The sequence below is a fragment of the Litorisediminivivens sp. KMU-197 genome, from assembly GCF_056858395.1.
On the sequence record NZ_JBXEQG010000002.1, the window covers coordinates 501,863 to 558,348 of the forward strand.

The 56,486-nt window shown below is 64.2% G+C and carries 52 protein-coding genes (2 of these 52 running past the window's edge); 25 read left to right on the plus strand and 27 right to left on the minus strand.

Going from position 1 to position 56,486, the window contains the following annotated elements; translation table 11 throughout:
* Together iolE and iolB are read left to right on the plus strand one after the other, a co-directional pair.
* Positions 1–840 carry the 3' portion of a myo-inosose-2 dehydratase gene (gene iolE / locus AC04PT_RS07390; RefSeq protein ID WP_482872983.1) on the plus strand. The gene continues 66 nt to the left of window position 1, outside the view, so only the last 840 of its 906 coding nucleotides appear in the window; its start codon lies beyond the left edge, outside the window; the stop codon is at positions 838–840.
* Positions 841–849: 9 nt separating this feature from the next.
* Entirely contained in the window at positions 850–1,656 is an 807-nt protein-coding gene (iolB, locus tag AC04PT_RS07395; protein ID WP_482872985.1) for a 5-deoxy-glucuronate isomerase, read from the plus strand.
* 76 nt (positions 1,657–1,732) lie between these two features.
* On the opposite strand, the gene AC04PT_RS07400 is transcribed toward iolB, so the two are convergent.
* Positions 1,733–2,761, minus strand: coding sequence for a LacI family DNA-binding transcriptional regulator (locus tag AC04PT_RS07400; RefSeq protein WP_482872986.1), 1,029 nt, complete (start codon positions 2,759–2,761; stop codon positions 1,733–1,735).
* A gap of 137 nt (positions 2,762–2,898) precedes the next feature.
* On the opposite strand from AC04PT_RS07400, the gene AC04PT_RS07405 reads away from it, so the two are divergent.
* The gene (locus AC04PT_RS07405) at positions 2,899–3,978 is read left to right on the plus strand and encodes a fatty acid desaturase family protein (RefSeq protein WP_482872987.1); all 1,080 of its coding nucleotides are present in this window, start codon (positions 2,899–2,901) and stop codon (positions 3,976–3,978) included.
* A 24-nt stretch (positions 3,979–4,002) separates the two neighbouring features.
* Positions 4,003–4,314, plus strand: coding sequence for a MocE family 2Fe-2S type ferredoxin (locus tag AC04PT_RS07410; RefSeq protein WP_482872988.1), 312 nt, complete (start codon positions 4,003–4,005; stop codon positions 4,312–4,314).
* A gap of 37 nt (positions 4,315–4,351) precedes the next feature.
* On the opposite strand, the gene AC04PT_RS07415 is transcribed toward AC04PT_RS07410, so the two are convergent.
* The 5 genes from AC04PT_RS07415 to AC04PT_RS07435 all read right to left on the minus strand — a co-directional run bounded on the left by AC04PT_RS07415 (position 4,352) and on the right by AC04PT_RS07435 (position 9,991).
* Complete coding sequence (locus tag AC04PT_RS07415; RefSeq protein WP_482872990.1) at positions 4,352–5,389, minus strand: gamma carbonic anhydrase family protein; 1,038 nt, start codon at positions 5,387–5,389, stop codon at positions 4,352–4,354.
* Positions 5,390–5,483: 94 nt separating this feature from the next.
* The gene (locus tag AC04PT_RS07420) at positions 5,484–7,175 is read right to left on the minus strand and encodes a methylmalonyl-CoA mutase family protein (protein WP_482872991.1); all 1,692 of its coding nucleotides are present in this window, start codon (positions 7,173–7,175) and stop codon (positions 5,484–5,486) included.
* Positions 7,168–8,139, minus strand: a complete 972-nt coding sequence (meaB, locus tag AC04PT_RS07425; protein ID WP_482872992.1) for a methylmalonyl Co-A mutase-associated GTPase MeaB — start codon at positions 8,137–8,139, stop codon at positions 7,168–7,170. The genes AC04PT_RS07420 and meaB overlap by 8 nt, the downstream gene beginning before the upstream one ends.
* Entirely contained in the window at positions 8,139–9,584 is a 1,446-nt protein-coding gene (locus AC04PT_RS07430; RefSeq protein WP_482872993.1) for a phenylacetate--CoA ligase family protein, read from the minus strand. The genes meaB and AC04PT_RS07430 overlap by 1 nt, the downstream gene beginning before the upstream one ends.
* Positions 9,584–9,991: a cobalamin B12-binding domain-containing protein gene (locus tag AC04PT_RS07435; protein ID WP_482872994.1), complete on the minus strand. Its 408-nt coding sequence runs from the start codon at positions 9,989–9,991 to the stop codon at positions 9,584–9,586. Before AC04PT_RS07435 ends, AC04PT_RS07430 begins: the two co-directional genes overlap by 1 nt.
* A 126-nt stretch (positions 9,992–10,117) precedes the next feature.
* Between AC04PT_RS07435 and AC04PT_RS07440 the strand changes: the two genes are divergently transcribed.
* Positions 10,118–10,780 carry a GntR family transcriptional regulator gene (locus tag AC04PT_RS07440; RefSeq protein WP_482872995.1) on the plus strand — a complete coding sequence of 221 codons (663 nt, stop codon included), beginning with the start codon at positions 10,118–10,120 and terminating at the stop codon, positions 10,778–10,780.
* 147 nt (positions 10,781–10,927) lie between these two features.
* On the opposite strand, the gene AC04PT_RS07445 is transcribed toward AC04PT_RS07440, so the two are convergent.
* Genes AC04PT_RS07445 through hutI form a run of 7 tightly spaced genes read right to left on the minus strand, consistent with a single transcriptional unit; the run spans position 10,928 to position 19,293 of the window.
* Positions 10,928–12,478, minus strand: a complete 1,551-nt coding sequence (locus AC04PT_RS07445) for a TRAP transporter large permease (RefSeq protein WP_482872996.1) — start codon at positions 12,476–12,478, stop codon at positions 10,928–10,930.
* Positions 12,475–12,972, minus strand: a complete 498-nt coding sequence (locus AC04PT_RS07450) for a TRAP transporter small permease subunit (protein ID WP_482872997.1) — start codon at positions 12,970–12,972, stop codon at positions 12,475–12,477. Before AC04PT_RS07450 ends, AC04PT_RS07445 begins: the two co-directional genes overlap by 4 nt.
* A gap of 52 nt (positions 12,973–13,024) precedes the next feature.
* A complete protein-coding gene (locus AC04PT_RS07455; protein WP_482872998.1) occupies positions 13,025–14,110 on the minus strand; it encodes a TRAP transporter substrate-binding protein in 1,086 nt (361 codons plus the stop codon).
* A 47-nt stretch (positions 14,111–14,157) separates the two neighbouring features.
* On the minus strand, positions 14,158–15,831 hold the full coding sequence (hutU, locus tag AC04PT_RS07460; RefSeq protein WP_482872999.1) for a urocanate hydratase: 1,674 nt from the start codon (positions 15,829–15,831) through the stop codon (positions 14,158–14,160).
* Positions 15,828–16,619, minus strand: a complete 792-nt coding sequence (hutG, locus tag AC04PT_RS07465; protein WP_482873000.1) for an N-formylglutamate deformylase — start codon at positions 16,617–16,619, stop codon at positions 15,828–15,830. The genes hutU and hutG overlap by 4 nt, the downstream gene beginning before the upstream one ends.
* On the minus strand, positions 16,616–18,139 hold the full coding sequence (gene hutH, locus AC04PT_RS07470; protein ID WP_482873001.1) for a histidine ammonia-lyase: 1,524 nt from the start codon (positions 18,137–18,139) through the stop codon (positions 16,616–16,618). Before hutH ends, hutG begins: the two co-directional genes overlap by 4 nt.
* The gene (hutI, locus tag AC04PT_RS07475; RefSeq protein WP_482873089.1) at positions 18,139–19,293 is read right to left on the minus strand and encodes an imidazolonepropionase; all 1,155 of its coding nucleotides are present in this window, start codon (positions 19,291–19,293) and stop codon (positions 18,139–18,141) included. Before hutI ends, hutH begins: the two co-directional genes overlap by 1 nt.
* A 112-nt stretch (positions 19,294–19,405) precedes the next feature.
* On the opposite strand from hutI, the gene AC04PT_RS07480 reads away from it, so the two are divergent.
* Positions 19,406–20,773, plus strand: coding sequence for a formimidoylglutamate deiminase (locus AC04PT_RS07480; RefSeq protein WP_482873002.1), 1,368 nt, complete (start codon positions 19,406–19,408; stop codon positions 20,771–20,773).
* Between the two features lie 29 nt (positions 20,774–20,802).
* A complete protein-coding gene (locus AC04PT_RS07485) occupies positions 20,803–21,468 on the plus strand; it encodes a GntR family transcriptional regulator (protein ID WP_482873003.1) in 666 nt (221 codons plus the stop codon).
* 70 nt (positions 21,469–21,538) lie between these two features.
* Here the strand turns inward: AC04PT_RS07485 and AC04PT_RS07490 are convergent, their stop codons facing one another.
* Both AC04PT_RS07490 and AC04PT_RS07495 read right to left on the minus strand, forming a co-directional pair.
* Positions 21,539–22,216, minus strand: coding sequence for a type 1 glutamine amidotransferase domain-containing protein (locus AC04PT_RS07490; RefSeq protein WP_482873004.1), 678 nt, complete (start codon positions 22,214–22,216; stop codon positions 21,539–21,541).
* A gap of 11 nt (positions 22,217–22,227) precedes the next feature.
* Positions 22,228–23,262, minus strand: coding sequence for an NADP-dependent oxidoreductase (locus AC04PT_RS07495; protein ID WP_482873005.1), 1,035 nt, complete (start codon positions 23,260–23,262; stop codon positions 22,228–22,230).
* A 248-nt stretch (positions 23,263–23,510) separates the two neighbouring features.
* On the opposite strand from AC04PT_RS07495, the gene AC04PT_RS07500 reads away from it, so the two are divergent.
* The 6 genes from AC04PT_RS07500 to AC04PT_RS07525 are packed head-to-tail and all read left to right on the plus strand — an operon-like array spanning position 23,511 to position 29,954.
* The gene (locus AC04PT_RS07500; RefSeq protein ID WP_482873006.1) at positions 23,511–24,560 is read left to right on the plus strand and encodes a LacI family DNA-binding transcriptional regulator; all 1,050 of its coding nucleotides are present in this window, start codon (positions 23,511–23,513) and stop codon (positions 24,558–24,560) included.
* Positions 24,561–24,586: 26 nt separating this feature from the next.
* Positions 24,587–25,852 (plus strand): extracellular solute-binding protein, encoded by a 1,266-nt coding sequence (locus AC04PT_RS07505; protein ID WP_482873007.1) that lies wholly within the window; start codon positions 24,587–24,589, stop codon positions 25,850–25,852.
* Positions 25,853–25,905: 53 nt separating this feature from the next.
* A complete protein-coding gene (locus tag AC04PT_RS07510) occupies positions 25,906–26,976 on the plus strand; it encodes a carbohydrate ABC transporter permease (RefSeq protein ID WP_482873008.1) in 1,071 nt (356 codons plus the stop codon).
* Positions 26,976–27,857: a carbohydrate ABC transporter permease gene (locus AC04PT_RS07515; protein WP_482873009.1), complete on the plus strand. Its 882-nt coding sequence runs from the start codon at positions 26,976–26,978 to the stop codon at positions 27,855–27,857. The genes AC04PT_RS07510 and AC04PT_RS07515 overlap by 1 nt, the downstream gene beginning before the upstream one ends.
* 10 nt (positions 27,858–27,867) lie before the next feature.
* Positions 27,868–28,863, plus strand: coding sequence for a levansucrase (locus AC04PT_RS07520; protein ID WP_482873010.1), 996 nt, complete (start codon positions 27,868–27,870; stop codon positions 28,861–28,863).
* A gap of 5 nt (positions 28,864–28,868) precedes the next feature.
* The gene (locus AC04PT_RS07525; RefSeq protein ID WP_482873011.1) at positions 28,869–29,954 is read left to right on the plus strand and encodes an ABC transporter ATP-binding protein; all 1,086 of its coding nucleotides are present in this window, start codon (positions 28,869–28,871) and stop codon (positions 29,952–29,954) included.
* 159 nt (positions 29,955–30,113) lie between these two features.
* Here AC04PT_RS07525 and AC04PT_RS07530 read toward each other — a convergent pair whose 3' ends face one another.
* Complete coding sequence (locus tag AC04PT_RS07530) at positions 30,114–31,019, minus strand: LysR family transcriptional regulator (protein ID WP_482873012.1); 906 nt, start codon at positions 31,017–31,019, stop codon at positions 30,114–30,116.
* A 172-nt stretch (positions 31,020–31,191) separates the two neighbouring features.
* Between AC04PT_RS07530 and AC04PT_RS07535 the strand changes: the two genes are divergently transcribed.
* Entirely contained in the window at positions 31,192–32,004 is an 813-nt protein-coding gene (locus AC04PT_RS07535) for a class II aldolase/adducin family protein (protein WP_482873013.1), read from the plus strand.
* Here the strand turns inward: AC04PT_RS07535 and AC04PT_RS07540 are convergent.
* On the minus strand, positions 31,983–33,374 hold the full coding sequence (locus tag AC04PT_RS07540; RefSeq protein ID WP_482873014.1) for a YihY family inner membrane protein: 1,392 nt from the start codon (positions 33,372–33,374) through the stop codon (positions 31,983–31,985). The two genes, AC04PT_RS07535 and AC04PT_RS07540, sit on opposite strands and share 22 nt — an antisense overlap.
* Positions 33,375–33,629: 255 nt before the next feature.
* Here AC04PT_RS07540 and AC04PT_RS07545 point away from each other — a divergent pair, with 255 nt between their 5' ends.
* Positions 33,630–34,382 carry an SDR family NAD(P)-dependent oxidoreductase gene (locus AC04PT_RS07545; protein WP_482873015.1) on the plus strand — a complete coding sequence of 251 codons (753 nt, stop codon included), beginning with the start codon at positions 33,630–33,632 and terminating at the stop codon, positions 34,380–34,382.
* A gap of 84 nt (positions 34,383–34,466) precedes the next feature.
* A complete protein-coding gene (locus tag AC04PT_RS07550) occupies positions 34,467–35,216 on the plus strand; it encodes an SDR family NAD(P)-dependent oxidoreductase (RefSeq protein ID WP_482873016.1) in 750 nt (249 codons plus the stop codon).
* A 2-nt stretch (positions 35,217–35,218) separates the two neighbouring features.
* On the opposite strand, the gene AC04PT_RS07555 is transcribed toward AC04PT_RS07550, so the two are convergent.
* From AC04PT_RS07555 to AC04PT_RS07575, 5 genes are read right to left on the minus strand one after another with little or no spacing between them, the layout of a single operon-like run.
* Entirely contained in the window at positions 35,219–36,151 is a 933-nt protein-coding gene (locus AC04PT_RS07555) for a glucokinase (RefSeq protein WP_482873017.1), read from the minus strand.
* 4 nt (positions 36,152–36,155) lie between these two features.
* Positions 36,156–37,253 (minus strand): ABC transporter ATP-binding protein, encoded by a 1,098-nt coding sequence (locus AC04PT_RS07560; protein WP_482873018.1) that lies wholly within the window; start codon positions 37,251–37,253, stop codon positions 36,156–36,158.
* A 5-nt stretch (positions 37,254–37,258) separates the two neighbouring features.
* A complete protein-coding gene (locus AC04PT_RS07565; RefSeq protein ID WP_482873019.1) occupies positions 37,259–38,152 on the minus strand; it encodes a carbohydrate ABC transporter permease in 894 nt (297 codons plus the stop codon).
* A complete protein-coding gene (locus AC04PT_RS07570) occupies positions 38,145–39,017 on the minus strand; it encodes a carbohydrate ABC transporter permease (RefSeq protein ID WP_482873020.1) in 873 nt (290 codons plus the stop codon). The genes AC04PT_RS07565 and AC04PT_RS07570 overlap by 8 nt, the downstream gene beginning before the upstream one ends.
* Before the next feature lie 56 nt (positions 39,018–39,073).
* On the minus strand, positions 39,074–40,318 hold the full coding sequence (locus AC04PT_RS07575) for an ABC transporter substrate-binding protein (protein WP_482873021.1): 1,245 nt from the start codon (positions 40,316–40,318) through the stop codon (positions 39,074–39,076).
* Between the two features lie 241 nt (positions 40,319–40,559).
* Here AC04PT_RS07575 and AC04PT_RS07580 point away from each other — a divergent pair, with 241 nt between their 5' ends.
* Both AC04PT_RS07580 and AC04PT_RS07585 read left to right on the plus strand, forming a co-directional pair.
* The gene (locus AC04PT_RS07580; protein ID WP_482873022.1) at positions 40,560–41,297 is read left to right on the plus strand and encodes a response regulator; all 738 of its coding nucleotides are present in this window, start codon (positions 40,560–40,562) and stop codon (positions 41,295–41,297) included.
* Positions 41,294–42,745: a sensor histidine kinase gene (locus tag AC04PT_RS07585; protein WP_482873023.1), complete on the plus strand. Its 1,452-nt coding sequence runs from the start codon at positions 41,294–41,296 to the stop codon at positions 42,743–42,745. The genes AC04PT_RS07580 and AC04PT_RS07585 overlap by 4 nt, the downstream gene beginning before the upstream one ends.
* Before the next feature lie 14 nt (positions 42,746–42,759).
* Here the strand turns inward: AC04PT_RS07585 and AC04PT_RS07590 are convergent, their stop codons facing one another.
* The 3 genes from AC04PT_RS07590 to AC04PT_RS07600 all read right to left on the minus strand — a co-directional run bounded on the left by AC04PT_RS07590 (position 42,760) and on the right by AC04PT_RS07600 (position 45,343).
* Positions 42,760–43,599, minus strand: a complete 840-nt coding sequence (locus tag AC04PT_RS07590; RefSeq protein WP_482873024.1) for an EamA family transporter — start codon at positions 43,597–43,599, stop codon at positions 42,760–42,762.
* Between the two features lie 27 nt (positions 43,600–43,626).
* Positions 43,627–44,604, minus strand: a complete 978-nt coding sequence (locus AC04PT_RS07595) for an HpcH/HpaI aldolase/citrate lyase family protein (RefSeq protein WP_482873025.1) — start codon at positions 44,602–44,604, stop codon at positions 43,627–43,629.
* 85 nt (positions 44,605–44,689) lie between these two features.
* The gene (locus AC04PT_RS07600; RefSeq protein ID WP_482873026.1) at positions 44,690–45,343 is read right to left on the minus strand and encodes a LuxR C-terminal-related transcriptional regulator; all 654 of its coding nucleotides are present in this window, start codon (positions 45,341–45,343) and stop codon (positions 44,690–44,692) included.
* Between the two features lie 204 nt (positions 45,344–45,547).
* Here AC04PT_RS07600 and AC04PT_RS07605 point away from each other — a divergent pair, with 204 nt between their 5' ends.
* Genes AC04PT_RS07605 through AC04PT_RS07635 form a run of 7 tightly spaced genes read left to right on the plus strand, consistent with a single transcriptional unit; the run spans position 45,548 to position 54,386 of the window.
* Entirely contained in the window at positions 45,548–46,792 is a 1,245-nt protein-coding gene (locus AC04PT_RS07605) for a pyridoxal-phosphate-dependent aminotransferase family protein (RefSeq protein WP_482873027.1), read from the plus strand.
* 24 nt (positions 46,793–46,816) lie between these two features.
* Positions 46,817–48,010 carry a malate--CoA ligase subunit beta gene (locus AC04PT_RS07610; RefSeq protein ID WP_482873028.1) on the plus strand — a complete coding sequence of 398 codons (1,194 nt, stop codon included), beginning with the start codon at positions 46,817–46,819 and terminating at the stop codon, positions 48,008–48,010.
* Positions 48,010–48,891: a succinate--CoA ligase subunit alpha gene (gene sucD / locus AC04PT_RS07615; RefSeq protein WP_482873029.1), complete on the plus strand. Its 882-nt coding sequence runs from the start codon at positions 48,010–48,012 to the stop codon at positions 48,889–48,891. Before AC04PT_RS07610 ends, sucD begins: the two co-directional genes overlap by 1 nt.
* A gap of 15 nt (positions 48,892–48,906) precedes the next feature.
* Positions 48,907–49,878 carry a 2-hydroxyacid dehydrogenase gene (locus AC04PT_RS07620; protein WP_482873030.1) on the plus strand — a complete coding sequence of 324 codons (972 nt, stop codon included), beginning with the start codon at positions 48,907–48,909 and terminating at the stop codon, positions 49,876–49,878.
* The gene (locus tag AC04PT_RS07625; protein ID WP_482873031.1) at positions 49,878–52,529 is read left to right on the plus strand and encodes a phosphoenolpyruvate carboxylase; all 2,652 of its coding nucleotides are present in this window, start codon (positions 49,878–49,880) and stop codon (positions 52,527–52,529) included. Before AC04PT_RS07620 ends, AC04PT_RS07625 begins: the two co-directional genes overlap by 1 nt.
* A gap of 18 nt (positions 52,530–52,547) precedes the next feature.
* Positions 52,548–53,843: a serine hydroxymethyltransferase gene (gene glyA / locus AC04PT_RS07630; protein WP_482873032.1), complete on the plus strand. Its 1,296-nt coding sequence runs from the start codon at positions 52,548–52,550 to the stop codon at positions 53,841–53,843.
* A gap of 18 nt (positions 53,844–53,861) precedes the next feature.
* Positions 53,862–54,386, plus strand: a complete 525-nt coding sequence (locus AC04PT_RS07635; protein WP_482873033.1) for a group II truncated hemoglobin — start codon at positions 53,862–53,864, stop codon at positions 54,384–54,386.
* A gap of 142 nt (positions 54,387–54,528) precedes the next feature.
* Here AC04PT_RS07635 and glnT read toward each other — a convergent pair whose 3' ends face one another.
* Both glnT and AC04PT_RS07645 read right to left on the minus strand, forming a co-directional pair.
* The gene (gene glnT / locus AC04PT_RS07640; RefSeq protein WP_482873034.1) at positions 54,529–55,887 is read right to left on the minus strand and encodes a type III glutamate--ammonia ligase; all 1,359 of its coding nucleotides are present in this window, start codon (positions 55,885–55,887) and stop codon (positions 54,529–54,531) included.
* Between the two features lie 106 nt (positions 55,888–55,993).
* On the minus strand, positions 55,994–56,486 hold the end of the coding sequence (locus AC04PT_RS07645) for an FMN-binding glutamate synthase family protein (RefSeq protein ID WP_482873035.1). Its footprint extends 848 nt past the window's final position; 493 of the gene's 1,341 nt are visible here — the last part of the coding sequence; its start codon lies beyond the right edge, outside the window — the gene reads right to left on this strand; the stop codon is at positions 55,994–55,996.

The following is a 56,486-nucleotide window of genomic DNA, read 5'->3' on the forward strand; positions in this document are numbered from 1 at the left end:
GATTACACCACCGAGGGCGCCATGCAGGACGCCGCGACGATTGGCTATACTGGCGTCGAACGCGGCCGCCGGATGCCGGCGGACACGGAGGGTTTGCGCACCTACCTCGACCGCTATGGCGTGGCGCTCTGCGGTGGCTGGTGTTCGGGCAACCTGATGAACGACGACGTGGCGACCGAGGCTGAGGCGATCCGCGCGCAGGTGGAGCAGTTTGCTGCCCTGAACGCGCCCTGCATCGTCTACGCCGAGTGCTCCAACACGATACAGGGCGCGCAGGACACGCCTGTGTCGCGCCGCCCAAAGCTGCCGCGCGACGCGGTGACGGACTATGCCCGGAAGCTTTCGGAACTGGCGAAGTGGTCGCGCGATCAGGGGGTTGTGCTGAGCTATCACCACCACATGGGCGCCATGGTGCAGGACGCCGAGGACATCGACTGGCTGATGGAGGCATCGGACCCGGCGCTGACCCTGCTTTACGACACCGGGCATCTGCACTTTGCCGGGGCGGACCCCTTGGCGGTGCTCGACAAGTGGGGGGATCGGGTCCACCACGTGCACTTCAAGGATGTGCGTCAGCCGGTGCTCGACTGGGTGGAGGCGGAGGACCGCAGCTTCCTCGACGGCGTGGCGGCGGGCGTCTATTCGGTGCCGGGCGATCCGGAGGGCTGCATCGATTTCCAAGCGGTGACCGACAGGCTGAAGGCGATGGATTACGCAGGCTGGATCGTCGTCGAGGCCGAGCAGGACCCGGCGAAGGCGCCGCCCTTCGAATACTCGAAGCTGGGCTATGACCATATCGTCGAGATCTGCGCCCGCTCCGGCCTGACCATCGAAAGCTGAGGACACCCCATGCCAGACCTGCTTTGCAAACCCTTCGGCACACGCGGCAAAGTGCACCAGATCACACCCGAGAGCGCCGGCTGGCGGTATGTCGGCTTTTCGCTGTACCACCTGAAACCCGGCGACACCGCTACCGAGGCGACGGGCGACCGCGAGGTCATCCTCGTCATGGTCGAGGGCAAGGCGCGGATCACCGGCGCCGGACAGGATTGGGGTGTGCTGGGCGAGCGCATGAACGTCTTCGAGAAGTCGCCGCCGCATTGCCTGTACCTTCCGAACGGCACGGAATGGGAGGCTGTCGCCGAGACCGATTGTGTGCTGGCCGTCTGTTCGGCGCCGGGTAAGGGCGGCCACGCCGCGCGGCGCATCGGGCCGGATGGCATCAGCCTGACCGAGCGCGGCAAGGGCACCAATACCCGCCACATCAATAACATCGCTATGGAGGCCGAGGACTACTGCGACAGCCTGCTGGTGACCGAGGTCTTCACCCCAGCGGGCCATTGGTCGTCCTATCCCAGTCACCGACACGACGAAGACGACTTTCCGCGCATCACCTACCTTGAGGAAACCTATTATCACCGGCTCAACCCGGCCTCGGGCTTCGGTGTGCAACGGGTCTATACCGACGACGGTGGGTTGGACGAGACCATGGCGGTCAAGGACGGCGACGTGGTGCTGGTGCCGCGCGGCCACCACCCCTGCGGCGCGCCCTATGGCTTTGAGATGTATTATCTGAACGTCATGGCCGGCCCCCGCCGCAACTGGCGCTTCGTCGCCGCGCCCGAGGTGGCATGGATCATGGAACGGGACGGGTAGCGGCCGGCCCGCTTCGGATGTAATGCGGGGTCTCGTTTACGAGGCGGAGGTCGCGGAGAGCCGGGACGCGGAAGCGTTACAGCGACTCCGGTGAGTACAGGCGCGGTGTCAGGAAATGCTGACCTGACCCTGCCGGACCGCCGCGCACCGCCTCGGCCATCAGCCCGACCAGATCGTAACAGAGTTCGCGCAGCGGCGTCGCGATGACAAGGCTGACGTAGCGCTGGGCCAGCGCGGCACGGCTTTCCGCTGTCAGTTCGTTGACCACCAGCACCACCTTTCCGGCCGGCCGGATTTCCCGCAACGCCGCGATCGCGCCCTCCATGCCGCCGCCGGCCACGTAGATGCCGCGCAGGTCAGGGTGACGGTCAAGCAGGTCCAGCGTCGCCTCGTAGGTCACTTGCCGTGTTTCGAGGTTCACCATGGCGTCCAGAAGATGCAGATCGGGGGCATTGTCCCTGAGGTAGCTGCGCAACCCGGTTTCACGCAGGATGTGGCCATGCCAGCGGTTGCCGCCGATGAAGACCGCGACCTTGCCGGGGCCGCGCACCTGCGTGGCGATCATCCAGCCAGCGATGCGACCGACGCGGACATTGTCGAGCCCGACGTAACTTTGCTGCACACCCGAGGCGGCATCGTTGAGCACCGAGAACACCGGTTTGCCGGCAGACTGCACGTCACGGATGGTGTCGGACAGAGCCGGGTGATTGATGGCAGAGGTCGCCAGAACGTCGGCGCTGTCCGCGACATCGCGAAGTTCGGCGGCGAAGTCGGTCGGGGATTGCGACGAGGAGAAGCGGATCACGCATTGGCCCCGAATATCGGTACGGCTGCCTACGGCCGCTTTGAGGGTGCTGGCGAAGTTTCGGTAGAACTCCTGCGAGGGCTTATGAAGGACGAAGCCGAAACGCACGGTCGGCCGGCGGGCTTCTTGCCGGCGGGTTTCGAGCTTGGCGGTGGGGTAGCCGATACGTTCGGCCGCCTCCAGAACCTGCGTCACTGTCGATTGGCGCACCCCCGGCCGGTCGTTGAGAACACGGTCCACGGTTGCGAGGCCCACATCGGCGGCGCGTGCCAAGTCCTTCAGGGTCGGGCGACGGGGCATGTTGCGCCTTTTGAGGTGATTACATCATTCATAGTGGCAGGATGATGTGAATTGATGTGAAATTCAACGTAACATGCAGCGGATTCCCATAGTCCGTTGTATCACTCGGAAAATCGCTTCCGTCGGAGGACATCTTGATGACCAAACGCGACTATTCCCTCTTGGGTCCGGACGCCGAGCGTGCCGTCGAGACCGGGCTGGCCACCGCCGCGTGGTATCACTCCGACATCTCCCGGAAGGAGATGAAGGCCTTGATGAAGCGCACCGATCAGCCGGCGATCCGGGACACCATCATCCTGTTCGGAGCCATGATCCTGCTGGCCGGGATCGGCATCACGCTTTGGCCGTCATGGTGGTCGGCGCCATTCTGGCTGGCCTATGGGGTTCTTTACGGTTCGGCCATGGATGCGCGCTGGCACGAATGCGGACACGGCACGGCCTTCAAGACCCCATGGATGAACAACGCGGTCTACCAGATCGCCTCATTCTTCATGGTGCGAAATCCGGTGACATGGCGCTGGAGCCATGCGCGGCATCACACCGACACCATCATCGTCGGGCGTGACCCGGAAATCGTGGCGATGCGGCCGCCGGCGTTGTTTCGGATAGTGCTGAACGTCTTTGGCATCGTCGATGCGTGGACCGGCTGGAAGAAGATGCTGGAAAACGCCGCCGGACACATCGATCCCGAGGAGGCAAGCTTTATCCCTGAGCAGGAACGGCCCAAGGTGATCCGCGTGGCGCGGATCTGGGTGGTGATCTACCTCGCGACGATTGGTCTTGCTGTCTGGATGCAATCCATACTGCCGCTGATGGTGATCGGTTTGCCGCGGCTCTATGGCGCCTGGCACCACGTGATGACCGGGGTCATGCAGCACGCGGGACTGGCCGAGAACGTGCTCGACCACCGGCTGAACAGCCGCACGGTCTATATCAACCCGGTCAGCCGGTTCGTCTATTGGAACATGAACTACCACGTCGAGCATCACATGTTTCCGATGGTGCCGTATCACCGGCTGCCCGAGTTGCACGAGCGGATCAAGCACGACCTGCCGGCGCCCAATACCTCGATCCTCGCGGCGTATCGCGAGATCCTGCCGGTTCTGAAACGCCAGCTGCGCCACGAGGATTTCTTCCTGAGGCGCGACCTGCCGGACACCGCACGGCCCTACCGTGAGGACCTGCACGCCGGGGCGCTTGGCCTCCCGGCCCAATAACCCCCCGATCTGAGAGGACTACCCATGGCACAATGGATTGACGCCTGCGCGACCGATGACATCGACGAGGAAGACCTGATCCGCTTCGACCATGACGGCCGCACCTTCGCGATTTATCGTAGCCCGGACGACGAATTCTTTTGCACTGACGGGCTGTGCACCCACGAGCAGGTGCATCTCGAGGACGGGCTGGTGATGGATTACGTGATCGAATGCCCCAAGCACAACGGCCAGTTCGATTACCGCACCGGAGAGGCCAAGCGCGCGCCGGTTTGCGTCAACCTGAACACCTATCCGGCCAAGGTCGAAGGTGGCCGCGTGTTCATCGAAGTCTGACAGGCCGGGGCCAGATCGCAGGACCCGCGCTGACCGGTCAGTCGCCGCCCGCGTCAAGCAGCGGGCGGTGAGGCGTCGCCCGGAAATGCGCGGCGTAGGATATGTAGTGCGGCAAAGTGGTGCTCATGATCGTGCGCTTGCGCGCGTCCATTTCGCCGATCGGTCGCGCGGGGCGTCCCGCCCAGACGTGACCACTGGTCAGGCGCTGGCCCGGCTCGGTCTGGGCTCCGGCGGCGACAAGCACGTCGGTCTCGACCACGGTTCCGGGCGCGATCAGCGCGCCGATCCCGACGAGGCTGCCGGGGTCGATGCAGCAGTCTGTCAGTGTGACGTTGTGGCCGATTGTGACGTCCGCACCGATGACGACATCGGAGGTGTCGCAGGTGATGGTGCTGTTGTCCTGAACGTTGGAGCCGTCGCCGATGGTGATCCGGTGAGCGCCCGCGTCCAGCCGGCAGCCGTACCAGATGCCCACGCCTTCGCCCACGGTGACCGTACCGGTGACCCGGGCAGAGGGGGCCACGAAGCAATCCGGCTCGGACTGCGCGGCGGAAGTGACGGGCGTCGAGGATGCTTCGGCATTGCGGACCTTCTGGTGATGGCCATCCAGTTCGGTGTCCGAGATGCGCGCTACGGGTTTCGCGGGGCTGCCGGAGTAGAGCCAGCCGCCTTCGAGTTCGCTGCGGGGAAACACCACCGAACCGGCGGTGATCACCGCGCCGTCACCGATCCGCGAGCCGTCGAGGATGATGGCTTCGCGTTCGACGACGCAGCCGTCACCGACGGTGCAGGCGTGGATCACCGCGCCCGCGCCGGCCGAGACCCGGTCGCCGATATGCGTGGGATAGATGTCATGGGCGATGTGGACGGTGGCGTGTTCGCCCAGGTGAAAGTCATCGCCGATCCGGACGTAATGGCCGTCCGCCCGGATCACCGACCACGCGCCCAGCCATGCGCCGCTGCCCAACGTGGCGCGGCCGAGGACGACGGCGCCCGGGCCGGCGAAGACCGGATCGCCTTTGAGGTCGGGCGATGTGCCGTTGTACTCTGCGCGCAGGGGAGGGAATTCAGCCATCCTGTTTCTTTCTCTTGATGTGCGACCGGGCGTATCGCCACATATGCCACCCTGCGCGGGATATCGCCAGCCTCCTTGCCGGCGGCAGCGTCGGTCAGAACACCGGGGTTTCCCGGTAGACGCCCCATATGGCCTTCAGCTTCTCGACGATGTCGCCCATGGTGGCGCCCTCTTTCACCAGTTCGATGGTGACGGGCATGATGTTCTGGTTTTCGTCCTGCGCCACCTCGACCAGCTTGTCCAACAGCGCCTGCACCTTGGCCTCGTCGCGGTTTTCGCGCACCGACCGGGTGCGGGCGATTTGGCGATTGGCCGTAGATTCGTCGTAGGGGTGAACCTCGATCTTGACGTCGCGCTCGTCGATCACGTTGCGGTTTACCCCGATCACCGGCTTTTCGCCGGACTGCTTGCGCAGGGCCGTTTCATAGGCGAAGTCGGCGATGTGCTTCTGGAACCAGCCTTCTTCGATCAGCTTGATGGTGCCGCCGCGTTCATCGACCTCGTCCAGGATCTCGAATATCTTCTTCTCGTAGTCGTTGGTCAGGCTTTCGACGAAATACGATCCGCCAAGCGGGTCCACCACCTGGGTTACGCCGGTCTCGTCCGCGATCACCTGCTGGGTGCGCAGGGCAAGCTGCATGGCCTGTTCGGTCGGGATCGCAAATGCCTCGTCATAACCGTTGGTGTGCAGCGATTGCGCCCCGCCCAGCACGGCAGCCAGCGCCTGCGTCGTCGTGCGCATGACGTTGACCATGTACTGCGGCTTGGTCAGCGACGCCGCGGCCGTCTGGCAGTGAAAGCGCAGGCGCATGGATTCCGGCTTCTTCGCGCCGAAGCGTTCCTTCATGATCTTGGCGTAGCAGCGGCGCAGGGCGCGGAACTTGGCGATTTCTTCGAAGAAATCCGCCTGGCAGACGAAGAAGAAGGCCAGGCGCGGGGCAAAATCATCGACCTCGACACCGGTCTTCAGCACCTCTTCGACATAGACGATCAGGTTGGCCAGCGTAAACGCGGCTTCGTGGATCGGAGACGAGCCGGCCTCGGAGATGTGGTAACCGGAGATGTTGATCGGGTTGTAGCGCTTCATCGTCTTGGTGGTGTGGCCGATGATGTCGCGGACGATCCGCACTGAGGGCGCGATGGGATAGATATACTCCTTCTGCGCCATGTATTCCTTGAGGATGTCGGCCTGCACGGTGCCCGAAACCTTGTCGAGGTCGTAGCCGCGTTCCTCGCAAAGCGCGATGTACATGGCCAGCAGAATCCAGGCGGTCGGGTTGATGGTCAGCGAGACCGAGATCATCTCGAGGTCGATCCCGTCGAGCAGGGCGCGCATGTCGGCCAGCGTGTCGATGGCGACGCCCTCACGGCCGACCTCGCCGTCAGACATCGGGTGGTCGCTGTCATAGCCCATGAGGGTGGGCATGTCGAAATCGGTCGATATGCCGGTCTGGCCCTGTTCGATCAGGAACTTGAACCGGTTGTTGGTGTCTTCGCCAGTGCCGAAGCCGGCGATCTGGCGCATGGTCCAGTTGCGGCCGCGATACATCGTCGGATAGGGGCCGCGGGTGAAGGGGTACTTGCCGGGCAGGCCGATGTCCTCGGCCGGGGTGTCGGCGATGTCGGCGGCGGTATAGGTGCGTTTGACCGGGAAATCGCCAAGGGTGAAGTAGGCGTCCTTGGTTTCCGGCGCGCGGGCGAGGAAGGCGGCGACTTCGTTTTCCTCCCAGTCCCTTGCGCTGGCGGCGATGTCTTCGGCGGACAATTCGGCGATGGTCTTAGACATGTGTCGTTTCCCTTGAGAACTGGTCTACGATTGCGGTGGCCGCGGCGTAGGGATCGGTGTCACGCGTTGCGACGCGCTGGGTCTGAGGGGCATAGTCCGCCTGTTGCCGCAGCCGTTCGAGCAGCAGAGTCTCGGCCGCTTTCGTCAGCCGGAAGGCGCTGATCTGGGCGCGCCGCTCCGTGCCGGCGGGACCGTCGAGGCTGTTCAAGTGGCGGTCGAAGGCGGCGACGAGATCGTCGAAGCCTTCCTCGTTGACCGAACTGGTACCCAGCACGGGCGGCAGCCAGCCCTTGGTGAGGGTGCTGGCGACGCCGTCCTTCAGCATCATCTTGAGGTCGGTCATGGTGCGGTTGGCGTCAGAGCGGTCGCATTTGGACACCACATGGATATCGGCAATCTCGAGGATGCCGGCCTTGATTGCCTGGATCTCGTCGCCGAGACCGGGCGCCGAGACAACCACCGTGGTGTGCGAAGATTTGGCGATCTCGACCTCGTCCTGTCCGACGCCGACGGTTTCGATGATGATCTTGTCGAAGCCGGCAAGGTCGAGGATGTCGACCACATCGAGCGCCGCATGCGCCATCCCGCCGACCGCGCCGCGTGTGGCCATGGAGCGGATGAAGACGTCCGGGTCGAGCACGAGGTCTGACATGCGGATACGGTCGCCGAGGATCGAGCCGCCGGAGTAGGGGCTGGAGGGATCGATCGCGACCACGGCGACCCGCAGGCCGTCGTCGCGCAGCCGGCGCACCAGTTTGCCGACGAGGGTGGATTTGCCCGACCCCGGCACGCCGGTGATGCCGATGACATGCGCCCGGCCGGCGCGCCGGTAGATCTGTCCGATCGCCGTGCGCACCTCTTCCGCCCCGGCCTCGGCACGCGAGATCAGGCGCGCGACGGCCCAGGTTTCGCCCTTCGAGGCGGGCTCAATCAGATCGAGCGAGGGGATGAAGGGGCGGGCCATCAGGACGAGGCCTGCATGTGGCGGGCCTGCATCTCGGCAAAGGCAGCGCGGTCGTCGACCACGCGCTTGGCCTTGAAATCGGTGCGCGGGTGCGTGTTGGGCGCGACGATCTCGATCACCGACCGCAGGCCCAGCATGTTGTGCAGTTGGCTGGCAACCTCGGCGTGGAAGGCCTTGCGATGATCGTTGCCCTTCGCCCAGCCGTCGCCGTCCAGTTCGACGGAGATCAGCATTTCGTCCATCGTGCCTTCGCGGGTGATGAAGATCCGGTGTTCGCCGCCATAGCCGGGCAGCTGGATGAGCGCCGCCTCGATCTCGGACGGATAGACGTTTTCGCCCCGGATGGTGATCATGTCGTCGATGCGCCCGATGATGCCCATCGGCAGCTGCGGATAGGTCCGGCCGCAGGGTGACGGATCATCGGTCCAGACCGTCAGATCGCCGGACTCAAGGCGGATCATCGGCTGGCTGGTGCGTTCGAGGTGGGTGTAGACCGGCGTGCCGCGCTGTCCGTAGGGGACGCGGTGGTGGGTCTGGGGATCGCAGACCTCGGTATAGACCACGTCCTGCCAGCACATCATGCCGGGCGTCTGTTCGGACCCGGCGATGTTCATCCAGGGCGTCATTTCTCCCATCGAGCCGCTGTCATAGACCCGTGCGCCGTAGAGATCTTCGATACGTTCGCGGATTGACGGAATTGACGCGCCGGGCTCGCCCGAGAAGAACATGTACTTCAGACCGAACCTGCGCGGGTCACGGCCGTCCTCGATGGCGGTTTCGGCAAGGTGGATGGCGTAGGTCGGCGTTCCATAGAATCCCGCCGGTTTGAGGATGTCGAGCCACTGGGCGCAACGCGACGACATGCCGGTGGCGCCCGCGCCGAAGGGGAAGGTCTTGGCGCCAAGGCGTTCGGCGCCCGCCAGCGCGCCCCAACTGCCCATGTAGAGGCTGAAGATCGCCGCGATGCAGATCGTGTCGCCGGGGCGCATGCCCATGCCCCACATGATGCGGGCATGGGCGTTGGCGATAGCGCGCCAGTCGGCCTGCGAAACGCCGAAAGCGGTCGGGCGACCGGTGGTGCCGCTGGTGCCGTGGACGTGAAAGACCTGACTTTCCGGAACGCAGAGGTAATCGCCGAAGGGCGGGTTCGCCTCCTGCGCGCTGCGCAGGTCGGCCTTCTTGACGACCGGCACACGGGATTCGAAATCCTCGAGCGTCTTCAGTTGCGAAGGGTGGAATCCGGCCTCGTCCCACTTGTGCCGATAGAAGAGCGCGTGTTCGTAGGCATAGGCGCAGACCTCCTGTAGGCGCGTCAGGATCGCCGCCTCGCGGTCTGCGGCTGGCATCGTCTCGCGGTGCTTGAACCAGTAGCGAGAGGACGCGTCGGGCAGGTAGGCGTCATCGTAGCGGGGCGGCCATGACCATTGTTCCATCCGGGCCGACATCAGCGGGCGCCCCGCGCCTCGACGAGGCCGGTCAACGTATCGATGATCTGCTGTGGTGGCGTGTCCTGCAGCAAGACCTCGGCGACGCCCATCTTCTTCAATTCTGCCACGTCCTCGTCAGGCATCACGCCACCGGCGACCACGATCATGTCATCGACGTTCTTGTCTTTGAGAAGGGCGAATATCTTTGGGAAGACAGTCATCTGGACGCCCGACAGCAGGCTGACGCCAAGGATGTCGACGTCTTCCTGAACGGCGGCGGTGACAACTTCTTCGGGGGTACGGTGCAACCCGGTGTAGACGACGTCCATACCGCCATCGCGCAGGGTGCGTGCGACGACCTTCACCCCGCGGTCGTGGCCGTCGAGGCCAACCTTCGCAAGCAGAACCCGGATCGGTGCGGACATGTCTTCTCCCTTCAAAAATCGTGTTCGAAATTTCGTATACGAAATACGAGCGCTTGTAGTGTGTCAATCCTGAACTTATGCTAGGGGCCGGGAGGCACGGATGGACGACAGCCAGAGAGGCCCGGAATGGAAGCACTGACGCAGAAGAAAACGCTGGTGGAGCAAGCCTATGACGCGTTGCTCGAGGCGATTTCGACTGGCGACATCAAGGCCGGCGAACGTCTGAATCAGGATGAGCTGGCCGAGCGGCTGCAGGTCTCGCGCCAGCCGGTTAACAGCGCCATCGCCATGCTGAAAGCGCAACGATTCGTGCAGGATACCGGCAAGCGCGGCGTTGTGGTGGCGCCGATCGACCAGACGCTGTTCGACTCGATCTATCAGTTCCGGACTGCCGTGGAGCCACTGGCCGTGCGTTTGGCCACCGTGCGGTTGACCAAGGAGGCGGTCACCATCGGGCGTGAGATCATCGCGCGCGGCAAGAGCCACGTGCAAAGCGGAGATCACGTCGCGGCCCTGCGGGCCGACATGGATTTCCACAACCTGATCTACACGTTGAGCGGCAACATCATCATCGCGGATACGATGAACCTGAACTGGCGCCATCTTCAGCGTGCCATGAGCGAAGTGCTGAGCGTCCCCGGCGCCACGTTGCGGGTTTGGAAGGAACACGATCGGATTTTCAGCGACATGGTGCGTGGCGAGGCCGATCAAGCCGCCCGCCTGATGCGCGAGCACATGGAGCATGCAGCGCCTCGCTCGCTCAGGTTCACAGGTCCGGGCGCGGACTAGGCAAACCCCGAGGCGCAAACGGCCACAGTGCCCGGGGCGTCAGGAGAATCCCGGACCTTACGATGGCTGCCGCGTGAATTTTCGCCGAGCCTGCCACTTTGATCACGACCGCATCTGGACGTATGCCTCCGGCCCAACGGCTCCGTCTCAGAACAGCACCGACGGCAGCCATGTCGCGATGGCGGGAATGAACCAGACCAGCAGCACCCCGACAAACTGCAATCCGATGAACGGTATGACACCGGCGTAGATCTGACCGGTGCTGATCTCGGGCGGTGCCGCGCCACGCAGGTAGAAGAGCGAGAAGCCGAAAGGCGGCGTCAGGAAGCTTGTCTGGAGGTTGATCGCCAGCAGGATGCCAAGCCAGATTGGATCGTGCCCCATCAGGATCAGCGAGGGCGCGACCAGCGGCAACACGATGACCGAGATTTCCACGAAATCGAGAAAGAACCCCATGATGAACACCAGGATCATCACGAAGATCAGCGCCCCGACCGCGCCTCCGGGCAGGCTTTCCAACAGATGCGCGACCCGCTCCTCTCCGCCCAGGCCGATGAACACCAGCGAGAAGATGCCGGCGGCAAGAATGGTTGCGAAGATCATCGCCGTCATGGCCAGGGTCGCGTTCAGCGCGGGCTGGAGGATGCGCTCGCGCAGGGCGGCGCGCAGCGCGAGGATGATTGCCGCCGCGCCGATGATGGCCAGCGCGACGTAGGCCCCGCCACCGAACAGTTGCAGCGGTTCCAGATCGTTGCGTTGCAGCCGGACGGGGTAGAGCCCGGCGAATACCCCCAGTGCCACCAGCGCCGCGGCGCCCAAGAGGATCATGCGACCGGAAGGGCGCAATCGCTGGCCCGCCATCAGTATCGCACCGATCGCCCCGACCGAAGCCGCCTCTGTCGGGGTTGCGATGCCGCCGAGGATGGCGCCCAGAACGGCGAAGATCAGCAGGACCGGCGGGGCGATGGCGGCAAGGATTTCGCGCGCTGTCGGACGCGCCATGTCGGCGCTTGCCGGGGGCATGTCCTGCGGGCGCAAGAGGCCGCGCACAAGGATATAGATCAGATACAGCGCCACCAGCGTCAGGCCGGGAAAGAGTGCGGCTGCGAAGAACTGGCCGACCGAGAGGGCCTCGACCGAAAATTTGCCCTGTTCATACTGCGCCTGCTGAAACGCGTTCGACATCACGTCGGCAAGGATGATCAGAAGCGTCGACGGCGGGATGATCTGGCCCAGGGTTCCGGCGGTGCAGACGATGCCGCTGGCGACGCGCGGGTCGTAGCCGTTGCGCAGCATGGTCGGCAGCGCGATCATGCCCATGGCGACCACTGTCGCGCCAACGATCCCGGTCGACGCCGCCAGCAGCGCGCCGACCAGCACCACCGAGATGCCCAATCCGCCGCGCAGTTGGCCGAAGGTGCGGCCCATCATGTCCAGCAGGTCCTCGGCGATGCGGCTCTTTTCCAGGACCGCCCCCATCAGCACGAACAGCGGGATGGCGATCAGCACCTCGTTTGAGATCAGGCCGAACACCCGCTGCCCCATGGCCCCCAGAAGCGTGATGTCCATCACGCCGAGAAGCCAGCCCAGATAGGCAAAGGCAACCGCGGTTCCCGCAATGGCGAAGGAGACCGGAAAGCCGGACAGGACGGCGGCCATCAACGCCGCGAACATGATGAGGTCGAGGTATTCGGTCATGCGGCGGGCCTGTGCGACAGCAGCCGGATCAGGTGCGCCACCGATTGCAGCAGGATCAGGATGCAGAACGCTGGGATGAGTGACTTGAGCAGGAAGACCGCCTCGATCCCGCCGACCGAGATCGGCCCTTCGAGGATCTTCCACGAATTGCGCACCGACGGCCATGACCAGTAGAGCAGCGCCAGCATCGCGGGCATCAACAGGAAGAGGTGACCGAAGATGTCGATCCGTCGCTGTGACGTGGCGCTTGCCTTGGCATAGAAAACATCGACGCGGACGTGTCCGTCGATCAGCAGGGCATAGCCCGCGCCCAGCATGAACAGCGTGGCGTGCATGTAGAGAACGGATTCCTGCGCCGCGATGGAGTTCACGCCGAACACGTAGCGTCCGACGACGATCGCGAATTGCACCAGCACCATCAGCAACGCCAGCCAGCGGATCACCCGGCCGGTGACGCGATTGATGGCATCAAGAAAGGTCGCGACACGCTGCATGGATCAGCCCTGGTTCGGGATGCTCGGCAGGACGCCGCGCATCCGGTTGGTCTTAGTACCCCATGACCGCGGCGCGCGCGTTCATCTGGCCGTTGTCGGCATAGGTCATGTAGCCGCCGACACTGTCGCGGTAGGCCACGAAGCTTTCGGTGATCCGGCGCGTCAACTCGTCTTCGTCGTTGCGCAGGTCGTCGATGACCTCGGCCGCGGCCTTGCCCATGGCGGTGATGACGTCCTCGGGCAGCATCTTCACCTGGACGCCTTCGTTTTCCACCAGCGATTTTAGCGATGCCGCGTGCTTGGTGGTGTATTCGGTCCAGACCGGGTTGTAGAGGCTTTCGCAGGCCAGGCTGACCGCCTGCTTCAGATCGTCCGGCAGGCCGTTGAAGGCCTCGGCATTGACGCCGCATTCCTCGGCCGAGGACGGCTCGCCCACTCCGGGCCAGTAGTAGTTCTTGGCAACCTGATAATAGCCCAGCGCGCTGTCGGTCCAGGGGCCGATGAATTCGCCCGCGTCAAGCGCGCCGGTTTGCAGCGCCTGGAACATCGCCGGGCCGCTCATGGCCTGTGCCGCCATGCCGAGTTTGGAGGCCATTTCGGACGCGAGCCCGGTGGTGCGGAACTTCAGGCCCTTCAGGTCTTCGGCCGAGTTGATCTCGGTCTTGAACCAGCCGCCCCATTGCGGGCCGGAGTTGCCGCAGAGGAAGGGCTTGATGCCGAAGCGTCCATACATCTCGTCATAGAGCGCTTGGCCGCCGCCGTGGTAGAGCCAGCCGAACTGTTCATCCGCGCGCAGACCGAAGGGTTGCGATCCGAACAGCAGGATCCCCTTGGATTTGGACCCCCAATAGGCGGGAACCGCGTGATAAAGCTCGGCCGTGCCCTCGCTGACCGCGTCGAACACGCCGCGTCCGGGCACCAGTTCGCCGGCGGCGAACAGCTTGACCTCGATCCGTCCGCCGGACAGCGCGGTGATCCGGTCGGCCAGCATCTGGGCAGCCACGCCCGGTCCGGGCAGGTTCTTGGGCCATGCGGTGACCATTTTCCACTGACGCTTGTCCTGCGCGATGGCCGGGCCGGCCAGTGCCGTCGCCGCAGCCCCGATGGCGCCCGTCGTCAGAAACGTTCTTCTTTCCATTGTGTAATCCTCCCTTGGTTTTATTGATGTTGTAACGTCGTGCGATGTCAGTTCCCAAGAATACCGGGCAGGCGAAGCCCGTGTTCGCTGGCGCAGTCGATCGCCTCTTGATATCCGGCATCCGCGTGCCGCCAGACACCGCTGGCAGGGTCGTTCCACAGAACACGCTCCAGCCGTCGGGCGGCTTCGGGCGTGCCATCGGCGACGATCACCACGCCGGCATGCTGGGAAAAGCCCATGCCGACCCCGCCGCCGTGATGCAGCGACACCCAGGTCGCGCCGCTGGCAGTGTTGACCAGCGCGTTCAGAAGCGGCCAGTCGCTGACCGCGTCCGATCCGTCTTTCATGGCCTCTGTCTCGCGGTTGGGCGAGGCAACGGAGCCGCTGTCGAGGTGATCTCGTCCGATCACCACCGGGGCCTTCAACTCGCCGTTGGCGACCATCTCGTTGAAGGCCAGGCCCGCACGGTGACGATCCCCGAGACCGATCCAGCAGATGCGGGCGGGCAAGCCCTGAAAGGCGATGCGGTCGCGCGCCATGTCCAGCCAGTTGTGCAGGTGCGTGTTCTCGGGGAACAGCTCCTTCATCTTGGCGTCGGTCTTGTAGATATCCTCGGGGTCGCCGGAAAGGGCGCACCAGCGGAACGGCCCCACACCGCGGCAGAACAGCGGGCGGATGTAGGCCGGGACGAAGCCGGGGAAGGCAAATGCGTTTTCCAAGCCTTCCTCGAGCGCCACCTGCCGGATGTTGTTGCCGTAATCGAGCGTCGGCACGCCGTCGTTCCAGAAATCGACCATGGCCGAGACATGCTGCTTCATGCTCGCACGGGCCGATTTTTCGACGGCCTTCGGATCGCTTTCGCGTTTTTCGCGCCATTCGGCCATGGTCCAACCGAGGGGCAGGTAGCCGTTGACGGGATCGTGGGCCGAGGTCTGGTCGGTGACGATGTCGGGGCGGATGCCCCGGCGGTGGATTTCGGGGAAGATTTCGGCGGCGTTGCCCAGAAGCCCGACGCTCTTGGCTTCGCCTGCCTTGGTCCAGCGCTCGATCATCGCCAGCGCGTCGTCCAGTGTGTCGGCGCGTTCGTCGAGGTACTTGGTCCGCAGGCGGAAATCGATGCTGTCGGGGTTGCATTCCACCGCCAGACAGCAGGCCCCGGCGAAGACCGCCGCCAGAGGCTGTGCGCCGCCCATGCCGCCAAGTCCTCCGGTCAGGATCCACTTGCCGGTCAGGTCGCCATTGTAGTGCTGGCGCCCGGCTTCGGCAAAGGTTTCATAAGTTCCCTGCACGATGCCTTGCGTACCGATGTAGATCCACGAGCCGGCGGTCATCTGACCGTACATCATCAGGCCCTTGCGATCGAGTTCGGAGAAGTGATCCCACGTCGCCCAATGGGGAACGAGGTTGGAGTTGGCAATCAGCACCCGTGGCGCGTCGGCGTGGGTTTTCACGATGGCCACAGGCTTGCCGGACTGCACCACCAACGTTTCGTCGGCCTCGAGATCCTTGAGCGCGGCGCAGATGCGATCGAAGTCCTGCCACGTCCGGGCAGCGCGTCCAATGCCGCCGTAGACCACCAGTTCGTGCGGATTTTCGGCTACGTCGGGGTGCAGGTTGTTCATCAGCATCCGCAGGGGGGCTTCGGTCAGCCACGACTTCGCGTTCAACTCGGGGCCGGTCGGCGGATAGATGTCGCGGGTGTTCTTGCGCGGGTCGCTCATGCGGGCCTCCAATCGGAAAGAAACGTCAGGATCGCGTCCAGGTGCCGGCGCAACGCCGTGGCCTTGGCGGCGTCGTAGCGCCAGGGCGGGGCTTCCATGGACAGGTAGGTGGACTGGGCCAGTTCCATTTGAATGGCATGCCAGCCCTCGCCCGGACGGCCGTAATGCCGCGTGGTCCAGCCGCCTTTGAAGCGACCGTTGGTGACGCTGGAATAGCCTGCCGCGCGGTCGCAGATATCCGCGACACCCTGCGCGATGCCTGGATCACAGGTCCGGCCATCGTCGGTGCCGATGTTAAAATCCGGCAGGGTGCGCTCGAACAGATAGGGGATCACGGACCGGATCGAATGGCAGTCATAGAGCACCGCGAAGCCGTGGATCGCGGCGACGCGCGTCATTTCGGCCTCAAGCGCCGCGTGGTAAGGAGAGTGATAGGCCGCGCGGCGGCGCGCGATTTCCGCCTTGTCGGGAGCGGCGCCCTCGGCGTGGATCGGACGGCCATCGAAATCGGTCAGCGGGCAGAGCGTGGTCGTGTTCTGGCCGGGATAGAGGCTGACGCCCTCGGGATCGCGGTTGACGTCGATGACATAGCGGTGGATCAGGGTACGCACGCTGGTGACGTCCGGCAGCAGACCCTCGTAGAGCCTGTGGATATGCCAGTCGGTATCGGCCAGTGCGCGGCCGGTTTCGTTTAGCCCGCCCACAAAGTCGGCGGGGACATCCGTGCCGGTGTGGGGCAGACCCAGAACCAGCGGGCTGTCGCCACGGGTGATCTCCAGAAAGCTCATGGTTCCAGTTCCACCCCGGCGGCCACGGCAAGATCGTCGCCGCGCAACATCAAGGCTGCCGCTTCCATGTCGGTGGCGACCACGCGATCCTCGGTCAGACGCGCGACCTTGCCGCGCAATTCATCGACCGCGCGGCGCAGCGCGGGTGAGGTCTTCAGCGGGGCGCGCGCCTCGATGCCCTGAGCGGCACAGATCGCCTCGACCCCCAGAATGACGCCCAGATTGTCGAGCATCCGAAGCAGCCGCCGCGCGCCGTGGGCGGCCATCGACACGTGGTCTTCCTGATTGGCGCTGGTGGGCGTGCTGTCGGTCGAACAGGGGGTGGCGAGGTGCTTGTTCTCGCTCATCAGGGCGGCGGTCGTGACCTCGGCGATCATGAGGCCGGAATTCAGCCCCGGATCCTCGGCCAAGAAGGGCGGCAGGTCATGGCTGAGCGTCGGGTCCACCATCAGCGCCACGCGGCGTTGCGCGATGGCGCCGATCTCAGCCAGTGCCAGCGCGATCTGGTCGGCGGCGAAAGCCACGGGCTCGGCGTGGAAATTCCCGCCCGAGCGGATTTCGCCGGTTTCCACGATGACCAGAGGATTGTCGGTCACGGCGTTGGCTTCGATCTCCAAAGTAGCGGCGGCGTGGCGCAGCAGGTCGAGCGCGGCACCGGTCACCTGCGGTTGGCAGCGGATGCAGTACGGGTCCTGCACGCGGGTGTCGCCTTCGCGGTGGCTTTCGCGGATTTCGCTGTCCTGCATCAGGCGGCGCATCTCGTCCGCAACCTCGATCTGGCCGGCATGGCCGCGAAGCGCGTGAATCGCCGGGTCCAGTGGCGCGGTTGAGCCCATGATGGCGTCGGTCGACATGGCCGATGCCACGACGGCCCCGCGCACCAGCCGCCGGGTGTCGAACCATGCGGCCAGCGCGCAGGCGGTGGAAAACTGGGTGCCGTTGATCAGGGCAAGGCCCTCTTTGGGCCCGAGCGTGACCGGCGCCAGCCCGGCCTGAGCAAGCGCCGCGGCTCCGGTCATCCGCGCGCCGTTTACCACCGCTTCGCCATCACCGATCATTACCAGCGCCATGTGCGCAAGCGGTGCGAGGTCTCCGGAGGCGCCGACCGATCCCTGCACGGGAATGACGGGCATCACACCCGCTTGGATCATCCCTTCGAGCAAGGCGCAGATGTCCCAACGCACCCCGGAGGCACCGCGTCCGAGCGACAGAAGCTTCAGCACCATCATCAGGCGGGTCGTCTCGGGCTCCAACGGCGCGCCCACACCCGCGCAATGCGACCGGATGAGGTTGCGTTGCAGGGTCTCGGTGTCCTTGGCGTCGATCTTGACGGAGGCGAGTTTGCCAAAGCCGGTGTTGACGCCATAGACCGGCTGGTCGCCCTGCGCCGCCTGCGCCACCACTGCGGCGGACGCCTCGATACCGTCGCGCGCAGAGGGATCGAGCCGCACCGGTGCGTTGTCGCGCCATATGGTTTCCAGTGTCGAGAGGGATGCGGAACCCGGCAGAAGTACGTGCATCACGCAACCCCTCCGCGAATGCGCGTGTGGAGCGGGTTGACGCCGAACCGGTAGCTCAGTTCCGCCGGTGTTTCTACATCCCACACCGCCAGATCCGCACGCAATCCGGGCGAGATGACGCCGCGATCGGCCAGGCCAAGCGCCTGAGCCGCGTTGCGCGTGGTGCCCGCAAGGGCTTCGGCCGGGGTCAGCCGGAACAGGGTGCAGGCCATGTTCATCGCCAGCAGGAGTGATCCCATCGGCGATGAACCGGGATTGAGATCGGTGGCGATCGCCATCGGCACCCCGTGCTTTCGGAAGGCTTCGATGGGTGGAGCCTGGGTTTCGTGCAGCGTGTAGAATGCACCCGGAAGGATTACCGCGACCGAACCGGCGCTGGCCAGGGCGCGGGCGTCGGCCTCGGTCGCGTATTCGACGTGGTCGGCGGACAGCGCACCAAACCGGGCCGCGAGCGCCGTGCCGCCCAGATGGCTTAGTTGCTCCGCATGCAGCTTGACCGGCAGCCCCAGTTCAGCGGCCACGTTGAACACGCGTTCGATCTGCGCGGTGTCGAACGCGATCCCCTCACAAAACCCGTCCACTGCATCGACCAGCCCCTCGGCATGGGCTGCGCGCAGGGTGGGGATGCAGGTGAGGTCTATATAGGCATCGGCGTCGCTGCCTTGCGGGACAGCATGTGCGCCCAGAAAGCTGGTCTTGGCCGTGATCTCGCGGTTTCGTTCGATCTGCCGCGCGACGCGGAGCATTTTCAGTTCGGTCTCGGTATCGAGGCCGTAGCCGGACTTGACCTCGACCGTGCAGATGCCCTCGGCGATCAGTGCGTCGACCCGTACCAATGCGTCGCTCAGCAGCTCCTCTTCGCTGGATTGACGGGTCGCGGTGACGGTCGAGACGATGCCTCCGCCGGCGCGCGCGATTTCCTCATAGCTTGCGCCTTCGAGCCGCAGTTCGAATTCGCGGGCGCGGTTGCCGCCGTGCACCAGATGCGTGTGGCAATCGATCAGACCCGGTGTGACAAGCCGCCCTTCCAGATCGGTGGCGTCGCCCGCGTCAGGGCATTCGTCGCATGGGCCGATCCACTGCACCTTCCCGTCAGCGATGACGAGGGCCGCGTCCGTCAAGAGCCCGTAGGCTCCATCCCTTGCCGGGTCCATGGTTGCCACGTTGGCATTCGTCAAAACCTGGGTCACGTAATGTCCGCTGCTTGATTAAGGTCGTGTAAAATACTATTAAGTATGCACTTAAAACGTCAAGGAAGTTGTTGCGGTGCGATATCTCCATGCGAAACAGGCGCTTACTCCCGCAGGTTGGCAGGTCGATGTGCAGGTCGCGCTTGGTGATGACGGGCGCATCGATTCGGTCGGCGTCAGGAACGTCACCGCCGACGTTTCCGTCGACGTGTTGCTGCCTGCGCCGGTGAACCTGCACAGCCACGCGTTTCAACGCGCTATGGCGGGCCTGACCGAGGCGCGCGGCCCCGATCCGAGCGACAGCTTCTGGACATGGCGGCGGCTCATGTACCGGTTTCTGGATCAGCTTACGCCCGATCAGATCGAGGCGATCTCGGCGCAGGTTTTCATGGAGATGCTCGAGGCTGGCTACGGCGCCGTCGCGGAATTCCACTATCTCCACCACGCGGTTGGTGGCCTGCCCTACGACAACGCCGCCGAGTTGTCCGAGCGCATCGTGGCCGCCGCGGAGACCGCCGGCATCGGCCTGACGCTGTTGCCGGTGCTGTATACCTACGGCGGTTGCGACGGGCGCCCCTTGGCGGGCGGTCAGCTTCGGTTCCACAACGATCCTGACGGCTATGCCCGTCTGCACGAAGGCGCCTCGGCCGCGATTGCCGGGTCGCATCCGGACGCCAGCATTGGTGTTGCGCCGCATTCGTTGCGGGCTGTCGATGACGTGGGAATGGCGGCTGCCTTGGATATCGCCCGGGACCGACCGGTGCACATGCATCTGGCCGAGCAGGTTGCCGAGGTCGAGGAAGTGGTCGCCCATCGCGGCGCCCGCCCGACCGAATGGCTGCTCGACAATCACGATGTCGACCGACGCTGGTGTCTCATCCACTGCACCCAGATGACCGCCGATGAAACCCGCGCCCTTGCCGCAACCGGTGCAGTTGCCGGACTGTGTCCGATTACCGAATCCAGCCTGGGCGATGGCATCTTTGACGGAACCCGATTCATTGCGGAGGGCGGTCGTTTCGGCGTCGGTTCGGACAGCAATATCCACATCGCGCTGTTCGATGAACTCAAGACGCTGGAATACTCGCAGCGCCTTCGCGACCGCTCACGCGCGGCACTGGCCGAGCCGTCACGATCCACGGGGCGTGTGCTTTTTGATCAGGCGACCGCCGGCGGGGCCCAAGCGGCGCAACGCGATTGTGGAGCAATTGCACCGGGCAAGTTGGCGGACCTTGTGGCGCTGGACACCGACAATGCCTATCTGGCCGGGCGCTCCGGCGACAGCCTGCTCGACAGCGCGATCTTTGGCGGCCGTGGTCAGGACTGCATTTCCGATGTATGGAGCGCCGGACGGCATCTCGTAGCTGGCGGTCGCCACAGGAAACACGACGAAATCACGGATCGCTACATTGCGGTCATCAATCAGTTGGGACCGGCAATCTGAGTGATGCAGAACGGATAACGTGGCAGCAGGTGCGTGACAGGATCCGCCGTAGGATCCTGGAAGGCACCTATGGTCCGGGCGACAAGCTGCCGCGTGACGAAGACATCGCCGCCGAGTTCGGCTGCGCCCGCAGCACCGTGCAGCGCGCCATGCGCGAATTATCCGACATCGGTGTCGTCGAACGGCGACGCAAGGGGGGCACCCGGGTTCTGACCCATCCGGTCACGCGGGCCTCATTCGACATTCCGATCACGCGCAAGGAGATCGAGGCCTCCGGCAGGTTCTATGGGTATCAGCTCGTGTCCCGTGATATCGAGCTTTGCCCGCTTTTCGTGGCATCCGCCTTTGGGCTGGAAGCGCCGGTCGAGATGCTGCACGTCCGTGCCCTTCATCTAGCTGATCGCAGTCCGTTCATCTTCGAGGATCGCTGGATCAGCACCGATACAGTGCCCGAGGTCCGGGACGTAGATTTGCGCAAAGAAAGCGCCAACGAATGGCTGGTTCTGAACCGGCCTTACAGCCGTTGTGAATTGCGGTTCTACGCCGAAAACGCCGGGGACGGGTATGCAGATGTACTGGGCGCGCGGCCTGACGACGCGCTGCTGGTGATCGAGCGGACCACTTGGATCGATGCCTTGCCGATCACCTTTGTGAAGGCCGTTACCCGCCCGGGGTACAAACTTCTGTCCGACTAGGCGCCGGAAGGAAGGTATGCGCGCAGAGAGAACGCAATCCACGTCTCACTGCGCGCGCCTTTGCTGCGACTTATTTCAGCAGAGCCAACAGTTCCTTGGCCGCGGAAGCAGAGGACGCGGGGTTCTGCCCGGTCACCAGCTTGCCGTCACGCAGGACGAAGTCGGCCCAGTCGTCGCCGCTTTCGTAATGTCCGCCGTTGGCCTTCAGCATGTCTTCGACAAGGAAGGGCACCACATCGGTCAACTCCACAGCTTCTTCTTCGGTATTGGTGAAGCCTGTGACCCGGCGGCCTGACACCAGCGGTTTGCCGTCGGCACCTTGGGTGTGACGGAACACTGCCGGCGCGTGGCACACGGCGCCCACAGGGCGGTCGGCGGCCGCGAAGGCTTCGATCAGGCGTTTGCTGTCGGCATCCTCGGCGAGATCCCACAGCGGGCCGTGGCCGCCGGGATAGAAGATGGCGTCGTAATCGTCGGCGGATACTTCCGAAAGCTTCACCGTAGAGGCAAGGTGCTCCTGAGCTTCCTTGTCGTCCTTGAACCGGCGGGTGTCGTCCGTCTGTGCATCGTCACTGTCGCTGGTTGGGTCGATCGGCGGCTGGCCACCCTTGGGCGAGGCCAGCGTGATCTCGGCGCCCGCGTCCTTGAAGACGTAGTAGGGCGCGGCGAATTCCTCGAGCCAGAAGCCGGTCTTGTTGCCGGTATCGCCGAGTTCGTCGTGCGAGGTCAGTACCATCAGAATTTTCATGTCTTTGCCTTTCACTCCTGGGCAACGCGGACAACCCGCTTGCCAAAGTTTTCACCCCTGAGAAGCCCGACAAAGGCCTCCGGGGCGTTTTCCAAACCGTCGATGATTTCTTCGCGGTATTTGATCTTGCCGGCTTCGATCCATGCCGACATCGCATTGGCGAACTCGGGGTAGAGATGGGCGAAGTCGTCGAAGATGATGAAGCCCTGCACCTTGATCTTCTTGCGCAGGATATGGCCCATCAGCCAATTCATCCGGTCCGGCCCGTCGGGCAGTCCGGTGGCGTTGTATTGCGAAACCAGACCGCAGACCGGCACGCGGGCGTGGGGGTTGAGCAGCGGGATCACCGCATTCAGAACCTTGCCGCCGACGTTCTCGAAGTAAACGTCGATGCCGTCCGGGGCCGCGTCGGCCAACCGGTCGGCGAAATCGTCCGCCTTGTGGTCAATGCATGCGTCGATGCCCAGCTCGGACACGGCATAATCGCACTTGTCCGGCCCGCCAGCGACGCCGACGACGCGGCATCCAAGAAGCTTGCCAATCTGGCCGACGGTCGCGCCAACCGGACCGGTGGCCGCAGCGACGACGATCGTCTCACCCGGCTGGGGGGCGCCGATCTGGGTCAGACCGGCCCAGGCGGTAAAACCGGGCATCCCGAGGATCCCCAGCGCCCACGACGGGTGGTCGGGAGACGCCCCGAGGTTTGTGACGCCCGTGCCATCGGAGACGGCATAGTCCTGCCATCCGTTGAAGCTGAGCACATAGTCCCCAGTGGAAAAGCCGTCGACATTTGAGGTCACGACCCGTGCAACGGTGCCGCCGACCATGACGCCTCCTACCTCGACGGGAGCCGCGTAGGACGGCGCATCGCTCATCCGCCCGCGCATGTAAGGGTCAAGCGATAGGAACACGGTGCGGAGCAGCATTTCACCTTGGCCGGCGTTGGGGACGGCGGTCTCGGTCAGCCGCAGGGTGTCCTGTGTCGGCTCGCCTTTTGGGCGTGCGGCAAGGATGAGTTGGCGGTTCGTCGCCTCGGTTTGGGTCATGTGAGCTTTCTGATTTGCCGTTGCTGGAGCCTTGACGGGGTTTTGGCTCCGCGTCTGCGAAGTGGAACAGTCGACTAACCTGCCCGCGCAGGGATGGTTCCGGCCGGTCAGAAACAGTCCGGGCGAGCGGCCGGCCGGCACCGCTTCCTTTTGGCTGAAATTTCTTGACCGAATCGTGGGTATCGATCTATGACACCGATGTCATGACATCGATGTCATAGGTTGGCATGACGTCAGGAGGGATCAGGGTGGCCACCATTTACGACGTCGCGAAACTTGCCGGGGTGTCCCCCAAGACCGTGTCGCGCGTGCTGAATGGTGATGCCCCGGTTAACGAAAAGACGCGCACCAAGGTCTCTGAGGCCATCGCCGAACTGGGCTACGTTCCGTCACAGGCGGCGCGGATGATGCGTTCGTCCCGCTCTGGCCTGATCGGCCTGATCACCGGTGCCATTTCGGGCACCCCCGATGGGGCAGAGACACGCGGCCTGCCCGATCTGCTTATCGTTCAGGCGATCCAGCGGGTCATGGCCCAGCGAGGCAAGATCCTGATGATCGCCGATACCGGAGGCGTTCCCTCGACCGTCCCGGTGTTGGCGGCCACCTTCGCCCAACACCGTATCGAGGGGCTGATCTATGTTGCCGACCACCACCGCGAGATTGATCTGGACCTGAGCGCCGCCGGCTGTCCGATCCTGCTGACCAATTGCTTCGATACCATAGGCACGCCCTGCGTACTGCCTGACGACGCTGCCGGACAAGAGGCGCTGGTGGTGCGGTTGATCACGGCTGGTCATCGCCGCATCGGCTTTCTGACGCTGGATCGGGCCATGCCGGCAGGGCGGCTGCGGCTCGAGGGTTACAAGCGCGCCCTGACAGCGGCGGGTCTGCCCTACGACCCGGACCTGGTTCATGCCGGCTATGTCATTGGACGCGAGATGCAGAGCGAGGTGCTGACCGAGGCGTTGGAACAACTTCTCACGCTCGATCAGCCGCCCAGCGTGATCTGCTGTGGCAACGATGAAATGGCGATGCGGGTCTACGGCCTGCTGCGCAGCCGCGGCCTGCGGCTGCCTGAGGATATCTCGGTCGCCGGGTACGACGATCACCGCAGCATTGCCGAGATGCTGCATCCGCATCTGACCACCGTGGAACTGCCTTACATCGACATGGGGCGGCGGACCGCGGAACATCTTCTTGAAATGATCGGGGGAGAAGCCCCCGCATCGACCGGACCACTTCTGGTGCAGGGGCCGGTCGTCTGGCGGTCGTCCGTGACCGCGCTCACCCAAGTCTGACATCAATCTCACGGGAGGAGAACATCGTGACACTGAAACTGACCCTTGGCGCACTGGCCGCCACCACCGCCCTGGCCGGCATGGCCAGCGCCCAGACCGAACTGTCGCTGTGGTATCACGGCGCCGGAAACGAGGTGGAAAGCAACATCCTCAACGGCATCATCGACGACTTCAACAGCGCCCAGGACGACTGGACGGTCACCGTCGAGAGCTTTCCGCAGGAAAGCTACAACGACAGCGTCGTCGCCGCGGCCCTGGCCGGCAACCTGCCCTGTATTCTGGATGTCGACGGCCCGGTGATGCCCAACTGGGCCTGGGCCGGCTATATGCAGCCGCTGCCGATCAGCGAAGAGGCCATTTCAGGCCACCTCGACGCCACCGTCGGGCGCTGGGACGGCGAGATCTACTCAGTCGGCCTGTGGGACGCCGCTGTCGCGCTCTATGCCCGCCGGTCGACGCTGGACGAACTGGGCCTGCGCACACCGACTTTGGAAGAGCCCTGGACGAAGGAAGAGTTCTTGGGCGCGCTGGAAGCTGCTAAAGCCAGCGGCAACTACGACTACGCGCTCGACCTCGGCACCGCATGGACTGGCGAATGGTATCCCTATGCCTTCTCGCCGTTCATGCAAAGCTTCGGCGGCGACATCGTGAACCGCGACGGTTATGAAACCGCCGAAGGCGCGCTGAACGGCGACGCGGCGATGGCCTTCGGCGAATGGTGGCAGTCGCTGTTCGAGGACGGCTATGCCCCCGGCACGAGCCAGGACCCTGCGGACCGCGATTCCGGCTTCATCGAGGGCAAGTACGCGTTTTCATGGAACGGCAACTGGGCGGCAGCCAACACGCTGTCGAGTGTCGATAACGCGGATGACGTCGTTTTCCTGCCGGCGCCGGACTTCGGCAATGGCTCCACGATCGGGGCGGCCTCGTGGCAGTTCGGCGTATCCAGCGCCTGCAAACATCCCGAGGGCGCGGCGGCCTTTGTCGAACACGCGCTTCAGGACAAGTACCTCGCCGCGTTCTCTGACGGTATCGGCCTGATCCCGGCCAGCAAGGGTGCCGCCGAGATGACCGAGAGCTATGCCGAGGGCGGCCCCCTCGCGGTGTTCTTCGACCTATCCGAGCAGCAGGCGCTCGTGCGTCCGGTCAGCCCCGGCTACGTTGTTGCCGCCAAGGTGTTCGAGAAGGCGCTGTCGGACATCGCCAACGGTGCGGACGTGGCGGATTCGCTCGACGCTGCCGTCGACGAGATCGACAGCGATATCGAAGCGAACCAGGGCTACGGTCACTGAGCCCCACAGGGGGTCGCAACATGCGGCCCCCAGCCAACCCTGAGGGTGTTTCCATGTCCAGCAAACTGACACGGTCGAACCGTGCCGGGTGGTTCTTTGCGCTGCCGGGCTTCTCGCTTCTGTTCCTGTTCATCATTGTGCCGTTCTTCTTCGCCTTCTGGCTGTCGCTGACCAACCAGCGGCTCGTTTCGCCCAATCCGACCGAATTCGTGGGACTGAAGAACTATACCGAGTTGCTCAGCGTCCGCGTCATTACGCTGGAGCCCGAGCGTGACGCGGAAGGAGAGATCCTGCGCGATGATGATGGCGCCATTGCCTATCCGCGCGTCCGCTCCATCACCCGGTCCGACGACTTCCCGCAGTACCGTGGTATGCGCGAATGGTTCCGCTGGCATTGGGGCGACAGCGCCAAGGTGGTGATCGCGTCCGACGTGGTGTTCATGAAGGCATTGGTCAACACGGTGACCTTCGCACTGTTCATCGTGCCCCTGCAGGGCGGCGGGGCGCTGCTGCTGGCACTGCTGATTAACCAGAGACTGCGCGGTATCAACGCCTACAGGACGATCTATTTCATGCCGGTCGTGATCTCGATCGTGGTGATCTCTTTGCTGTGGCGCTTCATCTATTCCGGCAATGAGGGGCTCTTGAACAACATCCTCGAGGCGCTGACCTTCGGCGCCTTCACCCCAATCGACTGGCTCGGCCGCACCGACACGGCACTGGGGTCGATCATCGCCATGTCCGCGTGGCAGGCGGTGGGGTTTCACATGATCATCTGGCTCGCGGGGCTTCAGTCGATCTCGCCCACGCTTTACGAGGCGGCAGCGATCGAGGGCGCCAGCAAGTGGCAGACCTTCCGCTACATCACCTGGCCCGGGCTGAGGAACACCGCCGTGCTGGTGCTGATCGTCATCACCATGCAGAGCTTCGCGGTCTTCGCACAGGTCGACGTGATGACCAATGGCGGGCCGCTCGATTCCACACAGACCATGGTCTTCCAGGCGGTAGAGCGCGGCTACGGCAAGCAGGACATCTCGGGCGGCGCGACCATATCGGTCATCCTGTTCCTCATGGTCCTGTCCATCTCGGCCGTTCAGGCCTTCTTGACCCGGGAGCGCAACTGATGGCCCTCGTGACGTCGGACAATCGCGGTCTGAGGCTGGCGGCGCGTTACGCGACGCTGACCCTTGTGGCCCTCATCTTCCTGTTCCCGCTGGTCTTCATGGTGGTGTCGAGCCTCAAGCCCGACCAGCAACTGCTGGTCGACACGTCGAGCATCCGCGCCTTCCTGCCGGTGGGCGACATCAGTCTCGACAACTATCACAAGGCCTTCGAGCGTGCGCCCATCGGGCTGTTCATGATGAACTCGGTGGGCATCACCATCGTCACCGTGGTGCTGTCGATCCTGCTGTGTTCGCTGGCGGCGTTTTCCTTCGTGTTCCTCGAATGGACCGGGCGCAATGTCCTGCTGAGCGTGATCGTCGCCACCCTGATCATCCCGTTCGAGACCATCGCGGTGCCGCTGCTGCTGTTCGTGTCCAAGCTGCCGTGGATCGGCTGGGAGGGCTTCGAAATCGGCTGGCTCAACACCTACCGGGTCCAGATCATCCCGTGGATCGTGGACGCGCTGACGATCTTTCTCTTCGTGCAGTTCTTCAAGGACCTGCCGCGCGAATTGATCGAGGCGGCGCGTGTCGAGGGCGCTAGCTGGTTTGCCATCTATCGCCGGATCGTCATGCCGCTGTCCGGCCCGGTTCTGGCCACTGCCGCGATCCTGAAATCGCTGAAGATGTACAATGAGCAATACCTCTGGCCGCTGATCGTGGTTCAGGACGAGGCGCACCGGCCCGTCATGGTGGGCCTCGGCTACTTCTTTCAGCTGCAAATCGCCTGGGGCGAGGTGATGGCGTATCTCACGCTGATCTCGGTCCCGGTGATTGCCTTCTATCTTGTCATGCAACGCGCCTTCATCTCGTCGATCGCCTCGACCGGCGTGAAAGGCTGAGGACCCCGATATGACCATTAAACTCGAAAACGACTGGATCTGGGACAGCTGGTATGCCCATGACGGCGACTGCTGGCACGGCTATTTCCTGAAAGCACCCAAGTCGCTGGGCGACCCGGAACTGCGCCACTTCAACGTAAGTCAGGGCCACGCGGTCAGCGACGATCTTGTCACCTGGGAGCACAAGGGCACCTGCTTCGCACCCTCGGACGGGCCTGCGTTTGACGACTACACCACATGGACCGGCTCGGTGGTGCAGGACGACGGCGGGCTGTGGCACTTGTTCTACACCGGCACTTCGCGCGCCGAGGACGGACTTTATCAACGCATCGGACATGCCACGTCGCGGGATATGCACAACTGGCAGCGGGTCGGCGACGGGCTGTGCCTCGACCTCACGGGGCCAAGCGCGGAGGCCTATGAGAAGGATCACGCCCGGGGCTTCTGGCACGACCGCGCAATGCGCGACCCCTGGGTGATGCGCGACCCCGAAGGCGACGGCTGGCTGATGTATTTCACCGCCCGCGCCGCCGGCATCGCCGAGCCCAATGCCGGTGGCGCCGTGGGTTTCGCCACCTCGCCCGACCTTCATGACTGGACCTTGCATCCCCCGGTCTTCACCGGCGGCTACGGCCAGCTCGAGGTGCCGCAGGTGTTCGAATACAAGGGCCGCTGGTTCTGCCTGTTCTGCACCGCCGCCGGGCACTTCTCGAAGGCGCAGGCCGAGGCCGCCCCCACCGGCCCCGTCACCGGCAACCACTACCTAATCGGCGAGGGCCCGCGCGGGCCATGGAAGATCGCCCCCGGTGAGTTCCTCGACGGCGCGCTGCCCTGCTACCGCTACGCCGCGCGGATCGTCGATACCGGTACGGGTCTGATGATCCTCGGGTTCAACGACTATGCGCCGGACGACACCTTCGGCGGCTATGTGCTCGACCCCGCCCCCGTCACCCTGGACGATAATGGACTGCTCCGGGTCGAGCAGCCGTCGCAAGCTGCGGAGTAACTGACATGGCTACCCTGAAACTCTCTGACGTGCGCAAGAGCTACGGCGCGGCCCATGTCATCAAGGGCGTTGATCTGGAGATCGAGGACGGCGAGTTCGTCGTTTTCGTCGGCCCCTCGGGCTGCGGAAAGTCCACGCTGCTGCGCATGATTTCGGGGCTCGAGGACATCACCTCGGGTACGCTCGAAATCGGCGGGCGCCGTGTCAACGACCTGCCCCCGAAAGAACGCGGCATCGCCATGGTGTTCCAGTCCTACGCGATCTTCCCGCACATGACGGTGCGCGAGAACGTGGCCTTCGGGCTGACCATCGCCGGGGCGTCGAAAAAGGAGAAGGAAGAAAAGGTCGGTGAAGCAGCCCGTATCCTGCAGATGGAACATCTGCTGGACCGGCGGCCTTCACAGTTGTCGGGCGGTCAGCGCCAGCGTGTCGCCATCGGCCGCGCCATCGTGCGTAAACCCGAAGTGTTCCTGTTCGACGAGCCGCTGTCCAATCTGGATGCGGCGCTGCGCATGGACATGCGGATGCAGATCGGCAAGCTGCACGACACGCTTGGCGCCACGATGATCTATGTCACCCATGACCAGGTCGAGGCGATGACGCTGGCCGACAAGATCGTGGTGCTGAAGGACGGCAAGGTGATGCAGGTGGGCACTCCGATGCAGCTATACCATGAGCCGGCCAACCTGTTCGTTGCGGGCTTCCTTGGTGCACCGTCGATGAACTTCGTGAAGGTCGATGTGCAATCGAGCGATGCGCAGCAAGCCAAGGTTGCCAATTCCGCACTGGAGCCGATCCCGGTCGCGCACAAGGGCCGGCTTGACGGGTCGGGCAGGGCGGTATTGGGCGTCCGCCCGCAACATGTCCGTGCCACACGTCCCGGCGAAGGCATGCTGCATGGCACGGTGACCATCGCCGAGCGCTTGGGGGCGGAAACGGTGGTGGACCTGCGGCTCAAGGACGGCAGCAAATTCATCGCGTCGTTTGGCGAGGACAGGGTGTTCGAGCCGGGCGAAAGCGTCGACCTGGACTTCGACCCCGCTCAGGCGCATTTGTTCGCCCCGAGCGAAGAGACCAGTACGCCGCACTAGCGCGCGGATCAGGGCGCATGGCCGGGGTCCTGCCGGGACCGAGTGGCTTGGACTGCGGGCGCGTTGCCGGCCACTCTGGGCCGGTGTCGTCGCGCAGGGGAGTGACGCCTCCATCGGCGACACCGCGCCGTATCAACTGCCGCTGAATATGACGGCCCTTCACCAGTTCGGGCTGCCAAAGGCCTCGACCACGTAATCAATGAACGACCTGATGCGCGGCATCATGTTGCGGTCGGGCAGGAAGACGGCGAACACGGCTGAATCGTCGACAGCGGTGTAATCCTCGAGCAGCTGAACAATTTTGCCCTGCCGGATGGCGGGTCTGGCAAGATGCTCGGCGCAGCGCATGACACCGTATCCGGCAAGGCACATCTGAAACAGCGACATGCCCTCGTTGCTGGTGAACCGGCCGTGCGCGGTGAAATCGCGGCTTTCGCCATCGACCTCGAAGGGCCACCGATTGAGGTGCTCATGCGCCCTATCCCAGGTCAGGCAGGGCATGGTTTCCAAGTCGCCCGGATGTCTCGGCATTCCGTAGGTCTCGATCAGGGCCGGGGCGGCGATCACAATCCGCTGCAGCCCGCACAGCCGCCGGTGCATGAGCGTCGAGTCGGCCAGACGGCCCATGCGGATCGCTATGTCGATCCGGTCCTCGATCAGGTTCACGCTGTCATCCGTCAACCGCAGTTCGAGCGAGAGCCCGGGATGCCGGGTGAGGAACGCCGGCAGCAAGGGGGTCACGCGGTCAAGCCCGAAGGCCAGAGGCGCCGAAACCCTCAGATGACCCCGCACATCCTTGCTCTCGGTCTGTAGTTGCGCCTCGGCCAGTTCCACGGCGTCGACGGCGCTGCGCGCGCCTTCGATGAACCGCTCTCCCGCCGCGGTCAGCCTGTGCCCCCGGGTCGTGCGGTGCAGCAGGGTGGTGCCCAAGCGTTCTTCCAGCCTCTGGATGGTCTGGCTGACAAAGGGCTGGCTGACCTTCAGGGTCTGCGCTGCCGCCGTGAAACCGCCCGTATCGACGACGGCCAGATACACGCGCATGGCAATCAACCTGTCGTCCTTCACGCCCCTCTCCTTCGCCCGATGCAGACTAGACAAGCCCTGCAGTGGGCACAATGCAGCGCCGATAAGACTTATTGCATCCGTTTCGTTGACCGGCTTCGACATGAACCGCATCGTCCGAACATGAACACGGCCATTTCTGCCCGCCGTGCGAACTTAGCCTGAAGGAGTGGACATGCTGGACCTTGGCAATCGTGTATCAATCTATCAGCCCGAACAGGAAGGTCTGATCTTTCCGGAACTGCCGGCGTTCGACACCGTCGAAGACGAGCGCAGACACCGGAAGGAGCGTCTTGTCGCCGCCTGCCGAGCCTTTGCGCTTCAGGGGTTCGACTACGGGTTCGCTGGTCATCTGACGGTGCGCGATCCCGAGCGCCCCGAGCTTTACTGGACAAACCCGATGTGCGTGCATTTCGCCAAGGTGAAGGTGTCCAACCTCATCCTCGTCGACCATCAGGGCACGGTGATCGAGGGCGACCACGCCGTGAACCGGGCAGGTTTTGTCCTCCACGCCAACGTCCATGAGGAACATCCCGACATTATTGCCATGTGCCATGCGCACACCCTTTATGGCACGGCCTGGGCGGCCACCGGCCGTCCGATCGAGCCGATCACGCAGGACGCCTGCGCGTTCTTCGAGGATCACGTCATCATCGGAGACGAGGCAGGCGCGGTGGCCGTGGAGAACCACGCCGGCAGCAATGTCGCGAAGGCGTTCAAGGGGGTGAAGGCCGCCATTCACCAGAACCATGGCCTGTTGACCGCAAGTCGCCACAGTATCGACTCGGCGGCCTTCTGGTTCATCGCGCTGGAGCGCTGCTGCAAACAGCAACTCGACATCGCCGCCTCGGGCATCACGCCCACTCATGTACCCGAGGATCGCGCGCGCTATAGCCGCGAGCATGTCGGCAGCGACTATATAGGCTGGCTGCATTTCCAGACGATCTGGGATCAGCTTATGTCCGATCAGCCGGATATGTTCGACTGAGCCCCGCCGAACCGGATTTCCGCCGGCCCCGTGTCGGTCCGGGCAGAGGATGATCCCTCGTCCCGGGCCTTCAGGACCTCGACCAGCGGCCGGCCGAGGGTCTCGACCTCGACCTCCGAAAGATCCATCAGCAAGCGATCGACTGCCGCCGTTCGCTCGACGAGGTGACTGCGGATTTCGCGGGGGATCTCGCTGGCCTCGTTCGGCGGATGGCCAAGCGTCAGGTTCAGATCGGAGGCGAGATCGTAGACCGTCGTGGTGGTCAGATCGCGCGTCAGCGCGACCTTGTTCTCCTCGGTCCTGACCAGATAGCCGGCCTTGTGCAGGGCATCGAAGATCTCGTCCCGCGCCTCGAGCGGGGCGGCTTCGACCAGATCGTCCTCGCCGATGGTGCCGCCGTTCTGGGCCTGACGGTGCAGTCGTGCCAGCAGCGCGGCCGCAATGACAAGCTTGTCGCAGGGGTGCAGAAGCTCCGTGGAGACGCTGGTTCTGGCCACCAGCCAATCCGGAATCGATGCCGCCACCACCGCCCCGAAGATGATCACCGTCCAGGACGCATAGACCCAGACCAGGAAGACCGGTACTGCCGCGACCGCGCCGTAGATCGTCTGGTAACTGGACCCGGAGGTGAGGAAGGAATTGAATCCCCAGGACAGGAACTCGAAGGCGATGGCGGCGATGGTCGCTCCGATGAGGGCATGCAGGATACGCACGCGGCGCGCTGGAACCAGCACGAAAAGCGCCGCGAACCCGATGATGCTGATCAACAGGCCAAGCAGTTTGCTGGCAAACCACGTTTCGGTCAGCGGCGTGGTTTCGTCTCCGTCGGCAAAGCCGGGAAATTCCGCCCGGTCGAGATAGACGAGCAAATCCGAGGTCAGCGCGAAACTCGCGCCGATCAACAGCGGCCCGAGCGTCAGGATCGCCCAGAAAATGAGAAAGCGGACGAAGATCGGTCGCGGCCGTTCGACGTGCCAGATCTGGTTGAGCGTCGCTTCGATGGTCCCCAGAAGCAGGACCGCCGTCACCGCCAGACCCAGAACGCCGAAGGTCGTCAGGTCTCCGGCATTGGATGTGAAATCCACCAGATAATCAGAAATGGCCGCGCCGGTTTCAGGCACCACCGTTTCGAAAAACAGGGCCCGCATCCGGTCCTGAACGGCGTCGAAGGCCGGAAAGCTCGATAGGATGGCGAAGGCGATGACCAGAAGCGGCACCAGGGCCAGAAGGGTCGAGTAAGTGAGGGCGGCGGCTGCGGCACTCAGGTGCTCGGACAGGAACCTGCGGACCGTGAACACTGCGAATTGCCCGAGGTTACGGGGTATCGCAATCCGCCGTTTCTCATGCCCGGCAAAGAGGCGGTTCTTCAAGGAATTCATCATCTGACGACCACTGTAGGGTGAAACCCGGGTTTTTAACACTTCATCAGGGCTGCACCCGATTTCCGTTCTCTAGCATGCGAATATGGTGATGTAATCGGCGGTGTAGTCAAACCGCGCCTGCATGACCCCTTTTTCGGAGGGCGCGGGCGATTTGGCGCTCGGCTCGCGCCACGGGGCACAAGGGTTGTTGTTTGCCATGCCTCGCTGCTCTACGGATCGGGAAACCGGTCAGGGAGCATGAATATGAACATCGACGGCAAGACGATACTGGTTTCCGGCGCGGGGTCGGGCCTTGGCGCGGGCGTGGTGGCACGGATGGTGACGGGCGGGGCCAAGGTGGTCGGGCTCGATATCAACGTCGAGGGCGCAGGCCAAAGCGACAACGTGGCCATGGTCAAGGCCGATGTCACATCCGCAGAGCAGGTAGAAGAGGCCATCGAGACCGCCAAGCGACGGTTCGGGGGCGTGCACGGCCTGGTCAATTGCGCCGGGATCGCGCCGGGCCAGAAGATCGTCGGACGCGACGGGCCACATGACCTCGACGCGTTTTCGCGCGCGATTTCAATTAACCTGATCGGCACGTTCAACACCATGCGCCTGGCCGCCGCCGCGATGGTGGAGGGTGAACCGGGACCGGACGGCGAGCGTGGCGTGATCGTCAACACCGCCTCGGTCGCGGCCTTCGACGGACAGATCGGCCAAGCGGCCTATGCCGCGTCAAAGGGTGGCGTGGTCAGCATGACGTTGCCGGCGGCGCGCGAATTGGCGCGGTCAGGCATCCGGGTCATGGCGATCGCTCCGGGCATCTTCGAGACACCGATGATGGCCGGACTGCCGCAGGAGGTTCAGGACTCACTGGGTGCCAAAGTGCCGTTTCCACCGCGGCTCGGGAAAGCGTCGGAGTTTGCCGAACTGGTGGCCGCGATCTTCGCCAACCCTATGCTGAATGGCGAGGTGATCCGTCTGGACGGCGCGTTGCGCATGACCGCGAAATAGACGGCCGATCACTGTGGCTTAGGTAGTCGTGAAGCGGGTCAGATATCAGCATCCCGAATTGGCCGACAACAGAGAGGGCAGCGCATGCTGGACGGCAAGATCGCACTCGTGACCGGAGCCTCGTCCGGTTTGGGTTATCACTTCGCTTTGACCCTGGCCGGTCAAGGGGCCGCCGTCGCGGTGGCCGCGCGTAGCACCCGGAAGCTGGACGACCTGGTGTCGCGGATCGAGGCAGAGGGCGGCACGGCGCAGGCCTTTGCGTTCGACGCTGCAAATCCCGAGGCGCCGGACTCGCTGATCGCATCCATCTCGGGGCGAATGGGCCTTCCGGACATTTTGGTCAACAACGCGGGCATCAACATTTCCGCCCGTGCGCATGAAGCGACGCCCGACCATTTCGAGCAGACCATGGCCGTGAATGTCCGCGCGCCGTGGCGGCTGTCGCAGCTTTGCGCCTCGGGCTGGATTGAGGCTGGCCACGAGGGATGTATCGTCAACGTCTCGTCGATCCTGTCGACCCGTGTCGCCAAGGGGGTGTCGCTTTACGCAATGTCCAAGGCCGCTATCCGCCATCTCACCTCCGCGCATGCGCTGGAATGGGCGCGGCACGGCATTCGCGTCAATGCGCTGTGTCCGGGCTACATCCGAACCGCGATCAACGAAGACTACTGGGAGACCGAGCGCGGCAAGGCCGATCTGGCGATGACGCCGCGCCGTCGCGTGGGCGAGCCGTCGGACCTCGACAGTGCGCTGTTGTTTCTTGTCGATCCACGCAGTCATTTCGTCAATGGAGAGGCGCTGACCGTGGACGACGCGCAGAGCTGGGTGTTCTGACGTCAGCCAGTCACATCCGCGACCGGCATTCGCGCACATCCGTGCAGGGCGGCGACGTCCGAAGTGATTGCGAAAACCGGTGTCCGATCCCGTGGCCGGATCTCGCAGGGGCGCGCGGCGATCGCCTCAAAACGGGCGAGCCGGGGACCGGCCAGCACGGATCGCGCAACGCTGCCGGCGAAATAGACGCCGGAACTGGGCAGGTAGGCCAGTCTTAACTCGCGAAGCAGCCAGCCGATCAGCTCGGCATAGAAACCGACCGTATCAGCCACGTGGGGGTCGCCCGCGTCACACAAGCGCATGAACTCTTCCGGTCCAGTGTCCCTGCGGCCCGTCAGAAGGCCGCACATTCTGGCAAACCCGCGACCGGAAAAAAGGTGCTCGACCGTGGCGAAATTGTCAGCGAGACCGGCTTGCCGGGCGTCCATCGCGCGGGCGACGCCGGACGGCAGCCCTATATGGCCGCATTCGGCGCGCAGGCAGACCACGCTGCCCTCGTGCTGCACCACCGGACTGACGTTGAACCCGGTCCCGATGCCCGCGACCAGCGATTGGCAGGGCATGTGGCCTTCCGGTGTGCCGTCCAGCAGGGGCTGCACATCCTCGGCACCCAGCGTGGGCACCGAGTATCCGAGCGCGACCAGATCGTTGATGATTCCGCCGCGCCTTCCGCCCACCCGTTGAGCCAGCGCAGGCGCGGAAATCGTCCATCCGCGGTTGGTCAGGCGGGCAGATGTGCCGTCGACCGGACCGGCAACGGCAAGCGCCACTTCCGCGGGGGACTCCGAAGTGTCTTCAAGATAGGCGTCTACCACCGCTTCGAAGGACGGATAGGCGGCGTTGCGGAAGCTGCGGAACGACCCGGGCCGCAAGTGGCCCAGGTCAGAGAGTGCGAGACGGCTGTTGGTGCCGCCGATATCTGCGACCAAACGCATGCGCTCAGTTCAGCCGCTGGCCGGTTTCCGGCGCGAAATAGGACACCTTGCCCAGATCGAAGGCCAGCTTCTGCGGCTTTCCTGCTTCGGCCGAAGTCTCGGCGTGAAGACGCGCGGTGACATGTTTGCCGCCCATCTGCATCACCACATAGGTGTCGGCGCCCGCAGGCTCGACGATGTCGACCATGCATTCGGCTTCCTGCGCCACGGTGCCGGCGCGGTGGCCCGGTTCGGCGATGTCTTCGGGGCGCACGCCGATGATAACGTCCTCGGGCAGGTTGCGGTTCTGCGTGTCGGTCAGCACGATCGGCGCACCGTCCCGCCGCGCGATCTCGATCCGCGAGGCATCGCCACCGGACTGCACCTTGGCCGGGATCAGGTTCATTGCCGGGTTGCCCATGAAATCCGCCACGAACAGGTTGGCCGGGCGATTGTAGATCTCGGCCGGGGTGCCGATCTGCTGGATCACGCCGCCCTTCATGACCACGATCTTGGTGGCCAGCGTCATTGCCTCGATCTGATCGTGGGTGACATAGACCATCGACGCGCCCAGCCGCTGGTGCAGCTCCTTGATCTCGGTGCGCATTTCGACACGCAGCTTCGCGTCGAGGTTCGACAGCGGCTCGTCGAAGAGGAACAGCTTGGGATCGCGCACTAGCGCCCGGCCCATCGCCACCCGCTGCCGCTGCCCGCCCGAAAGCTGGCCGGGACGGCGGTTCAGCAGCTGCTCGATCTGCAATTGCTTGGCGACCTTATCCAGCTTCTCTTTCTGGGTTGCCTGATCGACGCCGCGCACCTTCATGCCGAAGGTGATGTTCTTGGCGACCGTCATCGTCGGGTAAAGCGCGTAGGACTGGAACACCATCGCGATGTCGCGGTCCTTGGGACTGACGTCGGTCATGTTGCGCCCACCGATATGCAACTCGCCGCCCGAGATCGGCTCAAGCCCAGCGATGCAGTTCAACAACGTGGACTTGCCGCAGCCCGAGGGACCGACGAGCACGAGGAAGTCGCCGGGCTCGATCGAGACGTTGATGTCCTTGAGGATCTCGGTTGCGCCGTAGTTCTTGTAGAGGTTTCTGATATCCAGGATCGGTGCCATGGGATTTATCCTTTCACGGAGCCGGCGGTCAGACCGCGGATGAAATATTTGCCGGCGACGATGTAGACGAGCAGCGTGGGCAGCGCCGCGATGATGGCGGCGGCCATGTCCACGTTGTATTCCTTCACGCCGGTGGTGGAGTTGACGATGTTGTTGAGCGCCACGGTGATTGGTTGGGTGCCGGCCTGGCTGAACGAGACGCCGAACAGGAAGTCGTTCCAGATCTGGGTGAACTGCCAGATGACCGAGACCACGATGATCGGCAGCGACAGCGGCAGGAAGATCGACCAGAAGATGCGGAAGAAGCCCGCGCCATCGACCTTGGCCGCCTTGCTCAATTCGACCGGGATCGTCACGTAGTAATTCCGGAAGAACAGCGTGGTGAAGCCCAGCCCGTAGATGACGTGGACGAAAATCAACCCCGGGATTGTGCCTGCGATCCCCATGAGGCCCAGGACGCGGGCCATCGGCAGCAGCACGACCTGGAACGGGATGAAGCAGCCAAACAGCATCAGCGCGAAGAAAATGTTGGCGCCGGGAAACTTCCAGTGGGCCACGACATAGCCATTCATCGCGCCCAGCAGGGTCGAGATCAGGACCGCGGGCACCGCAATGAGTACCGAGTTCCAGAAGTAGGGTTTCACGCCGTTGCACTGGATGCCGGTACAGGCCTCGGACCAGGCGGTCCGCCAAGCGTCGAAGGTGACCTCGCGAGGCAGCGCCATCAGGTCGCCAGTGCGGATCTCTTCCAGGCTTTTAAGCGAAGTGGTGATCATCACGAAAAGCGGCAGCAGATAGTAGAGTGCGAACAGCCCGAGGATGACATAGAGCAGCCAACGAAGGCCGATCCGGACGGTCCGGCTCTGGCTGCGGGGGGTGTCGATTGCGAAATCAGTCATTTTTGGCCCTCAGCTCGGAATAGAGGTACGGAACGACGATGGCGAAGACGACGGCCATCATGATCATCGCCGAGCTTGCCGCTTGGCCGATGTCGCCGCGCGAAAAGGCCATGGCGTACATGTACGTCGCGGGCAAGTCGGTGGCGAAGCCGGGGCCGCCGCCGGTCAGTGCGATGACCAGATCGAAGCTCTTGATGGCGAGGTGCGCCAGAACGATGAAGGCCGACAGGAAGATCGGGGCCATCGACGGAATGATGATCGCGGAATAGACCCGCCACGTCGGGATGCCATCGACCTGCGCGGCGCGGATGATCTCGGTATCGACCGAGCGCAGGCCGGCAAGGAACAGCGCCATGACGAAGCCCGAGCTTTGCCAGATGGCGGCAAGGACGATGGTGTAGATCGCCTTGTCGGGATCGACCAGCCAGTTGAAGGTGAAGTTTTCGAACCCCCAGCCCTGCACAGTCGCTTCCAGACCCAGACCGGGGTTGAGGATCCATTTCCATGCCGTCCCGGTGACGATCATCGACAGCGCCATCGGGTAGAGGTAGATCGTGCGGATCGCGCCCTCGGTGCGGATGTTCTGATCGAGCAGGATCGCCAGCATCAGCCCAAGCACCATCGAAATGACGATGAACAGCGTGCCGAAGATGAACAGGTTGTTCATGGCGACGTCCCAACGCGGGGCCGCGAACAGCCGCTCGTACTGGATGAAGCCTTCGATCTCGTATTTCGGCAACAGCTTCGAGCGTGTCAGCGAGACCCATGCGGTCCAGACGATGAATCCGTAGACGAAGACAAGGACGGCGATGAACGACGGGGCGAGCACGACTTTTGGCAAGTGCTCTTCGAGCCACTTGGACATTGGATTTCCTCCATAGGGATGGCCCGCCCCGGAGGGCAGGCCAGGATTTTGGCAGTTTACATGCTGTTCTGGACAGCGGTCAGCAGTTGTTGAACTGCATCCTCCGACGACATGTCGGAGTTGAAGTGCGAGGTCACCACATCGGTGATCGCGCCGGCCTGCGCGCCGCGCAGCGCCATGCCGTGGGCGTAGGAGGGCAGCAGCGAACCGCCGTCCGAGCTGGCCTGCATGTCTTCGGCAGACAGATGCGCGCACTGGTCGAATTCTTCCAGCGCAACATCGGTGCGGGCCGGGATCGACCCCTTGTTGAGGTTGAACACCTTCTGGAAGTTCGGAGCGACGATCAGCTTCGCCAGCAGTTCCTGGCCCTGGCGCTTGTCGTCGCCATCGACGTCGAACATCGCGAAGCTGTCGACGTTGTAGAGGAAGCCCTCGCCCGGGGTCGAGGCGCAGAGGAAGTCCTCGCCCGGTGCCTTCCCGGCGGCAAGGAATTCGCCCTTGGCCCAGTCGCCCATGATCTGGAACGCGGCTTCGCCGTTCATCACCATCGCGGTGGCGAGGTTCCAATCACGGCCGGGGAAGTTCTCGTCGACGTAGCCGCGCAGGGTGCGCATCTGGTCGAAGACGGCCTTCATCTCGCCGGAGGTCAGGGTCGCTTCGTCGAGATCGACGAACGCCTTGCGGAAGCCGTCCGGCCCGAGGATGCCCAGCGCCACGGCTTCGAACACAGTCGCGTCCTGCCAGGCCTGGCCGCCATGCGCCAGCGGGATGACCCCGGCGGCCTGCAGCTTCTCGGCGGCGGCATTGAACTCTTCCCATGTGGTGGGCATTTCGATGCCGTTGGCTTCCAGCACATCGGCGTTGGCCCAGATCCAGTCCACCCGGTGCACGTTCACGGGAGCGGCACACCAGATGTCCTCGCACTTCATGTGACCGGCGATCGAGGCGGGCAGGACATCGGCCCAGCCTTCGGCTTCGGCCACGTTCGAGATGTCGGCCAGCACGCCCTCTTCGTACCACTCCTGGATGGCGGGGCCCTTCAGCTGCACGGCCGTCGGCGCATTGCCCGACAGGACCCGTGCGCGCAGCGCGGTCATCGCGGCGTCGCCGCCCCCGCCCGCCACCGGCATGTCGGTCCAGGTGCCGCCGTTGTCGGCGAATTCCTTTTGCAGCACCGCGACCGACTTTGCCTCGCCGCCCGAGGTCCAGTAGTGCAGCACTTCGGCGCTGGGTTCGGCGGTAGCGACGCCTGCCGCCAGGATGGCCGCGGTCGATACGGCGCTGAGTACGTGGTTCTTCATGTTTGGTTTCCTCCCAATTGTCGCATTCGCTCCGGCACCATCAGGTGCACCGGATTGCGCAATCTTTGTGAGCCACGAGCCCCCAGCCATGCAATCCGTGCATCCCGGGATTCCGCTGGGCGCATCGCGATAGTTGGCGGTTCTGTTACAGGCTGTTACGCGGGCGTTGAATTTGTTGCGGAGCGTTACATAAGCTCCGATGCTGAGGGGCGCGTGTCGCGTATCGGGAGGGCGAGACAGGATGGCGATTCCAAGGCTGTTGGTGGTCGACGACGATCAGGACACGCGGCAGATGCTGACGCGGTTCCTGCAACAGAACGGAACCATCGCATTGCCCGCCAGTTCCGAGGCCGACATCCGCCGCCATCTTGACACAGGGCGCATCGACCTGATCCTGCTCGACGTGATGTTGGGCGACGAGAACGGGCTCGAGATCTGCGCCCGCCTGCGCAGCCAGCAGGATGTGCCGATCATCATGGTCTCTGCGCTGTCGGCCGATCACCAGCGCATGTCCGGGTACGAGGTGGGGGCCGACGACTACATCGCCAAGCCATTCAATCCGCAGCTTCTTCTGGCGCGCATCAAGGCGGTGCTGTCGCGGGCGCGGCGTTCGTCGTCGCTCGCGCACCGGCGGCAGATCAAGACCTTCCGCTTCGATGGCTGGACCTATGATGCCAAGCGTGACGAGGTCCGGTCGCCCGAGGGCTTTCAGGTCGCCCTGTCGCGGCGCGAGACCGCGCTCTTGCAGGTCCTGCTGGCCAATCCACGCATCCCCCTGACACGCGAGGAAATCGCCGCGGCGCTGGATGTCACCGCTGATCCGGAGGGTGCGGTCGATGCCGGCGGCCGGGCCATCGACGTGCTGGTTGGGCGATTGCGATCGAAGATCGAGAAGCAGCCGAAAGACCCGCAACTTCTGCGCACCGAACGCGGTGTCGGCTATGTCTTTGCAGCCGATGTCATCGCCGAGGATGCATGAGAGAGGCGCTGCACTCCCTGCGATTTCTCGGATCGGGAGTGGCCGTGGCGGCCTTTGTGCTGGGGCTGGTCAGCACCTCGATGTGGATGCGGTCCAGCGCTGCCTGGACGGACCACCTGAACCGATCATATTACACCGGCGTGCAGCTGTTCACCACCCTGACCATGGGCGGGAAACCTCCGGCAGGGGTCGAGATCACGGCCCTGTCACCCGAGGATGAGGCGTTGGCCCGGCGGGGGGCCTTCACCCAATTGAGCGAAGTGCCGCGCCCGGCGCTGGTGACCAACGTCTCGATCCACGATCCGGCGTCACACCGTGCGCCCGCGCGCACGGTCGCGCTGGCCGTGGTCGCCGCCAAGTTGCGCTATCCGCTGGCCGGCATCTCGTTCGCCGACGACCTCGGGGCTGCCGAGACCATGGGCGCGCTGACCCGGATCATGGCAAGCCATTGCAGCGACCCTGTCATCTTCGCCAGTGCCGGCAACGCGGCCTGGGTCCGGGTCGACGGCACCGAGGTCTGGGGCTGCGACACGGCCCCGGCCGATCGGCGTCTGCTTGCCGCGTTGCTCGCGGTGGTCGGGCTGGGGATCATAGGCACCTTGTTCCTTGACATGACCGGCCATTTCGAGCGTTTCGCCGACCTTCTTCGCAGCCGCCGTCGTCTGGGCGGGCCGGACAGCTACGAGACCTCGGGTCCGCAGGAACTGCGCGAAATCGTGTCGGCGGTGAACAGCTATCTCGAAACCGGGCGTGAGCAGCTGGAGAAGCGCGCCATGGTTCTGTCGGGCGTCAGCCACGATCTTGGTACTCCGGCCACGCGCCTGCGCCTGCGCGCGGCGCTGATCGAGGACGCGGATCTGCGGCAACGGCTTGAAAACGACATCGACCAGATGACCGGGATCATCGACAGCGTGCTGACATTTACCCGGGCCGAGCTCGACTCCGAAGCACCAAGGCAGATCTCGCTCACATCTCTGGTGGAAGCGCTGGTTGCGGACTACAGCGACACAGGCCAGCCGGTCACCTTTCGCCAGACGCGCGGCGTGACGGTGCAGGGCGGACGCTCGGTCTTCATGTCGCGGCAGGGCCAGAGCGCCTTGCCCGATGAACGGCGGGTGGTGGTCATGGCGCGGCCGATCTCTTTGCAGCGCGCCTTGAGCAACCTGATCGACAACGCGTTGAAATACGGTCGCCGGGCCACGGTCGAGCTTGAAACGGACGCCGAAACCGCCACCGTGGTGGTCGAGGATGAGGGTGCGGACTACACACCCGAGGACCTCGACGCGCTGGTTGCCCCCTATCGACGGGGCACCAACACGAGCGCGGTGCAGGGCTTCGGGCTGGGCCTGACCATCGTTGCCAGCATCGCCAACATGCACGGTGGCGGATTATCGTTCGAGGCAGGTACGAACGGCATTCGTGCGCGTCTTAGCCTGCAGCGGAACTAGCCTGCTGTTGGGGCCTAAAGCCCGAGGTAGCCGATCCCGCAGAACACCAGCACCACTGCGCCCCATTGTGCCGGTCGCATGGGTTCTTTGAGCAGCGCCCAGGCCAGCACCACGGTCAGCAAGCCAAAGAGCGACGATGCGACCGCCGCGAATTCCGGCCGGGGCAGGGTGCCCGCGACGGTGACGCTGGCCAGCGCGGCGGCGTCGAGCAGGCCCATCGCCAACAGCAGCGGCAGAAGCCTCCGCCCGACGTGCCAGCGTTGTTTCAGCGCCAGCATGAGGACGCCAATCACGGTCACTGCGACAAGGCGGCTGACAAGTGTTACCGGAAGCTCTGCGCCCACCCGCGCCGCGGCCTGTCCCGCCGCGAAGGTCAGCGCAAAGCCGATACCCGCTGCCAGCGACAGCATCACCGCACGGCCAGTGTCGCCGTCAGCGTCATCGTCGTCCGACAGCGCCGCCACCAAGGCTACCCCGCAGACCACGACCAGCACGGCGATCCATTGCAGCACCGTAACCGGGGTGCCTCTGAGCATGGCCCAAGCGACCGACAAGACCGGGTAAGCCCCGATGATCGGGGCCACCAGTCGAACCGGCCCGATCCGGAACGCGCCGTAAAGGCTGAGGCTGCCCAATCCAAACGCCAGCCCTGACAGCACCGAGAGTCCGTAGGCCGGCGCAGGCATCTTGGACCAGTCACCGGTTGCTACCGCCACCGGCGCCAGCAGAACGCTGCCAACGACAAGCACCGTCAGCAGTGTCGGAAGGATGCGCGAAGTCTGGCTGACCCCGCGCACGCAGATATCATGCAGCGCCCAGGCAAGGGCGGCTGCGAGGCCAAGGATCAGGGACATGTGGCCTCGCTATCTGCTTGACGGCGGTCAGGCAACCGCGATTTGCCGTGCCTTCTCAACCAGAACCTCGGCCTGACGGATCGAGGCATAGTCGATCAGCCGGCCATCCAGCGACACCGCACCCTTGCCTGACGCCTCGGCCTCGGCCATCGACTTGAGGATGCGCTCGGCGCGGTTCACTTCGTCGCCCGACGGGCTCATCACCTGGTTGGCCAGCTCGATCTGGCTGGGGTGAATGGCCCATTTGCCTTCGCAGCCGATGACGGCGGCACGATAGGCGGCGGCCTTGTAGCCCTCGGGGTCCGAGAAATCACCGAACGGGCCGTCGATGGGCCGCAATCCGTTGGCGCGGGCCGCGACCACCATTCGGCTGATCGCATAGTGCCACATGTCACCCCAGTGCACCTGCCGGTTGCCCTCCGCATCGGGATCGGTCAGCACCGCGTAGTTTTCGTTCACGCCGCCGATCACCGTGGTGCGCGCGCGGGTGCTGGCGGCATAATCGGCGACGCCAAAATGCAGGCTTTCGTTGCGCTTTGAGGCGGCGGCGATTTCATGGACGTTCTGCATGCCCAGCGCGGTCTCGATGATGTGCTCGAAACCGATGCGTTTCTTGAAGCCCTGCGCGTCCTCGATCTGGGTCACCATCATGTCGACAGCATAGACGTCTGCGGCGGTGCCGACCTTGGGAATCATGATCAGATCGAGCCGCTCGCCGGCTTGCTCAACGATGTCCACCACGTCGCGATACATGTAGTGGGTGTCGAGCCCGTTGATTCGAATCGACATGGTCTTGGAGCCCCAGTCGAACTCGTTCAGGGCCTTGATGATGTTCTTCCGCGCCTGCGGTTTTTCCTCGGGCGCCACCGCGTCTTCGAGATCGAGGAAGACGACGTCGGCTTTGGATTCGACAGCCTTTTCAATCATTTGCATCTGGCTGCCGGGAACGGCGAGCTCACTGCGGTTGAGGCGTGCGGGGGCTTGTTCGATGGGATGGAAACTCATGGCAGAGCGCTCCTGTCAGGGGTGATTTCAGGTGGCCCTATGCGAGCAGGAAAATTTTTTTCCTGTCAAGAAATATTGTTTCCCGTCAGGATTCGTCCTTCGTGCGCTCCCCCGGCAGGCGGCTTGAATAGTAGAAAGCGATGGCCTGCGCACGGTTCTTGACCGAGAGCTTTTCGTAGAGGTTCGACAGGTGAAATTTCACCGTGTTGGTCGAGATTTCCAGCCGCTTGGAGAGCTCACGATTGGTCAGCCCTTCCGACAGGGCTTCCAGCATCGCGCGTTCACGCCGCGACAGGGTTTGCAGTGGGTCTTTCTGCAATTCGCGCACGTCAAGGTAGGGGAAAACCATCTTGCCTGCTGCGACCTCGGCACAGGTGTCGAGCAGGCTCTCGACGGGGCCGCTGCGCGGCACGAAGCCGGCTGCGCCCGCCGCCATCGCCTGCCGATGCGCGTCGCTGCCCTGGTCGGCGTAGATCACGAAACGCGGCGCCTGAGCCTGTTCGCGCAGCACCTCGATCAGCTTGGCGCCGCCCAGCACCGGCAGGTTCCAATCGATCACGCCGACCTGCACTGGCACCCGCATCACCGTGCCGAGAAAGCCTTCGGCAGTGGCGCTGGTAGCGACGAGAGAGAATCGGGGATCGCGGTCAAACACCTCGGACATGGCCGAAAGAACCAACGGATTGCTGTCCGCCAGCATCACCGAAATTGGCGTTCCGCCTTGCTTAAGTCCCTGCATTTCCGCGCCTTTCTTGCCAAAACCTACCCATTTGAGTGGGGTGCTTTCGGTATGCAATGGCATTCTTGCCTGAATGGGTGGGAAATTTCCCACCCAAATAGATACCCAAAAGCAGGAGTATCTTACGTTGTGGAAAATAGCGAGTCGATGTTTCCTATCGTTAAGCGATTATTCACATCAGGAAACAAACTAGGACTCGCCGCCATGACCGCACCGACCTTCGCACCGCTGAACATTCCGCACACTCTCGCCGCTGGGCCGGGTCCGGGCAATACCGATCCCCGTGTTCTCGAACGTTTTGCCAGCGCCGGCACCGCTGACCACATGCAGCCCGACGTGCTGCGCGGGATGATCGAGTGTAAACAGATGCTGCGCGCGGTGATGGGGACCGAAAACACCTACACCTTCGGCGTCGCCGGCACCGGCTGGAGCGGCTTGGACGTAATGTTCTCGGCCGTGATGCCCGGCGACACGGTCGTCGTCTTCAACAACGGCACCTTCTCGGGCATCGACGGGCTGACCGTCCGCATGAAGGCCGCCACCGCCGAGGAACTGCGCGCCAGCCCGCTGGACCCGCAGCCCGCCTCGGTCACAATCATCGACGTGCCGCACGGGACTTCGGTCACCGGCGAGATCGTCGAGAAGGCGCTGGCCGAGCACAAGCCCAAGTGGGCCGCGATGGCGCATTGGGAAACCGGCTCTGGCCGGGTGAACGATATCCGCGGCTTCTCGGATGCCTGCGAACGCCACGGGGTCATGGGTCTGGTCGACGCCGTGTCCTCCCTCGGGGTCGAGGATTTCCGGATCGATGATTTCCCGGGCGTCGCAGGCTGGGCCTCCTGCCCGCAGAAGGGCATCTGCTGCCTGCCGCTGACCTATGCGCCGGTGTCCTTCACCGACCGCTACATCCAGGAATTGCGCACCACAGGTTGCCGCACCTTCGTCCACAACCCGATCCTCGAAGCCCGCCATTGGGGCATCGTCGACGGGCAGGACGTGGAAAAGGGCACCTATCACCGGACCCACAGCCCCTATGCCGTCGCCGCCTTCCACGAGGCGCTGCGCATCACCCTGCAACACGGCGTGGCGCAGCGGGCGCGGGACTACACCTTCCACGAGGCGGCGCTGCGTGAGGCCGTCACCGCGATGGGCTGTACGGTCACGTCGAACATGACCTCGCTGGTGGTGCTGAACCTGCCCGAGTCTCTGGCAGGGCGCGAAATGGAACTGGTGCAGAACTGCCGGGCGCAGGGTTTCGGCATCTGGCCGACGCTCTCGGCCCCGGTGCAGGTCCGCATCGGCATTCTCAACCTGCTTACCCGCGACGCGATTACCGAGATCGTGACGCGTTTCGGCAAGGCAATGCAGGACATGGGGGCCAAGGTCGATCTGGAGGAGATCACCGTGCGGCTCGACCAGCATTTCAAGACGGCGATGGCCGCGGAATAACGGTTTCAAGGGAGGAACCCGACTATGGATATCCATGAGTATCAAGCCAAGGAAGTTCTCAGCAACTTCGGTGTCAAGATCCCGCAGGGCGCGCTGGCCTACAGTCCCGAGCAAGCCGCTTACCGCGCCCGTGAGATGGGCGGCGACCGCTGGGTCGTGAAGGCCCAGGTCCACGCCGGCGGGCGCGGCAAGGCCGGCGGCGTCAAGGTCTGCGACAGCGATGTCGAGATTCAGGAAGCTACCGAGAACATGTTCGGCAAGAAGCTGGTGACGCACCAGACCGGACCGGAGGGCAAGGGCATCTACCGGGTCTATGTCGAGGCCGCGGTGCCGATCGACCGCGAGATCTATCTGGGCTTCGTGCTCGACCGCACCAGCCAGCGCGTGATGATCGTGGCCTCCGGCGAAGGCGGCATGGAGATCGAGGACATCTCGGCCAACCGCCCCGAAAGCATCGTGCGCGCCACCGTCGAACCAGCGGTTGGTTTGCAGGAATTCCAATGCCGCGAGATTGCCTTCAAGCTGGGGCTGGAGTCAGGCATGGTCCAGCAGATGGTGCGCACGCTGCAAGGCTGCTACCGCGCCTTCACCGAGCTTGACGCTACCATGGTCGAGATCAACCCGCTGGTCATCACAGGTGACAACCGCATCCTCGCCCTCGACGCCAAGATGACCTTCGACGACAACGCGCTGTTTCGCCATCCGCAGATCAGCGAGCTACGCGACAAGAGCCAGGAAGACCCGCGCGAAAGCCGTGCCGCCGACCGTGGCCTCAGCTACGTGGGCCTTGACGGCAACATCGGCTGCATTGTCAACGGCGCGGGCCTTGCCATGGCGACGATGGACACCATCAAGCTGGCGGGTGGCGAGCCTGCGAACTTCCTCGACATCGGCGGCGGTGCGACGCCCGAGCGGGTGGCCAAGGCGTTCCGCCTGGTGATGTCCGATAGCAACGTGCAGGCAGTGCTGGTCAACATCTTCGCGGGCATCAACCGTTGCGACTGGGTGGCCGAGGGCGTGGTGCAGGCCTTGCGCGAAGTGCAGGTCGACGTGCCCGTGGTGGTCCGCCTGGCCGGAACCAACGTCGCCGAGGGCCAGAAGATCCTTGCGCAGAGCGGGCTTCCGCTGATCCGCGCGACCACCCTGATGGAAGCTGCCGAACGTGCCGTGGGCGCCTGGCAGAACGATCTTTCGCAAACCCAAGTGAGGGCAGTCTGATGAGCATCTTTCTCGACCGCGACACCAAGGTCATTGTGCAGGGCATCACCGGCAAGATGGCGCGCTTCCACACCAAGGACATGATCGAATACGGTACCAACGTCGTCGGCGGCGTCGTTCCCGGCAAGGAGGGCGAGACCGTCGAGGGCCTGCCGGTCTTCAACACCGTCAAGGACGCGGTGGAGGCCACCGGCGCCGAGGCGACACTGGTCTTCGTGCCGCCGCCGTTCGCCGCCGACAGCATCATGGAGGCCGCCGACGCCGGTATCCGGTACTGCGTCTGCATCACCGACGGCATCCCGGCGCAGGACATGATCCGCGTGAAGCGCTACATGTACCGCTATCCGAAAGACCGCCGCATGGTGCTGACCGGGCCGAACTGCGCCGGCACCATCAGCCCGGGCAAGGCCCTGCTGGGGATCATGCCCGGCCATATCTACCTGCCCGGCAACGTCGGTATCATCGGCCGCTCGGGTACGCTGGGGTACGAGGCCGCGGCGCAGCTCAAGGAACGCGGCATCGGTATTTCGACCAGCGTCGGCATCGGCGGCGATCCGATCAACGGGTCCTCATTCCGCGATATCCTGGAGCAGTTCGAAAACGATGACGAGACTGACCTGATCTGCATGATCGGCGAGATCGGCGGACCGCAGGAAGCTGAGGCGGCGGAATACATCCGCGATCACGTGACCAAGCCGGTGGTGGCCTATGTCGCGGGCCTGACCGCGCCCAAGGGGCGGACGATGGGCCACGCGGGGGCGATCATCTCGGCCTTCGGCGAAAGCGCCAGCGAGAAGGTCGAGATCCTGACCGCCGCCGGTGTCACCGTGGCCGAAAACCCGGCCGTCATCGGCGAAACCATCGCCGGCGTCATGCAATAAGGAAAGGAACGACCGATGGCACGACCCAAGGTTCTGGTGACTCGGCGCTGGCCTGCGGCGGTCGAGGCGCAACTGAGCGAGCACTTCGACACGGTGCTCAACACGGCCGACACGCCGCTGACCCCGGAAGACTTCAAGGAGGCGCTGTCCTCTTATGATGCGGTCCTGCCGACGGTCACCGACAAGATCGGCGCGCCCGCCCTGGAGCTGGCGCGTCCGCAGACCAAGATCCTCGCAAATTATGGTGTGGGTTTCAGCCACATCGACATTCCCCGGGTGTCCGCGCAGGGCATCTGCGTGACCAACACGCCCGACGTGCTGAGCGAATGCACCGCCGACCTGGCGATGACGCTGCTTCTGATGGTGGCGCGGCGCGCTGGCGAGGGCGAGCGCGAGGTCCGTGAGGGCCGCTGGACCGGCTGGCGTCCGACGCATCTGGTCGGCACCAAGGTCTCGGGCAAGACACTGGGCATCATCGGCTTCGGCCGCATTGGGCAAGAAATGGCACGGCGCGCGCACCACGGTTTCGGCATGAAGATTGTCGTGCAGAACCGATCGCGCGTGAAGCCCGAGATCCTTGCCGCCTGCAATGCCACGCAGGTGGACACCATCGAGGACCTGTTGCCGCAATGCGATTTCGTTTCGCTGCATTGCCCGGGCGGGGCCGAGAACCGCGGGCTGATCAACGCCACGCGGCTCAACCTGATGAAACCGGACGCCTATCTCATCAACACCGCGCGGGGTGAGGTGATCGACGAGCTGGCGCTGAGCCAGGCGCTGTGGTTCGAAACCATCGGCGGCGCTGCGCTCGACGTGTTCGACGGCGAACCGAAGATCAACCCGGTGCTGATGGACTGCGACAACCTCGTGATGCTGCCGCATCTGGGCAGCGCCACCCGCGAGGCCCGTGAAGCCATGGGATTTCGCGTTCTCGACAACCTTCGCGACTTCTTCGAAGGCCGCGATCCGCGCGATCGGGTGAACTGATGGAAAACGCGGCATTCGCAGAGTCGGAGGCGCCCGAACCGGACTATGCGGCCGGGCTCAGGGCCGAACTGCACAGGCTCTGGCGCAAGGTCATCGCGCAGCGAGCGCCGCAAGTGCTGCCAATGCTGGATGCCGGGCAAGGCGCCCTGCCCGAGGGCGCCGATCCGGTGCCGGTGCTTCAGGCGCTCAACATCTGGTTTCACCTGTTGAAGATTGCCGAGGAAAACGCCGAAATGCGCGCCCGGCGGCAATCCGAGACGCAGGACGGGCCCGAGGCTGTCGAGGGCAGTTTCGCCCGCGCGCTGGCCCAGTTTCCCGATGCCGACGCGCAGGATTTCGCGCGCGCGGCCGAATGCCTGTCGGTCGGCCCGACGCTCACCGCGCATCCGACCGAGGCCAAGCGCGTCACCGTGCTGGAAATTCACCGCCGCATCTACCGCACGCTGGTTGCGATGGAGACCAAGCGCTGGACGCCGCGCGAACGCGCCGACCTGCTTGACGACCTGGAGTCGGAGATCGACCTGCTGTGGCTGACCGGCGAATTGCGGCTGGAACGGCCCTCGCCAGTGGACGAGATCGAATGGGGCCTGCAATTTTTCCGCGACAGCCTGTTCGACGTCGTGCCGCAGCTTTACGACCGGTTCGAATCCGCCGTCACCGATCGCTATGGCGAAACGCCCGCAACCCGCCCCTGCATTCGGTTCCATTCGTGGATCGGCGGCGACCGTGATGGCAATCCTAACGTCACGCTCGACATCACCCGCGAGGCGCTGGCCCGGTCCCGCGCGGCGATCCTTGCCAAGTACCAGGCCGATCTGACCGAGGCCGCCAAACGCGCCAGCATCAGCGCCACCATCGCCCGTCTTCCCGAGACCGCGACCACCGCATTGCAGGCGGTGATCTCGGGTGCGGGTTCAGGCACGCCCAGCCATCAGAACCCCGGCGAGACCTTCAGGCAGGCGATCAGCGCCATAGGCACGCGCGTCACCGCCACCCGCGACCAGGCCGGCCCGGCCTATGCCCGCGTCGGCGATTTCATAACCGACCTGAGCCGCGTCGAGGCGGCTTTCGAAGCCATCGAGGCCGACCGTCTGGCGGCCCGCCTGATCCGCCCGATCCGCTGGCGGGCCGAGGTCTTCGGCTTCCGCGCGTTCACGCTGGACGTCCGACAGAACTCGGGCGTCACTACCCGCGCGCTGGGCGATATCTGGCGGCTGACCGGCGAGACACAGGATTATGGCACCGCCGCTTGGTCCGAAAGGCTCCGCTGTGAACTTGGCAGCGGCAGTCTGCCTTGGGTCGACCGGGGGCAACTGGACGATGCAACGCGTGAACTGCTGGCCCTGCTAGAACTGATGAACCAGACCCGCACCGGCGCTGACCGGCACGCGCTGGGCCCGTTCATCCTGTCGATGACGCGGTCCTGCGATGACCTGCTGGCCGTTTACCTGCTGGCACGCTACGCGGGCTTCGGCGCCGAAAAGCTGGACCTGCGCGTTGTGCCCCTTTTCGAAACCATCGAGGATCTGCGCGCCGCACCGCGCATTCTTGATGCACTGTTGAAGGTGCCGCTGGCACGCCGCAGCCTGAAGGCCGAGGGCGGTCTGGTCGAGATCATGTTGGGGTATTCCGACAGCAACAAGGACGGTGGCTTCCTGTGTTCCACGTGGGAGCTGGAAAAGGCGCAGCGCAGCATTGCCCGCGCGCTGGAAGCCCACGGCATGAAGCCCGAGTTCTTTCACGGCCGCGGCGGATCGGTCAGTCGAGGCGGCGCGCCCACGGAACGCGCCATCGCCGCGCAGCCGCGGAGCACCATCAACGGCCGCCTGCGGACCACCGAGCAGGGCGAAGTCGTTTCTTCCAAGTTTGCCAATCGCGGCACGGCGTTGCACAACCTTGAACTTCTGGCCTCGTCGGTGCTGGCGCAATCGCTGGACCAGAAGCCCGACCTTGTGCGTCCCGAGTTCAATGACGCGCTCGAGGCGCTGTCGGGGGTGTCGCAGACCGCTTATTCGACGCTTCTGCGCCTTCCCGGGTTCGTCAGCTATTTTCAGCAGGCCAGCCCGGTCGAGGAACTGGCGATGCTCAAGATGGGCTCGCGCCCGGCGCGGCGCTCGGGGGCGCAGACGCTGGACGATCTCAGGGCGATCCCCTGGGTGTTCGCCTGGTCGCAGAACCGGCACCTGATCACCGGATGGTATGGCTTCGGCACGGCGATGGCTTCGTTCCGCCGGGTGCGTGGACCGCAAGGCGAAGCACTTCTGGCCGCGATGTTTCGCCGGTCGAAGCTGTTTCGGCTGATGGTCGACGAGGTGGAGAAGTCGCTCTTTCACGCCGACATGGATATTGCGGCCCGCTATGCCGCGCTGGTGCCCGAGGCGGACGTCCGCGACCCGATCTTCGACCGGGTGCGGCAGGAATACGATCTGGCCTGCGCCGAGATGCGTGCCTTGACCGGCACGCCCGAGATCGGCGAGCGCTTTCCGAACATGTGTACCCGGTTCGGTCGGGTCCAGCATGAACTTGACCGCATCCACGCGCTGCAAACCGCCTTGCTGTCGGACATTCGGCGCAAGTCCGAGAGCACCGACACCACGCCGCTTCTGCAATCGATGAACTGTATCGCCACCGGCCTTGGCTGGACCGGCTAACCTTCAGGAGACACGCCCATGAATGCCCCGCAAGACCACAAGGGTTTCTTCACCGACACGTTGGCAAACACCGATCCCGAGCTCTTCGATGCCATCACCGGCGAGCTTGGCCGGCAGCGCGATGAGATCGAGCTGATCGCAAGCGAGAATATAGTGTCCCGCGCGGTGATGGAGGCGCAAGGGTCCGTCCTGACCAACAAATATGCCGAGGGCTACCCGGGCCGCCGCTATTACGGTGGCTGCGACTGGGTCGACGTGGCAGAAAACCTTGCCATCGAGCGGGCGAAACAGCTGTTCGGTTGCGATTTTGTCAACGTGCAGCCCAATTCCGGCAGCCAGGCCAACCAAGGCGCGTTCCAGGCGCTGATCCAACCCGGCGATACCATCCTCGGGATGAACCTCGCCAGCGGCGGGCACTTGACGCATGGCGCGGCGCCTAACCAGTCGGGTAAGTGGTTCAACGCGGTGCAATACGGCGTGCGCGAGGATGACAACCGGATCGACTATGACCAGGTGCAGGCACTGGCGAACGAGCACAAGCCCAAGCTGATCATCGCCGGCGGCTCGGCCATCCCACGGCAGATCGACTTTGCCCGATTTCGCAAGATCGCCGACTCGATCGGCGCGCTCTTGATGGTCGACATGGCGCATTTCGCAGGATTGGTGGCGGCGGGCGAGCATCCCTCGCCGTTTCCCCATGCGCACGTGGCGACGACCACGACGCACAAGACACTGCGCGGCCCGCGCGGCGGCATGATCCTGACCAATGACGAGGTCATTGCGAAGAAAGTGAACTCGGCCATTTTCCCCGGCATCCAGGGCGGGCCGCTGATGCACGTGATCGCGGCCAAGGCAGTGGCCTTCGGCGAGGCGCTGGACCCGTCGTTCAAGCGCTACCAGCAGCAGGTTCGGGCCAATGCGGTGACCCTGGCGGATCAACTGATGAAAGGCGGGCTCGATATCGTCACCGGCGGCACCGACACGCATGTCATGCTAGTGGACCTGCGGCCCAAGGGCGTAAAGGGCAATGCCACCGAGAAGGCCCTTGGCCGCGCGCACATCACCTGCAACAAGAACGGCATTCCCTTCGATCCGGAGAAGCCGACCGTGACCAGCGGTGTCCGTCTGGGCACGCCGGCGGGCACCACGCGCGGCTTCGGCGAGGCCGAGTTCCGACAGATCGCCGACATGATCGTCGAAGTTGTTGACGGGCTGGCCGCGAATGGCGAGGACGGCAATGCCGAGGTCGAGGCCGGAGTGCGCGACCGCGTGGCGGCACTCTGCGCGGGTTTCCCGCTGTATCCCGACCTCTGAACCAGAAGGAAGTGGCCCATGGGCGACAGCGGCGCCCGCAAACGGATCATGCTCGACGAGATCGGCGGCGAAACCGGCCTGCGCAAGCTGATCGAGGATTTCTACGATCTCGTCGAAAGCATCCCCGAGGGTCGGTCCCTGAGAATCCTTCACGCCCGCGGCCACGGCATCGCGCACGCCCGTCCGGAACTGTTCGACTTCCTGTCGGGCTTCCTGGGAGGGCGTCAGTACTACGTCGAACGTCACGGGCACATGAACGTCCGGGAGATCCACGCCCATGTGCCGATCTCGGAGCAGGATGCCGAAGACTGGCTGACCTGCATGGACCGCGCGCTTGATTTGAACGGGCTGGCCGGGCCGGAAATCGACAAGCTGCGGGCGGTGTTCAGGCGACTCTGCCTGGCGCTGGTCAACAACCTCGCGCCCTGGGGCGTGCCGCAACCACAGGATACGCGCGCTGACGCCCTGCGCGGCGCAGACCCTTACATGCATTCGGAAAAGACGCCCGTCCCGGGCCTGACCCGGGACCTCCGCGCTCCGTGACAAAAGGTACCGGATTTGGTCCGTCACGCGGGAGCGTCCTGTGCGGTGGTCGAAACCTACCGCCCGGATCGGAGGGTGGTCGCAACCACGAAAACACCGCCGCAGGGGACCTGCGGCGGCGTTTCATTTGTTTTGGTATGGCTCAGATGTCCAGCGTGTGTGCCTTTTCCCAGCGCGAGAAGTGCGACACGAAGGAATTCCATTCCTCGCGCTTCAGCTTCAGATAGGCGGTCGAGAACTCATCGCCCATCATCTTCTTCAACTCCTTGTCCTTGTCGTAGTCGCGCAGCGCGTCGAGCATGTTCAGCGGCAGTTTCGGCGCCCCGCGCACCTTGTGGCCTTCGGCATACATGTCGATGTCATAGCGCTTGCCGGGATCGGCCTGCGAACGGACCCCGCTGAGACCCGCGGCGATGATCACCGCTTGCAGCAAGTAGGGGTTCACCGCGCCGTCGGGCAGGCGCAGTTCGAAGCGGCCCGGGCCGGGGACTCGCACCATGTGGGTGCGGTTGTTGCCGGTCCAGGTCACGGTGTTGGGCGCCCAGGTGGCACCGGACATGGTGCGCGGCGCGTTGATGCGCTTGTAGGAGTTCACCGTGGGGTTGGTGATCGCGGCCAGCGCGGAGGCGTGCTTCATGATGCCGCCGAGGAAGTGCTTGCCCTGTTCCGACAGGCCCAGTTCTCCGGTCGGGGTATCGTTCTTCTCGCCGGCGAAGACATTCTTCTTCGACTTATCGCCCGGAGCGTCCCAGACCGAGATATGCGCGTGGCAGCCGTTGCCGGTCAGGCCTTCGACGGGCTTGGGCATGAAGGTGGCGCGGAAGCCGTGCTTTTCCGCCACTGACTTGGTCATGAACTTGAAGAACGAATGCTTGTCGGCGGTCTTCAGGACATCGTCGTAATCCCAGTTCATCTCGAACTGGCCGTTGGCGTCCTCGTGGTCGTTCTGGTAGGGGCCCCAACCCATTTCCAGCATGTAGTCGCAGATCTCGCGCACCACGTCATAGCGGCGCATCACAGCCTGCTGGTCATAGCAGGGCTTGTCGGCGGTATCGAACTCGTCCGAGATCTGCTCGCCGTCCGGGGTCAGCAGGAAGAACTCGGCCTCGATGCCGGTCTTGACGTGCATGCCCTCTTGCGCGGCCTCGTCGATCAGCCGGCGCAGCACGTTGCGCGGCGCCTGTTGCACGTCCTGGCCTTCCATGACGCAGTTGGCCGCCACCCAGGCGACTTCGGGCTTCCACGGCAGCTGGATCACGGACGACGGGTCCGGCACGGCCAGCATGTCGGGATGGGCGGGGGTCATGTCCAGATGCGTGGCGAAACCGGCGAACCCTGCGCCATCTTCCTGCATGTCGGAAATGGCCGCGGCGGGCACCAGCTTGGCCCGCTGTCCACCGAACAGGTCAGTGAAGGAAATCATGAAGTACTTGATGTCGCGCTCGGCGGCATACTCGGCGAGATTGGTCTGTGCGTCGGGCGCCACTTGATCTCGGGGCATGTTATCTTGATCCTCTCTGTCGATTTGTGTCGCGATGGTGTCTGGGCAAACTCTGCACCATCTTGCGGAAACGGCGCGACCCCGAATGAGGGCGCGCCGCGGTGTGTCAGAAACCTGCCTTGCCGGGGTACCAGTCGGTGCCGGCGAGTGGAACCTTGGCCATGGCCGCGGCTTCCATCGTCAGCGCGCAGAGGTCTTCCGGTTCGAGGTTGTGCAGGTGGTTGTGGCCGCAGGCCCGCGCGATCGTCTGCGCCTCCAGCGTCAGAACCTTGAGGTAGTTCTTCAGCTTCCGGCCGCCTTCGATCGGGTCGAAGCGGGCCATCAGCTCGGGGTCCTGCGTGGTGATGCCGGCCGGGTCGCGGCCTTCGTGCCAGTCGTCATAAGCGCCGGTGGTGGTGCCCAGCTTCTGGTATTCCGGCTCCCACTTGGGGTCGTTGTCACCCAACGCGATCAGCGCGGCGGTGCCGATGGCGACCGCGTCGGCACCCAGCGCAATGGCCTTGGCCACGTCGGCGCCGGTGCGGATGCCGCCCGAGACGATCAGCTGGACCTCGCGGTGCAGGCCCTGATCCTGAAGGGCCTGAACGGCGGGGCGGATG

Excerpts from the sequence above, each read along its gene's own strand:
- iolB (WP_482872985.1), top strand. The coding sequence starts at position 850 with ATGCCAGACCTGCTTTGCAAACCCTTCGGCACACGCGGCAAAGTGCAC.
- AC04PT_RS07400 (WP_482872986.1), bottom strand. The coding sequence starts at position 2,761 with ATGCCCCGTCGCCCGACCCTGAAGGACTTGGCACGCGCCGCCGATGTG.
- AC04PT_RS07405 (WP_482872987.1), top strand. The coding sequence starts at position 2,899 with ATGACCAAACGCGACTATTCCCTCTTGGGTCCGGACGCCGAGCGTGCC.
- AC04PT_RS07410 (WP_482872988.1), top strand. The coding sequence starts at position 4,003 with ATGGCACAATGGATTGACGCCTGCGCGACCGATGACATCGACGAGGAA.
- AC04PT_RS07415 (WP_482872990.1), bottom strand. The coding sequence starts at position 5,389 with ATGGCTGAATTCCCTCCCCTGCGCGCAGAGTACAACGGCACATCGCCC.
- AC04PT_RS07420 (WP_482872991.1), bottom strand. The coding sequence starts at position 7,175 with ATGTCTAAGACCATCGCCGAATTGTCCGCCGAAGACATCGCCGCCAGC.
- meaB (WP_482872992.1), bottom strand. The coding sequence starts at position 8,139 with ATGGCCCGCCCCTTCATCCCCTCGCTCGATCTGATTGAGCCCGCCTCG.
- AC04PT_RS07430 (WP_482872993.1), bottom strand. The coding sequence starts at position 9,584 with ATGTCGGCCCGGATGGAACAATGGTCATGGCCGCCCCGCTACGATGAC.
- AC04PT_RS07435 (WP_482872994.1), bottom strand. The coding sequence starts at position 9,991 with ATGTCCGCACCGATCCGGGTTCTGCTTGCGAAGGTTGGCCTCGACGGC.
- AC04PT_RS07440 (WP_482872995.1), top strand. The coding sequence starts at position 10,118 with ATGGAAGCACTGACGCAGAAGAAAACGCTGGTGGAGCAAGCCTATGAC.
- AC04PT_RS07445 (WP_482872996.1), bottom strand. The coding sequence starts at position 12,478 with ATGACCGAATACCTCGACCTCATCATGTTCGCGGCGTTGATGGCCGCC.
- AC04PT_RS07450 (WP_482872997.1), bottom strand. The coding sequence starts at position 12,972 with ATGCAGCGTGTCGCGACCTTTCTTGATGCCATCAATCGCGTCACCGGC.
- AC04PT_RS07455 (WP_482872998.1), bottom strand. The coding sequence starts at position 14,110 with ATGGAAAGAAGAACGTTTCTGACGACGGGCGCCATCGGGGCTGCGGCG.
- hutU (WP_482872999.1), bottom strand. The coding sequence starts at position 15,831 with ATGAGCGACCCGCGCAAGAACACCCGCGACATCTATCCGCCGACCGGC.
- hutG (WP_482873000.1), bottom strand. The coding sequence starts at position 16,619 with ATGAGCTTTCTGGAGATCACCCGTGGCGACAGCCCGCTGGTTCTGGGT.
- hutH (WP_482873001.1), bottom strand. The coding sequence starts at position 18,139 with ATGCACGTACTTCTGCCGGGTTCCGCATCCCTCTCGACACTGGAAACC.
- hutI (WP_482873089.1), bottom strand. The coding sequence starts at position 19,293 with ATGGACCCGGCAAGGGATGGAGCCTACGGGCTCTTGACGGACGCGGCC.
- AC04PT_RS07490 (WP_482873004.1), bottom strand. The coding sequence starts at position 22,216 with ATGAAAATTCTGATGGTACTGACCTCGCACGACGAACTCGGCGATACC.
- AC04PT_RS07495 (WP_482873005.1), bottom strand. The coding sequence starts at position 23,262 with ATGACCCAAACCGAGGCGACGAACCGCCAACTCATCCTTGCCGCACGC.
- AC04PT_RS07510 (WP_482873008.1), top strand. The coding sequence starts at position 25,906 with ATGTCCAGCAAACTGACACGGTCGAACCGTGCCGGGTGGTTCTTTGCG.
- AC04PT_RS07515 (WP_482873009.1), top strand. The coding sequence starts at position 26,976 with ATGGCCCTCGTGACGTCGGACAATCGCGGTCTGAGGCTGGCGGCGCGT.
- AC04PT_RS07520 (WP_482873010.1), top strand. The coding sequence starts at position 27,868 with ATGACCATTAAACTCGAAAACGACTGGATCTGGGACAGCTGGTATGCC.
- AC04PT_RS07525 (WP_482873011.1), top strand. The coding sequence starts at position 28,869 with ATGGCTACCCTGAAACTCTCTGACGTGCGCAAGAGCTACGGCGCGGCC.
- AC04PT_RS07535 (WP_482873013.1), top strand. The coding sequence starts at position 31,192 with ATGCTGGACCTTGGCAATCGTGTATCAATCTATCAGCCCGAACAGGAA.
- AC04PT_RS07545 (WP_482873015.1), top strand. The coding sequence starts at position 33,630 with ATGAACATCGACGGCAAGACGATACTGGTTTCCGGCGCGGGGTCGGGC.
- AC04PT_RS07550 (WP_482873016.1), top strand. The coding sequence starts at position 34,467 with ATGCTGGACGGCAAGATCGCACTCGTGACCGGAGCCTCGTCCGGTTTG.
- AC04PT_RS07555 (WP_482873017.1), bottom strand. The coding sequence starts at position 36,151 with ATGCGTTTGGTCGCAGATATCGGCGGCACCAACAGCCGTCTCGCACTC.
- AC04PT_RS07560 (WP_482873018.1), bottom strand. The coding sequence starts at position 37,253 with ATGGCACCGATCCTGGATATCAGAAACCTCTACAAGAACTACGGCGCA.
- AC04PT_RS07565 (WP_482873019.1), bottom strand. The coding sequence starts at position 38,152 with ATGACTGATTTCGCAATCGACACCCCCCGCAGCCAGAGCCGGACCGTC.
- AC04PT_RS07570 (WP_482873020.1), bottom strand. The coding sequence starts at position 39,017 with ATGTCCAAGTGGCTCGAAGAGCACTTGCCAAAAGTCGTGCTCGCCCCG.
- AC04PT_RS07575 (WP_482873021.1), bottom strand. The coding sequence starts at position 40,318 with ATGAAGAACCACGTACTCAGCGCCGTATCGACCGCGGCCATCCTGGCG.
- AC04PT_RS07580 (WP_482873022.1), top strand. The coding sequence starts at position 40,560 with ATGGCGATTCCAAGGCTGTTGGTGGTCGACGACGATCAGGACACGCGG.
- AC04PT_RS07585 (WP_482873023.1), top strand. The coding sequence starts at position 41,294 with ATGAGAGAGGCGCTGCACTCCCTGCGATTTCTCGGATCGGGAGTGGCC.
- AC04PT_RS07590 (WP_482873024.1), bottom strand. The coding sequence starts at position 43,599 with ATGTCCCTGATCCTTGGCCTCGCAGCCGCCCTTGCCTGGGCGCTGCAT.
- AC04PT_RS07595 (WP_482873025.1), bottom strand. The coding sequence starts at position 44,604 with ATGAGTTTCCATCCCATCGAACAAGCCCCCGCACGCCTCAACCGCAGT.
- AC04PT_RS07600 (WP_482873026.1), bottom strand. The coding sequence starts at position 45,343 with ATGCAGGGACTTAAGCAAGGCGGAACGCCAATTTCGGTGATGCTGGCG.
- AC04PT_RS07605 (WP_482873027.1), top strand. The coding sequence starts at position 45,548 with ATGACCGCACCGACCTTCGCACCGCTGAACATTCCGCACACTCTCGCC.
- AC04PT_RS07610 (WP_482873028.1), top strand. The coding sequence starts at position 46,817 with ATGGATATCCATGAGTATCAAGCCAAGGAAGTTCTCAGCAACTTCGGT.
- sucD (WP_482873029.1), top strand. The coding sequence starts at position 48,010 with ATGAGCATCTTTCTCGACCGCGACACCAAGGTCATTGTGCAGGGCATC.
- AC04PT_RS07620 (WP_482873030.1), top strand. The coding sequence starts at position 48,907 with ATGGCACGACCCAAGGTTCTGGTGACTCGGCGCTGGCCTGCGGCGGTC.
- AC04PT_RS07625 (WP_482873031.1), top strand. The coding sequence starts at position 49,878 with ATGGAAAACGCGGCATTCGCAGAGTCGGAGGCGCCCGAACCGGACTAT.
- glyA (WP_482873032.1), top strand. The coding sequence starts at position 52,548 with ATGAATGCCCCGCAAGACCACAAGGGTTTCTTCACCGACACGTTGGCA.
- AC04PT_RS07635 (WP_482873033.1), top strand. The coding sequence starts at position 53,862 with ATGGGCGACAGCGGCGCCCGCAAACGGATCATGCTCGACGAGATCGGC.
- glnT (WP_482873034.1), bottom strand. The coding sequence starts at position 55,887 with ATGCCCCGAGATCAAGTGGCGCCCGACGCACAGACCAATCTCGCCGAG.